The following is a 57,671-nucleotide window of genomic DNA, read 5'->3' on the forward strand; positions in this document are numbered from 1 at the left end:
ACTGCGGCGGGCGAGGGGCGTTTGGTTTGATGGTTCCCCCTCGCCTCGCGGGCGGGAGCGGGGGCTAGGGGGTGAGGGCATGCTAATCGGGCAGTAAATCCCTCCCGAATCATGGTTAACTCCCTACCCTTGAAGGGCTAGGGAGTGAGGGTATGAAAATCGACAGCGAATTCAATCCAATCATGGTTGACGACCTACCCTTATAATCAGGGAGCGGGTTGAGGGCATATAATCAATCAACGCCGATTAATCACAATCGATTAATCGGCGTTTTGACATGCCAAAAATCGCTTGCTTATGGCTCTATAATTTAAGTATTCAGCCAAACCAATTTGACGATTAGCCTGCTTGTCTCTACAATCGCCAAACTAATCCAGCTCGTGAGGGATTTTATGCTCAACCAACGTGTTATGCGCCATTGGCAATTGCCAACATCGGCCTCGCCCAGCCAACTTCGCAGCCTCGGCGAGTATCATCCATTGCTGGCAGCTATTTTATGGAATCGCGGTTGGCGCGATGCGGCAGCGGTTGAGCAATTTCTCAATATCGATTGGAAACAACGCCACGATCCTTTTTTGTTGCACGATATGGATCGCGCAGTCGAACGGATTAAGCAGGCAGTTGCCCAACAACAACGGGTCGTGGTCTACGGCGATTTCGACACCGACGGCGTGACCGGAGTTACCTTGTTGATGCAATTGTTCAAAGCCTTTGGTCTGCCAGTGCGCCCCTACATTCCCAAGCGTGAGGGCGAGGGCTACGGCCTGAATCTGGCGGCAATCGAAAAATTGCATCAGGAAGGGCTTGATTTGCTCGTGACGGTCGATTGTGGCATTAGCAATGTTGCCGAAATTAGCCGCGCCAACGAGTTGGGCTTCGATACGATTGTGCTTGATCACCACCAGCCGCCCGCCAATTTACCACCTGCCTATGCCGTGGTTGACCCCAAACGCAGCGATTGTGCCTATCCCTTCAAGGGATTGTGTGGGGTTGGCGTGGCCTTTAAATTGTATGAAGCGTTGTGGCGGGCAGGCATTCAGCCTAACAACTTGCGAGCACGCGACATTCTCGATGTGGTGGCACTAGGCACAATCGCTGACATGATGCCCTTGACTGGCGAAAATCGGGTGTTGGTGCATTTTGGTTTGCAGGCCATGAACGAAAGCCAACGCCCAGGCTTAAAGGCGTTGTTGCGAGTAGCGGGAGTTGAACAAGGCAAAATTGATGCAAGTAGCGTTGGATTTCGGCTTTCGCCACGAATTAATGCCGCTGGCCGTTTGGTCGATGCGCGAATTGCCTATAGTTTGTTGCTGGCTCCCGATCAAGCCCAAGCTGATGGCTTTGCCGACCAATTAAATAGCACCAACATTGAGCGTCAAGCCCTAACCCGCGATGTTCAGCAGGCCGCCCGCGAATTAGCCCAAAATAGCGGCCAGCTTGATCAACGTATTTTGGTGATTGTGGGCGAGGATTTTCATCATGGGGTGGTGGGCTTGGCAGCAGGCAAATTGGCCGAAGAATTTGCGCGGCCTGTGCTGGTAATGGGCAAAGAAGAAGATCGTAGTCGGGGTAGCGCTCGTTCGATTCCAGGCTTTAATATTGTCAATGCCTTGGCTGAATGTGCCGATTTGTTTGAAAAATATGGTGGCCATGCCGCCGCAGCTGGCTTTACGATCGCCAATGAGCATATTCCAGAGCTAGAACAACGCTTGCAAGCAATCGCCAATCAACAGATTACTGATGCGATGATGGTGCCGCAGTTACCAATTGATGCTGAGGCGACGTTTGATCAACTGAATCTTGACACGCTGGCGGTGCTCGAAAAAATGGCTCCGTTTGGGCTAGAAAATCCCCAACCACGCTTTTGCAGTCGGCGCGTAACGGTGATCGAGGCGCGTGGGGTTGGTGCTGAAAATCAACATTTGCGCTTGCGTTTGCAACAAGGTCGCCATTATCAAACCGCAATTGGCTTTAACCTTGGCGATTGGTTGGCAGAATTACCCAATGGTTCGCAGATCGATATCGTTTATACTGTGGGCATCAACGAATGGAATGGGCGCAGTTCGGTGCAACTTACGCTGGTCGATTTGCGCTTGAGTGAAGGGCAACGATGAGCTTAGTTTTAGCCTCAGCTTGGCAGCCACGCGGCGAATTAGCCCGTTTTGAGCGGCTTTTACCTCAATTAAGCCAATTGTATCGAGCAATTGTAATCACCACGCCGCCAACAATTGATGCTCAATTGCTGCAAAGCCTCAACGAACTGCCAAATGTTAAGGCCGTGCCAACCACTGAATGGTTTCAAGGCCGCCACTTGGCCTTGGCCGAAGCACTCAAAACTCAACCAAACTATATTCATGCAATTGATTTTGATCGGGCATTGCGCTGGATCGAAACACGCCCCAGTGAATTGACCAGCATTGCCCAACGTTCACAAACCCATTGTTTAATTATTGGCCGCACTTGGCAAGCCTACGCCACCCACGCCCGCGCCTTGATCGAAACTGAGCGAACCAGCAATACAATGGCCTCATTTTTCCTTGGCATGCCGATGGATATTAGTGCTGGCGCACGCGGCTTTACGCCAGTTGCGGCGCATTTTATTTTGGCCAATAGCCCGCCGCTTGATGCGCTGGGCACTGATGCCGAATGGCCTGTTTTGTTGCATCGTGGCGGCTTCAAGCTGAATTATTGCGAAGTTGATGGCCTCGATTGGGAGATCCCCGACCAATTTCAGGCCCAAGCTGCTGATGCTGAAGCTCAGCAAAGCCAAGCCGCACACTACGATAGCCAGATCGAGCATTGGCGCTATCGGGTCGAAGTTGCTCAGCGCATTGTGCAAGCTGGAATTGCCGCCGCCCGCCGACCCTTGCAGTTTCTCTCTTAAAGCAAAACCGCGCTCCACCGAATGGAACGCGGCGCAGTAATCAGCACTAATTTAGCGGAAGCTCTCGGTAATATCGCGCACTTCCTCGTATTTGGCTTTGAGGTTTTGCAGCGCTTCCTCGGTGACAGTTTGCAAATTGCGATAAATTTGCTTATCAAGCATTTTGCTCTTATCGCCGTCGGGCCACAAACGCCATGAATCATTGTCGATCATATCGGCAACGATCAGGCTCCCATCGGCAGTGCGGCCAAATTCGATCTTGAGATCAACCAATTGTACACCGCGCTCAGCCCAAGTTTGTTCAAGCAACTCAAACACCCGCGTGCCTTCTTGCTCGATAAAACTGACTTCCTCGGCAGTCGCCAAGCCTTTTTCAACAATCCCTTCCAAGTAAATTTGAGGATCGTGGTTGGCATCGTCTTTATAAAAAAATTCAACCAATGGTGGGCTAAAACGGGTGCCTTCGGGCGTTTCAGGGTGGCGGCGGCAATATGAGCCAGTTGCCAAACGGCGCATGACTACTTCTAAGGGCAACATTTCACAACGTTCAACCAGCATCACCCCAGGTTCAGGGTCGGATTGATAGTGGGTGCGCACGCCACTGCGGTTGAGCAAGGCAAAGACATTAGCCGAGGTGCGACCGCTGATCGCGCCTTTTCCGTCGATTTCATTGCGTCGTGCCCCATCGCCAGCGCTAATCGAATCCTTTTGGACCATATAGGCCAAGCTTTGGTCTTCAGGGTGAGCATAGATAATCTTGGTTTTGCCTTCGGCTAATTTTGTGCCGTATTGCATTGAAAACGCTCCTTCATGCGTTGTTGAGCAAGCAAATTCAACGGCAAACTCAGCAAATGGAGTCTGCCCGCCCCATTATACATGCTTATGCGTTTTCACTTTTGATCCCCTGCAACACAATCAAGAGGTAGCGTTCGCGTTGCTCAGCTTGATCGTCGCCGATTGGCAGGCCCGCCAACAAGGCCGATAAATCGCCAGCGCGTAAATCTGGCCGCACCAAACCAGCCGCTTGCGCACGATCAATCAAGGCTTGAATCGCTGGATCAATGCCGCGTTTGGCTTGGCTGGTGGTTTCAATCAAATTGCTATGTTGGTGAATCATGGTTTTAAAGGCTCGATCTTTGATTTGGCGTTTAGCCATGCCCCGCACTACCTGCTCGACTGCCCACCAAGGATCAGCCGAATCTTGTAAGCTCGCCAGAAAATCAGTTACTACCTGAAAATGCTCCTGAATCACCAAATTCAAAAGGCCTTCTTTAGAGCCAAAATGATGATAGAGCGTACCAACCGCCACGCCTGCATCACGAGCGATCGCATCCATGGCGGCGCTTGGCCCATCGCTAGCAAACCGCGCTTTGGCCGCCGCCATAATCCGACCATGGTTTTGTTGCGCATCAGATCGTTGCGCCGAGGGTTTTTTGGGAGATTTTAAATCATCAGTCATCATTAATTACCTCTTGACAAATTGAACCATAGTTCAATATAATCAAGTTGAACGTCAATTCAACATATTCAACAAGTATAGCATAGACCCAAACGAAAGGATTAATAGATGACAACTGAGCTGCAACAGCGCACAATTCAACTTGGGCCTACCACAATCACGGCAATCGTCGATGTTACCACGCCATGGCCGATGCTGCCGGTCAGCGACGCAATTTGGAATAAAGTTCGTGCGGCCTATCCCAGCTCGTTTTATAACGCCGAAACCTTGCTAGGACGAGTGCATTGCTACCTGATTCAACAGGCTAGTCGCACGATTTTGGTTGACACAGGTTTGGGCAAAGCACCACCGCCAACGCCAGCGCTGAGCAGCCAACAGCTTGAGGCTCAATTAAGTTTGATGGGAATTGATGCTACAGCGATTGATACCGTGTTCTTAACCCATCTGCATGTTGATCATGTTGGCTTGAACACGCATTATGTTGATGACAAATTGCAAGCGCGTTTCCCCAATGCCCGCTATTTGGCCCATAAAGCTGAACAAGGCCTGATTGAATTTATGCAAACCCATACTCCCGAACGCGCTGGCTACTTGCAAGATCAGGTGTTGTGGCTGAACGAGCAGGGCTATTTAGATTTTTTCGAGGCCGATTTTGAATTGACTGAAGGCATCACGACTTGGTTTACTCCAGGCCATAGCCCAGGCCACACTGGGCTGTTGATCGATCATGGCACTGGCGAACGTGTGTTGATTGCTGGCGATATCTTTTTCAACCCAATTCAAATGTTCCATCCAAGTTTTGCAACCGGGTTGGATGTCGATAAAGAGCAAGCGCATGCCACGCGCCTAGCGGTGTTGCAGCAGGTCAGTGATGGCAAAACCTTAGTGGCAGCCTGCCATTTTCCAACGCCAAGTTTTGGCTATGTCGTGCCCGATGGTGATGCCTATCGCTGGCAACCGATTGCCGAGGATTAGTTTGTTTTTAACCACGAAGGACAAGGGGACAGGATTCAGGGGCTAGGGATCAGATTTGAATTACCTATCTCAATCATTAATCCTGGCCCCTGACCTCTATCACCCTCTGCGTGAAAGCCTCGTCGTTTACCTCGTTTGCCTTCTACCCTTTTTGATTTTCAACTTTTGCCTTTTGACTTTTGCGGTACTATAGCTAGCTAGTTGCTACCAATCGGCAGACACTGATTTGGCAACTGATGAGCTTGTTGGAATCTAGTATAAGGTGGTGAGTGATGGCAATCGTTAGTTTAATTTTGGTGGGCTTGGTGGCGGTCGAACATATTTATATTTTGTATCTTGAAATGTTTGCCTGGACGCAGCCGCGCACCATGAAATCGTTTGGTTTAACGCCGGAGTTTGCCCAACAATCCAAATCGTTAGCTGCCAACCAAGGCTTATACAATGGTTTTTTAGCGGCTGGCTTAATTTGGGGCTTGGTGCATCCCGATGCCGAGTTTGGCTTGCAGATTCAACTCTTTTTTGTGCTTTGTGTGGTTGTGGCGGCAATTTATGGTGGATTAACCGCCAAACGCTCAATTTTATTCATTCAAGGTGGTCCGGCAATTGTGGCTTTGGTGGCTTTGCTAATCCACATGTTTGTTTAATTGCTTAGAAAATCTTTAAGTTTTCTTCATTATTGTTTGGTATGCTGCTTGGGCGGTTTTATGCACAAGGAGGCATCTATGGATAATGACGATCAACCAGTTGGCCGGATTTTGAGTCGGCGCGAAGTGCTTAGGCTGTTTGGGTTGGCTGGTTCGGCGGCGGTAATCGCTGGTTGCAGTAGTGAGGTTGCGCCAACTGCGACGACTGTAGCTCAAGCAAGTGCCCCAACCGCCACAGCTACCAGCGCCGCAACCAATACCATTGCTGAGGCGGCAACGGCAACCGCTGCCGCCACTAGCACTGCCGAAGCAACGGCAACGAGCGAGGCGGTGGCGGCTTTGCCAAGTTGTATTGTGCGCCCTGAGTTAACCGAAGGCCCGTATTTTGTCGATGAAAAACTCGAACGCTCGGATATTCGTTCTGATCCAAGCAACAATGCGGTTAGTGCAGGCACCCAATTGGATATCAATGTTGTGGTGAGCCAAATTGGGGCAGGCACATGTACGGCATTAGCTGGGGTAATTGTCGATTTGTGGCATTGTGATGCTGATGGAGTCTATTCCGATGCAACTGACCGCAGTTTTAACACTGTTGGTCAGAAATTCTTGCGTGGTTTTCAGCGCACCGATGCTAGTGGCCTCGCCAAATTTACCACGATTTATCCAGGCTGGTATCAAGGGCGAGCGGTGCATATTCACTTTAAAATTCGTACCGACGAAGGCTATGAGTTTACATCTCAATTTTTCTTCGACGAAAGCTTGACCGACGTGGTACACGCCCAAGCACCGTATGTGGCCAAAGGCGTGCGTACCTTGCTCAACGATGGCGATGGCATCTATCAACAAAGCGGTGGCCAAACGATCTTGACAGTTACCCCAAGTGCTCAAGGCTATAGCGCTACCTTCGAGATTGGCCTACAGATTTAGTTTTTTAACCACGACGGATACTAGCTAAGGGTAGGTTTACGATCCCTCACCCCAACCTCGCTTCCACAGTGGCGGGCGAGGTGGTGAGGGATCTCAATCATTAACGCTATTGGTACAAAAGATTTTCATGCTTGCCTCTTACGAAAGCCCAAAGCCAAGAGCCATGTGATGAAATCGCCTGGCCTGCTTGACGTTGCCTAGACTCTACCGTACACTGCTCGCAGTATACTCAGGAGTTTTATCCTATGCCTCGCGTAATTGCCGTCACCAACTTCAAGGGCGGTATTGGCAAGACGACTACCACCGTGAATGTAGCCGCCGGCTTTGCCCTCAAAGGTGCTTCAGTGCTTGTGATCGATGTCGATCCACAGAGCAATGTGCGTATGTGTTTTGGGCATGCCGAACCCCGCCGCTCCCTGTACGATGTTTTGATCGATAACAAGAAAATTCCTGATTGTGTCGTGCAAGTACGCCCTAATATCGACCTACTTGCCTCAAGCGATGCATTATTGCAGGCACAATCGGATATTGGTAAACGCCCAGATTGGGGGCGCGTGCTCGAAATTGCCCTGCGTCCGGTCGTGCGCAACTATGATTTTGTCTTTATTGATTGTAGCGCTTCGTTGACTGTGCTTAACCTGAATGCCTTGATGGCAGCATCCGACATTATTGTGCCAACCGCCTTGGAGCACCTGGCTTTGCAAGGGTTGCGCCAGCTTGGCCGAAATATCACCCGCATCAAAGGCACCATGGGTGCATTACGCATGATTATTCCTACCATGTTCGATGCACGTAATCGCCAATCGCACCGTTTGCTGGCCTCGTTGCGCGAGGAGTATGGCACACTTGTAACCGACCCTGTTCGGGTCAATGTGCGGCTTTCCGAGGCGACGGTTGAGGGTAAAACGATCTACGAGTATGATCCACGCTCAAATGGGGCGATTGATTATGCAGCGTTGGTCGAAAAATTGGGCGATGTGTTTAATTTTCAAGCCAAACCTATGGCTGAGCCTGTGGCCAACCCAGTTCCAGCAGCACGTCCATTTACCGTCTTTGAAAACCCACCACCACCACCCGAACCATCGTTGGTTGGCAATTTACAAGCCGAAGAAAAGCCCATGTTTCGTGGCCCTGTGCGTGAGGAATGTCCGCATTGTGGGCGGTTATTAGAGCAAGTGATGTTGGCAGGCTATCGGGTTTATTTTTGCGATCATTGCAAATATAAACGCCAAGAATTAGCTTCGGGAGTTCGGCGCTAGGAATATTTGCGCACACGCTGCAACCCAAAAACGATTGCAACGAGCCAAATGCCTGCAAAACCAAGCCGCAAACGGGCTAGGTTGTTTGGGCTGACCGTCAACCACGAGCCAAGCAGTTGATCAAGCCCCCGCGCAATAAATTCAACCCCAGCCAAATTAAGCCCAAATAACCCGGCATAGAGCACAAACGTAATCATGCGCCGCCGCCGACCATTGCTGATCTGCCACGCTAAAATGCCACAACCAAGCAGCACCAAGCCACTAACCAGCCAGCTCCAAAATTCAATTGTCATAACGCTACCTTAAATGAACAACCTAATTTGAGGGGAAGTATAGCATGAGGAATTTAAGCGGGAAAATAATCACACCATTGTGCCGAACGCGTAGATTATGGCCTTATTGACCACAAAAGCTGCAAACAACTTGGGTTTGTGGCTCGAAGGCTGCCGATAATGGAGCTGGGTTGATCACGCTGGTGGCCAAAATCAACAAGGCCAAGGCGGCGATAATTGCCAAAGCCAATGAGCGATTGAATGGTTGGGTTTGGATGTTCAACATAGCTGCCTCCGAATTAACATTGCGTTAGAACTGAGGCTAGTATCGCATCCACTTGTGACAAACAGCGTCACATCGTTTTAGGCCTTTGCAAAGCCATAAAAAACACCTACTTACTGGGCTAGTAAGTAGGTGTGATTGGCGCGACCGGAGGGACTCGAACCCCCGACACTTGGTTCCGAAGACCAATGCTCTATCCACTGAGCTACGGTCGCAACGTCTATAGAATACTCGAAATTGGGCTTTGTTGCAAATCTTAAAACCAACAGCGGATGGGAATTCCATCCGCTGTTGGCTGTTCTCAGTGCTGTGTGGAGGAAACCGCTGGCGAACTGGCTTATTTGGTCAAGGCTTCGCGAGCGCGTTCGAGTTCGGTATTCAAGCGTTCTTCGCCCTTGGTGCGCAAGTTGGCGATAATATCATCAACGGTTTTGCCATTGGCTTGCGCAACTTGCTCTAAGGTTTTGCCTGCTTGCACTTCGGCTTGAACTTGCTCAACGGTTAGTCCGGTTACATCGGCGGTTGCTTGCACCAACAGGTGTTGGCCACGACCACCGCGACCTGGGCCTTTTTCACTAACAACACCTTTTTGGTTCATCAGGGTTGGGGCTTCAGTTTTGGCGGTTGCTAAACGTTCAGCCTTTTGGTCTTCGGTAATTTTGCCATTAGTGACGGCTTCGCTCAAGTTGGTTTCCATTTGAGCTACGGCTGCATCAATTACTGCTTGTTCGCTGCTGCCATTGGCAGTGGCAATTTCGGTCAATGAAGCGCCTTCAACCAATTTGCTGCGCACATCAGCCGTGGTCAGTTTGGTCAAGGCTGCGGTTTGCTCAACCAATTGATGATGAATGCCCATGCCGCCGCGTTGACCCATACCACCGCCACGCCCGCCACGCTTGCCAAACCCAAAGCCTTGGCCTGGATTGGCCGTGGTGCTGTCGGGCGTGGTTGGTTGCGTTTCGGTAGTATCGGGTGTAGTTGGTGTTTGGGCTTGAGTGCTGGTTAAGCGTCCACCCACAAACACCAAGGCAAAAGCGATTGCCACAATTGCCAGCCATTTTCCAATCGTTTTCATAACGCCTCCGTTTTGTACCATTGCATTCGTCGCTTGTTCGATATGGCTCTAGCATAAACCACTGCTGTGAAGAACATATGAAGTAAAGTCAGAAGTCAAAGGGCAAAAATCAAAAGTATGACATTGAACCACGAAGAACGCGAAGCGAAGAGGGATCAGGTAATAAACATAGGATGATAATCAAACAAATCTGTGCAATCTGTGGCTAAAAAAGCCTGCGCGTCCTTCTTGATCTTCGCGGTTGCCAATCCTTTATGTCCTTCGCGGATCGAATATTAACCTAGATGTTGGGCAGAATTTGGTTAGATCTGCTGTAACAAATATGTAATGAATATGCTAGCCAAAGCGCTCTGATTCACCAATACTTAACCCTGTAGTACGTTTTGTAATGATTTAGGAGGGTCCTTGTGCTGCGTATATGCCAACGCTTATTGGGCTTTATGCTCATAATTTTTTTGATCACTCAGCTTCCTGCAATGAGCTATGCCGAGCCACCCACTGACCAACCAAGCGATTGGTGGGGCATCGTCGTGCGCGACCCAGCCTACGAGTGGAATACCAATCCAGCTTATCCGAATGCTGCCAACCAAGCCTTTATCGATCGCATGTTCGATGAAATTGTGGCGATGGGCGGGCATTGGGTGCGCTTCGAGTTTCACGGCGCATGGGATGGCTCAAATTATGGCAGTTTTAATTTGGCTCAGGCTGATTATTTTATCAGTGCCGCGCATAGCCGTGGCTTGAAGGTGCTGGCCTTGCTGGGCACTGATATTTTGCGCGGCCCTCAAGCGGGAGTGCAACATTTTGATGGTGGCACGGTTTCAGGCAGTATTCCCACCAGCAATCCCGACCGTGAGTTATCACCCTGCCCACCAGCCCCGATTGGCTGCGGTGTGAATGCCTATCAAAAAGCTTGGCTCGAACGTGCGATCAGCATCGCCGATTATTATCGTGGTCGGATTGATGCCTATGAGATTTTCAACGAGCCAAATTTTTATTTTGCATTGATTGGCGATACTAATGGCCAGCAAGATGAGATGAATCCCTATTATCTGGCCCAAACAATCACCAAACTGTATCGAATTTTGCGCGATCCCAGCCGCAACGATCAAACGCCGTTGATCGTTGGCGGTTTGCACCCATTAACTTCCAACGAATCAGGCCGCACTGATCGCGGTTACTTGCAAGCGCTCTACCAAGCAGCGCCATTCAGTAATTGGGCCAATAGCCACAACGGCCAATATCCGATCGATGGCGTGGCTTACCATCCGTATCCCGCCGAGATGCGCCGCTTGATCAGCGATAACGACTTTTTGCCATTAGTCGCGCCGCGCTTGGATAGCCTAATTGCCACGATGCGTAGTTTCGACCAAACCAGCCAGCTTTGGCTGACCGAAATTGGCACGCGTGGCGACCCGAATAATCCTAGTGAGTTGCAACGCCAAGCCGATTTTATGCGTCAATTTGTGGCAACGATCTATGGCCGACCTGAAATTGCCAACTGGTTTTGGTTCAAGTACGAGGATTTTCCGCCTGCCAGTGAGGCTTGGGGCGTTGTGCATATCAATTACGATGGCAACGGAGCCTATGATCTCAACGGCACAGTCAGTTTGTATAAACCGAGTTTTTATGCCTATCGCGATTTAGTTGATCATTTTCGCCAGCGGGTTTGGATTCCACAGGTGCTAAATAACATTAATTAGCTGATTCTGACGGCCTAAAAAGCATTTGCAGGCCCGTAGTTACAGTCTGCCCAATTCGACCGTGTGTGCTATAATCGAAGCAATCAAACACCAACGAATTGAGTACATCACTTGGGGATAGAGTAGCAATGTCAACGCGAAAATCTGCGCCAAAGCGCCAAAGTGGCAAAAAGCCAACCGCTGCGACCGCCCGCAAACGGGGCGCAGCTAAACAAACAATCACCCCGCAAATCCAAATTCCTCAAAATCTTCAGCGTGAGATTTTTGCGGTTATTTTGGTATTTTTGGGCTTATTGACCTTGCTATTCAGTACATTTAGCGGCGATCAAGGGGTGATTGGCACGCAATGGAATACCGCTGTGGCGCGGGCTTTTGGCACTGGCAAGGTGCTAGTTCCGGTGGCGCTGGGCATTCTGGGCGGCCTGATGATCTTTCAGGAGCGATTTAGTGATAGCCGTTTGAGCGGCGCGAATATTCTTGGCACGCTGATGGTGCTGCTTTCGCTGTTGATGCTACTGGAATATCCAGGCTATGAAATTCATCGCGAACACCCTGAGTTTCACGTTGGCGCTGGCGGTGGGGTCGTTGGTCAAACCTTGCTGACCATTTTAATCAGCGGGATTGGCAAGGGTGGGGCATTGCTCTTTTCGGTCACGATTGGACTGATCGGGATTATGCTGACCTTTAATCTGACCTTACGCCAAATTATGGCAGCATTGTTCTACTACACGGGCGGTTTGCGTATTTTAGGTCGCCGCTTGTTGGGTTCGCCCGTTCGGCGTGAGCCAATGTTTGATGATTATCCTGAGGAGCATTTCAGACCGCTGGAATTGCCCGCGCCGCAAGCCATGCCCAAGGTCAGCAACAAACGTCGTCAAGCGATTCTTGAAGATACAACCAACCAAGAGGTGGTGCTTACGCCGATTGCTGAGCGCCCCGCCCAAGCCAGTTTGTTTAATCGCGACCTTCCTGAGCCAAATCGGCCAGCCCGCCGCAAGGAAGTTGCCCCGCCACCAGTTGCGCCAAATGCAGCTGGCAGTATGGCCCCAACCAAACGGCTCAAGCCTGCCGATGATCAAACCAAGTCTAATCAGCCAAACGCTAATGCTGAAGACCCCAACTTTATCGAGCCAGACGAAGCGCTGACCCATCGTGCTTGGCCGTTGCCAACCCTTAACGCACTCGATGAGTTTGTTGAAGGCCAAATTGGCGATGAAGAAAAGCGCGAAAAAGCGCGGATTATCGAGGAAACCTTGGCCTCGTTTCGGGTTGAGGCGCGGGTGGTCGAGGCCAACACTGGCCCCGCAGTCACTCAATTTGCGCTCCAACCAGCAATCGGGGTCAAAATTAACAAAATCACCAGCCTGCAAAACGATTTGGCTTTGGCGTTAGCAGCGCCATCGTTACGGATCGAAGCCCCTGTGCCAGGCCGCTCGGTGGTTGGCATCGAAATTCCCAATTCGGCGATTGCCACGGTGGCCATGCGCGATGTGATTGGCAGCGAAGAGTTTGATACCAAACGCGGCAAGCTCAAAATTCCGCTAGGCAAAGATGTTTCAGGCAATGTGGTGATTGCCGACCTGGCCAAAATGCCGCACTTGCTGGTAGCTGGCAGCACTGGCTCAGGTAAAAGTATTTGTATCAATTCGATTATTATTTCGTTGTTGATGAAGCACACGCCCAACGAGCTAAAATTCATCATGGTTGACCCCAAAATGGTCGAATTGATCGTTTACAACAATATTCCGCATTTGCTCACGCCGGTGGTAACCGAGCTTGAACGGGTGGTTAGCTCGCTCAAGTGGGCCGTGCGCGAGATGGAACGGCGCTACAAGGTTTTTGCCAAGGGTGGTTTTCGTAATCTCGAAAGCTATATGCAAGCTGCCCGCAAGCGCCCCGACCTTGAGCCAATGCCCTATATCGTGGTGATTATCGACGAGCTGGCCGATTTGATGATGCTGGCTCCCGATGAAGTTGAAACCTTGATTTGTCGTTTGGCTCAAATGGCTCGTGCCACCGGAATTCACCTGATTTTGGCAACCCAACGGCCCTCGGTCGATGTCGTAACAGGCTTGATCAAGGCCAACTTCCCTACGCGGATCGCCTTCGCCGTGACTTCGCAAATCGACTCACGGGTTATTTTGGATACGCCTGGAGCCGAGCAATTGCTTGGCCGTGGCGATATGCTCTATCTGGCGGTCGATGCTGCCAAATCGATTCGGGTGCAAGGCACCTTTGTTTCCGATGGCGAAGTTGAAAAAGTTGTGCAATTCTGGCGCATGCAAATTCCACCTGAATTGACCAAGCCCGATGCTGCCAACCCCCAAGCCAAGCCTGCGCCAAGCAGCCAAACCAGCATGGGCGATGTCTTTTTGCAAGCCGACGAGCAAGATGAACTGCTGCCCAAGGCGATTGAATTGGTGCGCCAACATCAACGCGCTTCGGCCTCAATGCTCCAACGACGCTTGCGGATTGGCTATAGCAAGGCCGCCCAATTGATCGAACTGCTGGAACAGCGCGGAATTGTTGGGCCAGCCGAGGGCAGTCGTTCGCGCGAGGTGCTCAATCCAGAACAGGGAGCGAAGGCTGGTGGCGACGAATAGCGGTGATATTTCTGCACCTGTGGCGTAGAGCCTGCTACCCAACAGATCGACGAAATCGTTTATTATGGGGAGCATAGGCTATGCGGTTCTTGGTTCGTAGCACTGATAGCGCCCAGATAGCCTATCGCCTATAGCCTTGTACAAGGAGATCGCTTGTGAACAAGCAGACCATTCGTGATGTAGCGTGGAGCGGAAAACGAGCTTTGGTTCGGGTGGATTTCAATGTGCCGCTTGATCAAGCCCGTAAAGTCACTGATGACACTCGGATTCGGGCAGCGTTGCCTACGATCAACTATTTGCTCGAACAAGGTGCAAGTGTGATTTTGATGTCGCACTTGGGCCGCCCGAAGAAAAAAGTGGCCGAAGAATTCCGGCTCAAGCCAGTTGCCGATCATCTCCAATCGCTGCTGGATGCCCCAGTGAACTATATTCAGACAACGACTGGCGCTGAGGCCGAAGCTGCTGCCCAAGCCTTACAAGCAGGCCAAGTGCTGTTGCTGGAAAATACCCGCTTCGACCCCCGCGAAGAATCCAACGACCCCGCCATGGCCGAAGAATTGGCCAAACTTGGCGATATTTATGTGAATGATGCTTTTGGGGCGGCCCACCGTGCTCATGCCTCAACCGAAGGCCTCGCCAAATTCCTGCCAGCCGTGGCTGGTTTCTTGATGGAAGCCGAATTGGCGGCGCTTGGCAAAGCCTTGGATGATCCTCAACGACCTTTCGTTACGATCATTGGTGGCGCAAAAATTAGCGACAAAATCGGCGTGATCGAAAACTTGCTGGGCAAAGTCGATTCATTGCTGATTGGCGGCGGTATGGCCAATACCTTCTTGTTGGCGCAAAACAAGGCGGTTGGCGCTTCATTGGTCGAAGCCGATAGCGTGGCCGAAGCAGGCCGTTTGATCGACGAAGCCCAAGGTCGTGGCGTGAAATTGTTGTTGCCCAGCGATGTAGTGGTGGCCGATGCCTTCAGTGCCGAAGCCAATACCCAAGTGCTGAGCATCGACGATGTGCCCGATGGCTGGCGAATTCTCGATATTGGGCCAGAAACCCGCCAAACCTACTCGCAAGTGGTTAGCGAAGCCAAAACCGTGATTTGGAACGGCCCAATGGGTGTGTTTGAGCTAGAGCCATTTGCTGCTGGCACTCGCGCCGTTGCTCAAGCCTTGGCTGATAGCAGCGCAATCACGATTATCGGTGGTGGCGATTCGGTTGCAGCGATTGAGCAAATGGGCTTAGCTGAAAAGATGAGCCACATCTCAACTGGCGGTGGCGCGAGCCTCGAATTGCTCGAAGGCAAAGTGCTGCCAGGCATCGCCGCGCTCAACGATAAATAACTCGCTCGCTTACTCAAGTACGCAGCCCTACAGAACGCTTGATTCTGTGGGGCTTTTTATTAGCAACCTTTGAAGAGCAAGCATTCTGTGAGTTGAGAGGAAATCTCCATGTATCGCGTTCCGCATAATCCACAGCCAAAATATCGCTGGCCAATGATTCTGATGTGTTGTTACTATGGGTTTGTGGGGTTTCTGGCAATTCTTGGCAGCTGTACATTTTTTAGCATTATGATCGACTCTAAGATGCTTGGCGGCAACTACATCCTAAGTTTATTGTGGAGCAGCGTACTATTACTGGCCAATGTCAGCCGTTTGGGCCTCTTGGTTGGTCTATTGAAATTCTATCGGTGGGCATATTATGGAGCGTTGATCATTGAGTTACTTACAATTATTAATCTGATATCACAATTTGTATTACATAGTGGCCTGATTACGTGGCCTGAACTCGCATCGGGCTTGATTGGAATGCTGATTCTTGGTTATCTACTTCAGCCCAAAATTAAACAACAATTCCTTAAGTCAACATAACGCATACGTGTAATGGTTTATCACGTTAACAACGACCAGCATGCCCTCACCCCCTAACCCCCTCTTCCGCCCGCGAGGCGAGGGGGAACCGATCCAGGCGTGCTCCCCTCGCCCGCCGCAGTGGGCGAGGGGCTGGGGTGAGGGAACGAGCACTGGTTCTCAATCCAATGCATTATTACACATAAACGTTACAAGCAATTAATCAACAAACATTCGCAGCACTGCTATGCTATGGGTGTTTTTTATGGTAATACCGCGGTAATCAAATACGTCTCCTTGCAAAAGGAGTAATTATGTATCAAATTCCTAAAACCCCTCAATTGATTCAACAAACCCCAATCTTGCTGATTTGTGGCTATTATGCGATTATTGGCTGCTTTTTTACGCTCGGCAGTTGTTCCTATATTGGAACCTTAATCATTGGTATTGCTGTTTCTCCGCCAGAAACGCTGATCAGTGGCATGAACGCTGAGATTTTTTGGACAACCCTATTGTTATTGCTGAATACCAGTCGTTTGGCCTTATTGATTGGTTTATTAAAAACCCGACGTTGGGCTTATTGCGGGATCATTGCACTAGAAATCAGTATGGGCATCAATTTATTATATGAAGTATGTTTGGGCCAATCACCAATGACCATTTGGCCGCTATTTACTTTTTTCAGCGGAGTCGTTGGGGTTGGCATTATGAGCTATCTCGCGCAAACTCACATTCGACAACAATTTAAGGTGTAGGATGAATTGTATGATAGCGTGAAGGCTCCAGCCGAAGTATCAAGTTTCGGCTGGAGCTGGAATTCCTAGTTAATCTTCTTGCACAAAGAATATTTGGGTTTAGCGTTGGGTTTGTTTCAACAACTCATCAACATAATTGAAGGCCGCCAACGATGAATCACCAAACACATCAACCGCAAATTTTGCGTCTTCGGTTTGCAGTGTGCCACACCAATTGGTTAGGGCATAATCGAGTTGCTGTGGATCGCCCGTTACCAGTACATCACGTGAAAAGTGATACGCAAAGCGATCAATGTCAAATTGAATTGCCTTAAACTGTTTAATTTGAGCAGCATTCAGTTTGCCTTGCTCAAGTAATGCAGTGCGAATCAACGCAAGATCATTCGACCAACCTACGGTGATATGCGGGGAAAGCAGGCGTGGCGCGTAAAGCCCACGTTGACTTTGAAGGTGACGATGACTAATTGCTTGGTTGTAGATGTCAACTAGGCTATCGATCATATGCAGCCTTGGAATAGTTTGGTTTAAATTGGTGATTGTTTGTTCAAGATCGCCTGCTTCAAAATCTTGCCAAGCATCACGAGCATAGAGATTGAGAGTATCAAACTCACGCCATAGATGATGCCCACTCAAGGCAATATTGGCATCACGCTTGGCTTCGAGGCGCAAAATCGCCTCTTGATGACGGTTAATCTGGGTAAAACTAACCAGCAAGGCCGCAATTAAGGCCATAATTAGCCACGATGATCGTTTGATTTGTTTGATTTGGCTCAGCATATACCTTATCCTTCGGCTATAACTCCACACCCCAATACGCATCAAAGAGTTAAGTTAGAGCTGCAAAAATCAGGTATTTGGCTAGCACTTTTAGGTTAACTATCGCTAGTACTTTGGCTTTTTAGCGATTTTTGAGGATACACCAATGAGGTTTGGTGGAGACGTTGGGACTTGCACCCAAAGGACATCATGGCACGTTGGCTTTAACTGATGGACTGCCTATGCCGCCCCCATTGCCCAAGCATTCTAGCAAATGTGCCGCGATTATGGCTCAGCCCTCAAGCGGTTTAGGCTTCCAACCAAGGGCTGAGTTGGGCCGCTGAAATAACCCCTTGACGCAAAATTGTCGGTTGCTCACCACTGAGATCGACAATCGTTGAGGGTTGTTCGCCCATTGCAAACCCACCATCAAGCACCAATGGCACACGCCCAGCCAATTGTTCAGCCACAGCCTGCGCGGTATTCGGCGTTGCTTTACCATGCAAATTAGCACTGGTTCCAGCGATTGGCGTGCCAAATTGGCGAATCAAGTTGCGCAATTGCCCATGGTTTGGCACTCGCACGGCAATCGTCGCTTTGCCAGCAGTTAATAATTGCGGTAGCTGCGCGACCGCTGGCAAGACTAAGGTCAAGCCACCTGGCCACCAAGCCTCAGCCAAACGCCACGCCAAATCGGGAATATCACGGGCAACCTTGGATAGATCATCCAAATCAGCCAGCAACATCGGTAGCGCAACCGTGGCTGGCCGTGCTTTGGCCTGAAAAACTTGGGCAATCGCTGCTTCATCCAAGGCTGAGCCACCAATACCATAGACGGTATCGGTGGGAAAACAGAGAATTTGGCCTTGCTGTAATTGCGCCAAGGCTAAGGCCAAACCGGCATCATCAAAATCGATAACATTGGTGTTCATAAGGTTGTTGCGGTCAAAATCACAAAGACGGCTGCGCCGACAATTCCCAATTCCCAGCCGATGCGCCGATCAAGTGTGCCAGCTTGGGCATGATGCAACAAGTTCATCATCACATAAAACAGCGCCGTCAGCAGTGTGCCAACAATCAAAAATGGCGCGGGCCAGAAGCTAAGCATTGCCGCAGCCTCAGCGATCACCACGCCAACCACGGTTAATGCCAACGATAATGGACGTTGGTGATCGTTGACATTGCGGGCTAAAAGGCGATAAGCCAAGGGTACGCTGGCACTAAACGCCAAAATGCCAGTGAAAATCATGCGATAGTGGGCGTTGGCAATTGCACTGAACATGCCAAAAGCCACCAAATAGGCTACTGCTTGTAGTCCAACCCGCGCCTTATCGCGTACTTCAGTATCGCGATCGAGCACATAATGCTGGGCAACCAAGGTTGCGGTTAGTAAGCTGCCGCAAACCACCAACACCAAAATAAAGGCCGTGCCTTGCAAGGTTTCTTGAAACAACCGAAAGAAGGCAAACGAGCCAACCACCACCGCTGAGGGCAAAACCCAAAACAAGGGCACAATTTCGATTTTGCTGAGTGGGCCAGGCAAACGCAACAGTTCACGATGCTCCAAAGCCGGGTGCGCTTTGGCCAATAAATCGGCCCCGGTGCTGATGATAATGACCAATAGGGCGATAATAAACCACGCCACCGAAATCACTGGCAGATCGTTGCTAATACGGGCCACTAAGGGATAATCGGGGTTGGATTCGAGCAGAAAGACCACCATCAAGCCTAAAACCACCAAACTGATGAGTGGCAAAATGCGGTCGAAACGCGGTGTTAGTTTCATATGCTATCAAGATAGCCTAGCTGGGCTAGCCTATCGCTAGGATTATGCTTGGCATAATCTACTTGAATAATTCGGCAATTCGCGATTGAATTGCTGGTAAATCTGGTTGAATGATGTAAGCACCATCACTGGTGCTGGTTTCATAACCATAGTTTAAATCAATCGATTCGCGCTGAATCCCAGCCGGCTCGAAATTCTGAATTGCCAGCACCAAACGCAAGGTCGTCGGCAAATCGATGCTGGTATATTCGAGGGTATTGTACAACGAGCTAACCAATTCGATGTTGTCAACGCTATTATTGGCTTGCATGAGATTTTGCAAACGGGCAAAAATTGCCAAAAGCACCTGCTGTTGACGCTTACCACGCTCAAAATCGTTGTCGGCATGGCGGGTGCGGCTATAAATCAGCGCCGTTGCTCCATCCATATGTTGCATGCCTGGCAAAAAATGCGCTTCCATATAGCCATAATCAAAGGTTGGGTAGCGCGAATCGTAAATTTCCTTGGGCACATCAACATCAATGCCCCCAATTAAATCGACCATGGTGATCATTTCTTCAAAGGTTGTAACCACCACCGCATCAATTGGCTGGCCGATGGTGGTGCTCAGGGTTTGGCGTGCCAATTCGGCTCCAGCTTCAGCATCGCCATTATCGCCCTCGCCATACATATAAGCAGCATTTAATTTGACCGAGAAGCCATATTCCGGCGGCAAAGCGACCCATAAATCGCGGGGCAAGGAAACCAAGGCCGCGCTTTGATTGCGTGGATTGAGATGCAAAACCAACAATGCATCAGCCCGCGCTGGCTCAGTCTCGCCAGGTCGTCGATCCAAGCCCAAAATTGCCACTGTCATGGCGGCTAATGGGCGCGGGGTTGCGCTCGGTCGCGGGGTGCTGGTTGGGCGCGGGGTTACGCTTGGCTCAGTTGTGGCAATAGCTTGGGCGGTAGCCGTTGGCTGAATCACTGGAATCACGCTTGGTTCAGCTATGCCGCCTGCAATAACTGGCGCTGGCGTGTTACTTGGCTCAATTTGCACCCCAACCACTTGCTCAGGCGTGCTCCACCACCACCAACTACCGCCAAGCACCAGCACAGCCAGCATAGCAAAAACGGCCAGCGGCCAGCGGCGGCGAGTTGGTTTGGTGAGTGCTGGCGTAGGCGTAGGCGCGGCAAGCACTGGCTCTTCAAGCAGGGTCGTTAATAATTGGCGCTGTTCTTCAACCTGCAATACTTCTAATAAGGCATAGCAATCGGCACAATTAGCAATGTGGAAACCCATTTGAGCACGTTCGGGCGGACGCACCGCCGGACGAATTCCTGCCGCAAGTTGGCGGCGCACGTCTTGACATTCCATGCAACGTCCTTGAGGATGGTAGTTTGTCGCTTGATTATAGGCGGCTCGTCGCGAAGATGCAAAAAACGTAGCCTACGTATCAGCTACGTTTTTATCGTGAATGCTTGCAAAACGTGTTAATCAGCAGCGACTGGCATAATAAACGTGAAGGTCGTGCCTTGGTTGACCGCACTTTCAAGCCAAATCCGGCCACCCATCAGTTGAATTAGCGGGCGAACTAGCGAAAGCCCCAAGCCCGTACCGCCAGCTTCAATTTTTAGCGGGTTTTCGGTACGATAAAAACGATCAAAGACTTTTTCATGTTCGCTGGGGTCGATGCCCACGCCGCTATCTTGCACCGCTAAGGCGATATAGCGCCGCCCGACTTGCAGCCCTTCGCGTTGCTTGTTTGGAATATCGTTGAAATTGATTTCGAAGGCTTTCACGCTGATTTTGCCGCCATTGGGCGTGTATTTGATCGCGTTGGATAGCACGTTCGAGGCCACTTGGCGAATACGCTCCATATCGCTCCAAATGGTTGGCAAATTGGGCGCGAGGCTTAGCGAGAACTCCTGTTGGCGCTGGGTAATTTCAGCCCGTGCATTACCAACCACGCTACTCATTACATCAGCGACCATCAGCCGGGCCATTTGTAATTCAACGCTGCCAGTTTCAATCTTGGTGATATCCAGCAAATCGTTGATAATCGCGATCATCCGCTCGGAGTTATGGGCAATCGTGTTAAGGAATTCCTTCTGAGTGGAATTTACTTCGCCCAACGAACCCATCGCCAGCAATTGAGTATAGCCTTTGATCGAGGTCATCGGCGTGCGCAACTCGTGCGAAACCGTACCAATAAACTCAGTTTTCAACCGATCCGATTCGACTTCGCGGGTAATATCGCGGCCAATCAAACACGCGCCCAGCAATTCGCCACGCTCAGTCATCACCGGAACCAAAGTCACACTGATCGATTGGGTGGCGCGTTTGATGATAATGCCTTGGGTTTGGGTGGCATCGGGGTTGTTCAACACTGCTCCCAGCGGATCGCCTGGTAATTTGATATTCAATGATTCAAGCAATTCATCGAAGCTTTGAGTTACCAACTCATCAAGTGGCCGATCCAGAATTGATTCGGCGGCAGCGTTGGCCAAAATAATATTGCGATCAAGATTGAACACAATCACTGCATCGTTCAGCGATTGCAAAATAGCGTTGTTTTGGCTCGAAACTTCTTCTTGATGGCGCAGCATGGTTGAAAGCTTGATGGTGCGTTCGGCCAAATATTCGTAAAGCTGGGCGTTATAAATGGCAATTGCGATTTCGCCAGCGATTGCTTTGAGCAAACGCATATGGCTTTGATTGAAAAAGTGCGATTTAGGATGTGAGAGCATCAACACGCCCACAATATCATCGCCTGCGATCAGCGGCATGCCGACCAACGAGCCAGTATTTTTGCCAACCTCCTGGCCAAAGGCATCAACTTGCACCCAACGATCATCGTTGGTCACATCGTTAACCAAGGCTGGCTGGCGATGTTGGGCGATCCAGCCGACCAAGCCTTCACCAATTTGGAAGCGCCGCGAACCAAGCGTATGCGAAATTCCGGCCAAGGTTGCCCGATCAACCAGCAAGCCTGTAGCAGCGTCGATCAGCATCACCGAGCCATGTTGCACGCCAGTCAGGTTGGCTAGTGCTTGCAAAATCCGGTTGAGCAGCACATCAATTTCGAGGGTCGAAATATCGCGAGCAATATCAGCAATTGCTTCGAGCCGATCACGTTCTTCGCTCAGTTCGGCGGTACGCTCGGCAACTTTGCGTTCGAGGTCGGCGTTTAATTGCTGCACCGTACTATACAAACGAATATTTTGCAGCGTGACCACAATTTGGTTGGCAACCGTGCGCCAGAGGTTCATCATCACATCGTCGATGCGCTCGATCAAAGTTGAGCCTTGGGCCACTAAACAGCCAAGCATATTATTTTCTTGGCGCAGCGGCACAAACAACGCCCCTTGGTTATCGACCATCCACGAGGTGCTATTTGGCTCGACCATTGGTTGGAGTTGGACCATGCCTTGAGCGGTAGCAACTTTGAGGGCTGCGGGCAAATTTTCAGGATCAAGCGGCTGGCCAGTTAACTTGGCCCAATCATCGCCCCAGGCATGTTCGATCATCCATGTGTCGTCGTCGATGCGCAACACAATTGCACAGCGCTCGACCGTAAAGGCTGAGAGAATTCGTGGGCCAATATCTTCAAGAATTTCGCGATCCAGCGAGGCGCTCATGGCTTGCGAAAGCTCATAGAGCGTAGACATCTGTAAAGCAAAATAATCGGATTCGGAAGCCATTTGAGCCTGATGATCAAGCAGATATTCGGCTTGGGCCACCTGTTCGCGCAATTCGGCTTGGACTGTGGTGTTGTGATGATTGGTGAGCAAAATCGTACAGCGCTCGACCAATTGATCAAGCTCGTTCGACGATTGCCAGCGCGTCAGCTTGTGTGTTTGCAATACATCAACGATTGCTGGGCGTAACTGAAAACTCAGCTGAATTAGGGTGGTTAATTCAAAGGCATGCCAATCGATGCCCAACTCAACCAAAGCTAGCTCAAGATCGGTTTGCTCGTCAGGTAACGTTAGCAGCAACTCATATAAACGCCGCACATGCACCGAGGGAAAATGCACCCCATTTTTGGGCACGGCAGTGCCGAGGCGATGCACCCAGCGGGCGATCACCTGCTCAGCATTATCAATCAGAAATTGACGCAATTGAGGCGTAGACGTTTTCTGCATAGCGCACCTTCTGGACAAAACGCAAGGCTGACCTACTGGGTTTGAGCAATCAGAATCGTGACATCATCGGTGGTTTTGCCATAGCGTTCCATCAAGCTGATCGCCAAGGCTTCGGGGTTTTCGATCGCATGATGCAAAGCCGAATCGGTAATCATGCGAGTTGAAATGCCGTCGCTATACAACACAAAAATATCACCGAGATTAAAGGTATAGGTCATTTCCAGCAGGCTTGGTAACTGATTATGCCCAAGAATGCCATTTTTGGAAATAGGCTTAATCACCCGATCGCTGATGACGTGAATACCTATATTACCTACGCCAATATAGCTTGCGCGAAGATGATCGAACTCCAAGCGCAATAAGCCAATCACTGCGCCGCGTGTGCCGTGAAGTGCCTTATGACAACGCTCGATCAATTCTTTGAGCGGTCGGGTCGCATGTTGGTGCAATTCTTCTAAGGCTAATTTGGTTGGCTTGGCTGCTTCTGCGCCCCCGCCAAGGCCATCGATCACAGCGATTAAGATACTATTTTGACTTTCGATCACAGCATAGCCATCGCCAGAGACCGATTGACCATATTTGCTGCGCGTTTGGGCGCTCCAATTTAATCTCATTATAGTCCTCCGCGTTCGCGCCGACGTGGGAGCCACCGCCGTGCTCGAACGACCGTGCCAACACCAACTTGGGATTCAATTTCGAATTCGTCCATCAACCGTTTAACCCCAGGCAAGCCCGTGCCAAGGGTCTGCTTGGTGCTATAGCCATCACGTAAGGCAAGGGTTGTATCTGCGATGCCTGGTCCATTGTCGCTTGCCTCGATTTCGATACCACGTTGCTCGTTGCGTTCAATTTCGCGCACGGTTATGCTACCGCGTTCGGCGTGAGCCAAAATATTGCGCGTCAATTCTAAAATCGCAATTTCAATCCGTGTACGATCAACATCATCAAAGCCTAGGCCACGCGATACTTCACGTCCATGGCTGACCGCGATGTAGACATCAACCTCACGAGCAATCGTTTGGGTCAGAGGTTCACGACTCATTATAACGTTTCCGTTTTGGTTGCGATAGTGATGAAGATGACAACTAGCTTTCGTTTGCCAACCTTAATTAATACCAAGGTTGGCAAACTATCGATGGCAGTATAGCACAGTTGCTAGTGATCTACTAGCACCACTCGCGGTTGATTAATTTGCTCGATCACCCGTCCGACCAGTTGGGCATCGCTGATGGTTGCGAGTGCTTGCTCAGCCTGTTCAGCCGCAATAAATAGAATCATGCCCAAGCCCATATTGAGCACATGATGGGCCTCGTGTTCATCCATCGCCGCTTGTTCCACAATTAATTTAAAAATTGCTGGAACTTGCCATGAACCACGAACTAATTCGACTGTCACGTTGGCTGGCAATACCCGCGGAATGTTATCCCAAATGCCGCCGCCAGTGATATGGGCCAAACCGTGAATCGCCACATCTGCTTGACGCAAGGCCTGAACTTCGTGCAAATAGGCCCGATGCGGAGCCAGCAAAGCCTCGCCAATGCTCAAACCAGCTAAAATTGTTGGTTGGCTGGCATAGCCTAAGGGTGCGCAAACTTTTCGCGCCAACGAATAGCCATTGGTGTGCAAGCCCGTCGAAGGCAAGGCAATTGCCACATCACCTGGCTTAATTGCGCTGCCATCAAGCATATGCGCCCGATCAACCACACCGACGATTGTTCCTGCTACATCAAAGGCTCCATCGTGGTAAACGCCTGGCATTTCGGCAGTTTCGCCGCCAAGCAAGGCAATTCCTGCATCACGACAGGCTGCTGCTAGCCCCTCAACTGCGGCCACAACCATGGCTGGCTCAAGCTTTGAGGCCGCAATATAATCGAGAAAAAAGAGTGGCGTTGCGCCTTGGCACAAAATATCATTAATACAATGGTTAACGAGATCTGCGCCAATCGTGCGTACATCGCCAACGGCTGCGGCCACCGCTGTTTTGGTGCCAACCCCATCGGTCGAGGCTACCAAAACTGGCTGCGCATGGCTTGCATTAACCTGAGCCAAATCAAAACAGCCGCCAAACGCGCCTAAACCTGCCAACACTGCTGGCGTATGGGTGGCCTTAACTGCGGCTCCCATCTGTTGGATCGCATCCATTTTGGTTGCAATATCAACGCCAGCATCCTTATAGGTGGTCATGGTTGTCTACTCCAGTTCCGAATTGATTGGTTGATGGCTCATTATAGAACAAAGAACATTGAGGATCGAAGATGGGCTATTGGTTAGCGGCATAATTGTTGGGATGCGTTCACCCCTTGCATCCCTCAAGGGCATTGTGTGGTATGCAATCATCCACTGATACACCACGGAATCTGTGGTTCGCGCCAGATCACGATTAAAACCTACCCTTGTAAGAGCATCCTCGTATGCGAGAGGGAACTGGTGAAAGGTGGAACGCCCCTCGCCCACCGCAGTGGGCGAGGGGTTGAGGTGGGGTCAGGCAGATTATTTAGCATTAACAAAACCTTATCGCCCAACCTTTAGCGAACGGGAATTGGCCGAAATTGATTTGGGCTTGGATTGCTTGGCATAACCCGTAGCGGCAAGCCTGTTTCGGTTGCTAATTGCTGGCGTAACCCAGTTGGTTGGCTGAAATGAGCGCTGGTGATAATTGACGTAATGTTGTTGTATTCAAAATTGAAGGCTTCATGCAACTCCAAAACTGCGCCATAGCTAGTTGCAGCATTGTAGGCATCAGCCTGAACATACAGCTTGGTTTGGGTGGCAATGCGGTTAGCCCACTCGCTACGCCGTGCTGAGTAATATTGATCATAGGGCCGAAGCGTGATCGATTGACCTGGCGCAAGTGCCTCGGTCACACCCCAAACAATGCCTTGACTGGCAACATCCCACCATTGTTGGTTGACATGGCTAGGCGCTGGATTGGGCGCGATATACAAATCGACCCAAAATGCTTCACTCGTCGCACAATTACCTTGATTGGTGACTGTCACAACTAATTTCTGGTCAACCGTGATACTGCTCACCTGTAAATCGGCATAGCAATAGCCTAACACCAGCGGCAAGAAGTTTTGGCTTGTGCCAATAAATGGCGTGCCAGTAGCAGTTGGTGTGTTGCTGACCGTTGGCGTTGCTGTATTAGTTGGTGTATTAGTGACCGTCGCTGTCGCGGTACTGGTTGGCGTATTACTTGGTGTTGGCGTATTGGTTGGCGTATTACTTGGTGTTGCTGTCGCCGTGTTCGTGGCAGTTGGCGTAGCGGTTGCCGTTGGCGTAGCGGTTGCCGTTGGCGTGTTCGTGGCGGCGCTTGGCACACAGCCAGCCACCACAATATCATCAACATTCCAGCCAAGAGCGCTAACCAAGCTGTCGCTGCCCATGCGGAAGCGCAACCAAATTGTTTGGCCTGCCAAGGCGGTTAAATCAGCAGTTTCTTCAATATAAAATGGATAATCGCCGCTCAAACCAACGAATGCCGATTGTCCCGCTAAGGGATTATCGCTCTCAAGTGTCAGTACGCCATCGTAGCCCGAGCTGGTAAAGAAACTTCCAAGATCGTTAAAGGTTGTGCCATCAGTGCTATATTCAACCACCCCACCATCAAAATAAATATCAAATGGTGTATTGTTGCGTTTGGCTGAGCGTTCGGGCATTGGGGTTGGTTCGCCGCCACCACCTTCGTTATCAAACTCAAAGCTATAGTTATGGTTGAAATACAACGTTACTTCACTCGCGCCCGCTGGAATTGTGATGCCGGCCATCGTCGTTAGCCGTTGATCGCTAATCGTCTCAGGATTATCGGCATGCCACGAGAGGCTGGGGCTATTAAAACTGCTATTATCCAAGACCCAGGTTGGGCCTGTGCCACTGACATTCCACAGTGGTTCGCTGCTCACGCTATCGCTGAACAACACTTGCAGATTGCTGCCTGGCACACATGCACTTGGCGGAATTGTTGGGGTAACTGGCAAAGCGGTATTGCTGGGCGTTGGCGTGTTACTTGGCGTATTCGTCGCCGTATTGGTTGGCGTGTTGCTTGGGGTTAACGTTGGCGTGTTCGTCGCCGTATTGGTTGGCGTGTTGCTTGGGGTATTTGTCGCCGTGTTGGTTGGTGTGTTCGTCGGCGTGTTCGTCGCCGTGTTGGTCGCTGTGTTGGTTGCGGTTGGGGTGGCTGTCGCTGGGGGCGCAACCCAACATTGCGAAAACTCCGAGGTTTCGTTGGTATTGACGTTCGTTGCTAAAATCGTGATATTTGGGGCTGGGCTGGGAAACAGCTTGGTAAATGCGCCATTTCCAGCGGCATCGGTCGTGAAAAAATCACTTTCTAAGAATTGTTGGCCCTCGCCATAGCCCGAAGTATCGCAGGTGGTATTGCTGTAAAAAGCCAAACGTAGCTCTTGGCTGGCAGTGCTGTTGAATGTCCCTTGGATTGTAACCGTTGTGCCATCATCAATAACACTGACGACTACTGGATAATTTTGGGTGCTATTCGGGCCTGCATCAAGATCATCAAGATCGTTGGCGGTGGGGCCATCATTGTTAATATCAATGCCTAGCTCAGCATTGAACGCAATGCTATTTTCGCTAAATAAGCCTTCGCCGCCGATTTTGATGTTGCTCGGAGCCAATTCGCTCAATTCGAGCAGCGCAATGCCATCGCCTTGGTTGCCAAGCGGGCTGTTATCGAGCGCTACGCCGATGCGATTGCCTTGCATGGTAACATTGGTAGGGTCGAAAACGAAGTTTACCCCATTGCCGTTATTGCCACTAATCAGGTTGCCCTCGGCATCGTCGGCAGTTTCGTCGCCATCAGTGCCCAGCACTAAGCCAGCAACTTCATTTTGAATTTGCACGCCACCTCTGTTTGGGCGAGCTACTAAACCAGTGCTGTCAGTACCAATGTAGTTGCCACTGATGATCGTATCGGTGATTGGCTGATCGCCACCACCAACGCCAATCCCAAGATCGCTGTTGCCGCTAATAATGTTGCGTTCTAAAGCATCGCTCATGCCATCGCCATTGGTGCCGATGCGCGTGCCACTTGGCCCAAAACGCAGCACGACCCCACGCTGATTGCCAATGGCGGTCGAGCCAGTTGGATCAAGCCCGATAATATTGCCTGCAATGACGTTATCGGTTGGGAAACCGCTGGAGCCACCGCTAAATTCGGCAATTTGCACGCCCTCGGCGCTATTGCCACTGATCACGTTACCTTCGACTGCATCGCGCACGCCATCACCATTGGTTCCAATGATCGTCTCAATCGTATTGCCACTAATCTGAATACCTGTATCGTTGGCTGCTGCGGCAGTTCCAGCTGCATTTAATCCAATATAGTTGCCACGAATGTGATTATTTGATGAGCCATAAATATAGATGCCTAAGATGTTACCGCTGATAATATTGCGTTCGGCGGCATCGCCAATGCCATCGCTGTTGGTGCCAATTGTGACATTGCCAATGGTCGGCCCAAAAAATTCGATGCCAGCGCGATTACTGCGGGCAGTATTGCCGTCGCTGGCCACCCCAATATAGTTACCAGCGATGCGGCTATTCGCGCCACCTGAGAATGAAATACCATTGAAGGTTTGGCCAGCAATAATATTACCTTCGAGCGCATCATTACTGCCATCGCCATTGGTGCCAATCATCGCTTGATTACTGTCTGGATAGAGCAAAATGCCCATATTATTGCCGTTGGCGGTTTGGCCGTCGGGTTCGAGGCCGATAATATTTTGGGTTAGCCAAACGTTGTCACCTTTGACGTTAATTCCAATCCAAGTATAAAAGCTTGGGCTACGAGCAGCGTTCAAAACCAAGCCACGAATTACCGAGCCATCAGCTTCGGCCAGCAAAATTTCAGTATCAGTAAATCCGCTAGGGTCGCTCAAACCTGAACCATCAAGCTCGACCACCAAGCTCATTGGCCATGTGCTGCAATCGCTGCCTGCTTGGCTACAGCCGTCGATTTGAATTTGCGTTTGCAAGGCTGGCAATTCGCTGGTGAGAACGATGGTTTTGACCCCAGCCCCTGGAATCGCAAAATTAATCGTGTCGGCATCAACATTGGCATTCGCCGCGTTAATCGCTTCGCGCAAGCTACAATCTTGGTTGCCAGTGCCCGTGCCAAGAGCATCGCACGCGCCATCGTCGGTATCAGCAACCGTATTGACCACAAAAATCCCTGTCGGAACAAATGGCCTTGGCTGAGCTACCGGTTTTGGCGCGGCTGGCGGTGAATTCAAGGCTTGCAAGCGTTGAATGGTAAGCGGCACTTCGCGCTGAGCAGCAGCTTGATTCAAAGCCTCAGCCTGTTGGATGACCGATTGATCGAGCTGCTTGGAAGTTGGTGGGACTACCCGTTGGGCAGCGACTGGGCGATTGAGCAGCGCCCCCGTCACGATCAACAAACCGACCATTCCTAATGAAAGCAAACGAGTAAAACGCAGTGAAAATGCATGCTTCATAGACCTACCTCAAACATCAGCATCGACGACCTCACACAAAACACACCTTTGGAATTAGCCTTGAGTAAACATTACCAAAGATGCAACAACGAACACCAAATGCTGATGCTTGGTGTTCGTTGTGGTGCTGCGCTCAAACTTATGGCAAGTAATGGCGATTAATCATCAATCGGGTTTATGTTAGGCAGGGTTGTGATGATTAATCAACTTAAACTATTGCCATAAATCAGCTTGTTTGGCCATGATAATGCTCATAACCTTGTAGGTGAGCTTGGCACTAACAAAATTTGGCGAATGTAAATTTTCAATTGGTGCTAATTCCATTATATCAAAGGCCACGACCTTGGCCGATTCTTGCACTAGAATACGGGTAATTTCGAGTACTTCGCGCCATGTCAGGCCATCGGGTTCAGGCGTGCCAGTCGCAGGTACTAAACCAACATCTAAGCCATCAATATCGATTGTAAAATAGACTTGTTTGCCCCGTACAAAATCGCGCAAGGCTGGCAAATGTAGCCCATCATGCACATGTTCACTATAAAAAGTCGTAATCCGTGGGTCAGTTTTGATCATATGGGCTTCGCTGATATCCAATGATCGAATGCCCAATTGCAACAAATCGCCAGCGCCAACATCGAGAATTCGGTGCATGGCACAAGCGTGGGAGTGTTTGCTGCCCTCATATTGATCGCGCAAATCGGCGTGAGCATCAATTTGCACCGTCACAAAATCGCCATGTACTGCGTGGAGACCTTGCGCGACCGCGCCTGAAACTGAATGCTCGCCGCCCAGTACACACACCAATTTGCCCAACCGTGCGGTTGCTTCAACTGCTTGGGCGATGCTTTGCATAGCGCTATCAGGGTCTTGATCGTTGACCTCGACGCTGGGCAAGGTGTGCACGCCCCAATTTTTGGCTGGCTCAGTATCGAATTCACGATCATAAAATTCGACCTGTTGCGAAGCCTCGATAATCGCGCTTGGCCCATTGACCGTGCCACCGCCATAACTCACAGTAGCCTCAAAGGGGATGGGCAAAACTACCACTTTGCTGGTCTCCAGCGTGCTATACTGCTGATCTAAGCCCAAAAAATTATCGGGAGTAGTATGGGTCATCGTGTTCCTCATTCCACAAAAGTACTATTAAGAACTATAAAGAGAACCATAGAAGCCAACCGCAGAAACGGGTATAATCACCATTGTACGAGACAAACGGGCGCTGACGATCAGCAATTTAGTCAATAACGAGGATACCAATGAGCGTCGAACATGCATTAGCCGACTTTCTAGAAGCCAATCTTGGGCGCTTCGCCAAACATACTGGTGAGTTGCTGCGCCAAATTCCCAATTCGCCCTATCCTAAGCTCTCGGACGCAGAGTTGATTCCCCGCATGCAAAAACCGTTTGTGGCGACAATTTCGGCTTTGCGCGGCGATTTACAAGCGTTAATCGATTTTTCACGTCAATCGATCAAGCCTGTCGTCGATAATCCCAACGCTAGCAGCGACATTGTGGCCCAAATTGGCGAGGCGATTTATAGCACGCTCAAAGTTGCTGCCCGCGAATGTTTCGCCGATGATGAATTGAATTATGCCTTGGCGTTGGCCGCCGCCGCTGAAGTGACCTTTATCTCAAATAAAAATAGCTATCAAGCCTTTGTCGATATCCGCGAAGCCCGCATTCGCGAGCGCGAAGAAACCTTGCAGCAAATGACCAGTGAGCTGGATCAAGCCAATGCGGCCTTGCGCGAACTGGCAGCACCAATTGCGCCAATTCACGATAATATTTTGGTCTTGCCCTTGGTTGGCTCGATCGATACTAACCGCGCTCAAATGCTGACCGAAGATCTGCTTGAGCAAATTGTCGCACGCCAATCGGATATTGTGATTATGGATATCACAGGCGTGCCGATTGTTGATACCAATATCGCTAATTATTTGGTGCAAACCACCAAGGCCGTAAGTTTGTTGGGGGCACAAGTAATTCTGGTCGGCATTAGCGCCGAAGTTGCCCAAACAATTGTTGGCCTCGAAATCGATTTGCGCCAATTGTCGGTTCGTGCCAACTTACAAGATGGCATCGAATATGCGCTCGAACAAGTTGGACTTGGCATTCGCCCATTACAAGAGCAACGGCGTGGCTAAACTCAATTGGCACGATCAACGTCCGTTAATTTTGCTCGATATTGATGGTGTCATCAATATGTTTGGCCGTTTGGGGCGCGAACAACAGCAAATCCCGCCGGGGATTCCAGTGCAATACCCGCCCCAAATTCATGCTTCGATCGCCCGGCTGGCCAAAATCGGCCAATTAATCTGGTGTTCGACCTGGCTGCAACTAGCCAATACTGGCTTACATAGCGATCTTGGCTTACCAGAATTACCATTAATCGAACCATTGCCCGAAAATCCGACGGCGATTTTGTGGAAGCTCAACAGCGTTGCCAAGCACCTTGCCGATTGGCAAACCCCGATCTTTTGGATCGAAGATGGTTTTCGGCCTCAAGTGCATACCTGGGCGCAACAACGCAGCAAGCAAGGCCGTTTTACTCAATTAATCGATGTGCGCGAAACTGGCTTAGTGCCCCAAGTTGTTGATCAACTCGAACGGACGCTGGCTCATTTCGCGGTTTGAGGAAACCAAACGATTCATGTTGACCCATCTTGATGATCAAGGGCGAGCGCATATGGTTGATGTTGGTGACAAGGCAGTTACCCAACGCCAAGCCCAAGCCCAAGCCGATGTGCGCATGCAACCAGCAACCTTAGATCTTTTGGTGGCCGGAGAATTGCCCAAAGGCGATGTTTTGGCAACCGCCCGCATCGCTGGAATTATGGCAGCCAAACGTACTGCCGACTTAATTCCCTTGTGTCATCCACTCCCGCTAAGTTCCGTAGCGATTGAAATCGAGGCGCATCCTGCGCAATCGCTGCTTCGTATCATCAGCACGGTGCGTTGCACAGGCCGCACTGGCGTAGAAATGGAGGCGCTGATGGCAGCATCAGTCGCAGCCTTGACCATTTACGATATGGCCAAAGCTGTTGATCGTGCTATGGTGATCGAGCAGGTTTTTGTTCGGAATAAAACGGGCGGCGCACGGGGCGATTTCCAGCATCCCCTAACTCCGCTTGATACCTCAGAGTAAGCTTTGATTATCGAGCGTGTAGAGCCTCGCCTGAGACCTACGTTTGTCCCAACGATGTGGCAGAATGGTCATGAAAGGTTGTCTCTATGCGTGCAATTGTCTTTAGTGGTGGAGCCAATCGTGGCTCACTCCAAGCCGGAGCGGCCCTTGCGCTGCTCGAAGCCGGCATTATCCCCGATTTGGTTGTTGGTTCCTCGGTTGGTTCAATCAATGGCGCAGTTTTAGCTTGTCATCCTAATTTGGCAGGCATTCAGCGAATCGCTCAGCGCTGGAAAAGCGTCAAGCGCGAGGATATTTTTCCTGGTGGTTCGTTACGCTCGGCCTGGCGCGTGGTGCGTGGGCGTGGTTCGCTGCACCATAATCATGGCTTGCGGCGTTTTATTCTCTCGCTACTACCGCCCAATATTCGCCGCTTCAGCGATTTAGCAATTCCCTTTTTCGTCACGGCTACCAACTATCGCACTGGTGATATGCATTTGTTTGGCGATGATCCCCGTGAGCGCTTGGTTGATGCTTTGATGGCCAGCGCTGCCGTACCACCTTATTTGCCAGCCTATCATTATCGCGGCGAAACTTACCTTGATGGTGGGTTTGTCTCGAATTTGCCAATTGGCGTGGCCTTACAGCAAGGCGCTAGCGAAATTTGGGCTTTGGAAATTGGGCTTGATGCAGCCGCCACCGTGCCGCCGTTTGGGGTGCGTGGCTCATTGACCCGCACATTCGATGCCTTGATGCGTCGTCAAATGGCTCATGAACGCGAATTAGTGCGCTTGGCAGCTAAGGCTGGGGTCAAAGTACATCATATTCAAATGTTGCATTACAGTGGGCTTGATGTGCGTGATTTTCGCTATAGCAGCCAGTTGATGGATTTGGGCTACCAGAGTGCCAAAACCTACCTGAGTGAACAAAACCAACTAGCACCAGTCGCAGCGCCAATTGAACCCGCTCGGCGTAGCAAAGTTGAGGCGGCTTTACGCACCAGCATTGCGGCTCAAGCTCAATTAGCCCGTTTACGCTTCGGCATTTTGCGCGGTATGTTACGCCGCCAAGGCTTACCCCAGGATTCAGTTATTCCACCAAGTTAAATTATTGTTGAACTTTTTGCTGATTGGGCGTAGTTGGTTGCTACGCCCAATTGTCGTTAAGCGGCACTGCGCGAACCACGCCCGCGAATTGCCCAAACAATGTTGGCAATCATTCCATAGGAGATATAGCTGAGGGGTAAGACATACAAAAATTGGCTTGGTCGAGCGAGTGCCAACACAAAGATCACGATAAAGGCGATCCGAATTGGCAAGAAGGTTTCAAAGGCAATTTGCTCGACGCTAGGGAAACGCAAGGTGCTAATCATCAAAAAGCCGGTAAAGCCAATTAATGCTGTTGCCACATACGGGTTGAGTGCACCAGTGTAGAGTGCCAACGAAGCAGCGGTCATACCCGCCATTGGAATCGGCATACCCACAAAAAAGCGTTTATCCGAGCTGGTAATCAAATTGTAGCGAGCTAAACGGCCAGCGCCACAGCACACAAAAATGCCCGCAGCGATTGTGCCAATCCAGCCGACTTCGCGCAACGATATTTGGTAGATCAGCAAGGCTGGAGCAGTGCCAAACGAAACGACATCGGCTAGTGAATCTAATTCCTTGCCAAACTCGCCACTTACGCCCAACATGCGAGCGGCGCGACCATCGAGGGTATCAAAACTTGCAGCCAAACAAATCAGCACAGCGGCTTTGAAGGCCTGACCATCAACAGCAGCAATAACTGCTAAAAAGCCGCAAAACAGGTTGCCCGACGTAACAAGATTGGGAACCCATGAACGGCGAAATTTCACAGCCATGCTCCAATCTGGGTCAACCCACCTTTGATGGCCTGCCCCTTCTTGACAAAGACGTTGATCGAGCCGCTTGGCACCAAAATATCGGTACGTGAGCCAAATTTAATTAAGCCAAAGCGTTCGCCTGCGCCTAATTCTTCGCCAACCACTGGCCATGTGATAATTCGACGAGCTACCAATCCAGCAATTTGGCTAATCAAAACTGGGCCATGCTCAGTTTCCAGCCCAAGATAGGCTCGTTCATTGACGATATCGGCTTCGCCATCCCAGGCAGCGCGAAATTCGCCTTGCACATAATCGCGATATTGGACTGTGCCAGCGCAAGGGGTGCGATTGATATGCACATCGAATACCGATAAGAAGGTGACGATTCGCGTGGCTTTGCCGCCAATAAAGCGAGGTTCATCAACTTCATCGATCATCGTAATGTGGCCATCAGCGGCGGCGTATAAAATTGAACTATCGGCGGGGCATTCGCGGTCGGGGTCGCGGAAGAAATAGCTGGTAAAGGCTGTGAGCGCGAGAGGTAAGATCGCTGCCTTGCGACTAAATAACGCTGTCAGGGCGGTCAAACCCAAGCCGGCTCCGATGAAAGGCATGCCTTCGATGGCAATACCCGGCAGTGAACGGCGAACACGAGCGCGGTTAGAAGGCATGAAGCGACTCCTTAAAAAAACTATTAGACAGGCCGTAAGTGGCGCTGCAACACGCATGCTTGGATTGAGGCGTAATTATACCATCGTGCTTTGTTAATTTCGCATTGCGTCAAAAATTCGACAGAGTGGGCTTGATTGCATACAATGCCAACCGCTTGCAAGCCCACACCCAAGGCTTGAACTTAGCACATACGAACCCTGCAAAAAAAGGTTTCAGCGTTTAGCCTGTTGGTGCGATGATTGCTTGCAACAATTGCACCACAAAGCGCGTCATATCGATAGCAAAACTACACAAGGTTCGGAGGCAAACAATGCAACCACGGTTATTGCGCTCCTACTACGACCGCAAACTTGCTGGCGTATGTGGAGGCTTAGGTGCTTATTTTGAAATTGATTCAACGCTGGTGCGTTTAGTCATGATTTTACTGGTCTTTACGGGCTTAACGTTTTTGATTTATCCTGTATTGTGGTTGATTATGCCGAGCGAAAAACCTGGGGCGATGCCACCGCCCTTTATGCCGCAGCAACAAGCGGGGGTTGTGCCACCACCACAGCAACCATTCAACAATGTTAGCTCGCCCTATCGCTATGATCCATTTACCGGCCAGCCAATCGCTGAGCAACCAGAAGCCTATACTGGCACAACCGTTCAAGTAAGGCCTGATCAATATATTCCGCCCTATTCGCAGGCTCAGCAACCAGCCCATGCGCCACGCTCAACCCGCAACAACAAGAAAGTGCTAGGGTTGTTGCTGCTGGCATTTGGCTTGATCACCTTTATCGATAAATTTGGTGGGGCAGCAGAATTTATTACGCCATTGTTGTTGATTGGCTTAGGGATCATGTTGTTTCGGCGGCGTGGCTAGCAGCGGGAGAAGTTGATTATGACAGTTATGACAGAACAGGTGCAGCGACGCTCATTATTCTGGCCCTGTTTGCTGATAGGCCTTGGGGTGCTCGGGGCACTATCGGCAATCAATCTCTTTGATGCCAGTTTGTTTGATCTACTGGATGAGTTCTGGCCAGTCTTGTTGATCGGGGCTGGCCTCGATCTTTTGGTGGCGCGGAATCGGCCACGCTTCGGGCTGGGTTTAGCATTGGTAGTTTTGAGCGTGTTGGGTTTGTATGGCCTTACCTATACTGAACCCAACTATGAAATCTATAGTGAGGCCTTAGCAGCGCCCCAAATGGCCCGCGTTGTTGTCAATGAACGTGGCAGCACGCTTGAAATCAAGCCTGAAATCCTCGATGGTCAAACCTCGATTGCTGGGGTTGTGCAAGCAACCAATATTGGCTTGCGTGAACTGAATCCAGATAGCGAACATATCAGCATTGTTTTGGGCCAAGATGAGCCATTTGGTGGCAATAAAGGCCCGCAAACAATTTTGGTTTCCATGAATCATCCAGTTGATTTCGATTGGGATTTGCGTGATGTAACGTTAAATGCTGATTTATCAACATTGCAAATTGGCAGAGTTGATGCTGAATTAGATGCAGGCTCGGCGGTTATTAACTTGGCTGAGCGTGGCGAATATCATTTCAATATCGATGCCACGACCTTGGAATTAAATCTACCAATTAATATTCCAGTGCGAATTCAGCGCGATGATAATGCAACAGCCTTCAATCTCAATCGCGATTTGAATATTCAGCAAGTTGATGATGATCTCTATCGAAGCCCTGATTGGGAAGCTACGCCAGAGGAGTATCGCTTAGATATTTATCTCTCAGGATCAGCCTCGAGCATCACGATCAAGTAATCATTGCCTTGCCAACCGAACCAATCCCGCAGCCATGAACTCCATGGCTGCGGGATTTTGAGTTTAAGCTTGGGCTAGTTCAACGTATTCTTGCTTGATAATGTGGTCGGGCTTGACTCCGGCCATCTGCAACAATTCGCTGATAATTTGGGTTTTGCCTTCAGCATCACGGGCCGACCAAGTACGGCTCTTGATTTCTAAATAGGTGCCTTTGGCGGGGCCACTGGTGATCATGTCGATATTGATCGCAAAATCAACCTCGCCATACATAATCCGCCAGCGGCGGCGATATTTCTCAACTTCGATCACATGATCGGGCGAGAAATATTCACGATAGAAGCGTAACGAACGATCGGCTGGGGCGGTGTAGCGTGCCCGTGAAAGCAAGACTGCCGAGGGCAAATCTTCACGCTCATTGGGCATGGTCAAAGTCAAATTGTATTTTGGCTCAAGCCGCGAGCCATCAACCCGATGATCTTCACGGTAACGAATCCGCCCACGACTAGGATCATCGAAGCTGAAGTAGGTGTCGTATTGCTTGCGTTCGCTCGCCTTGGTAATTTCGACCGCCTCTGATTCGAGGAAAGCTTCAACGCTGCTAGCATCTTCCAAACGCGCCTTGACTTGAACTTCGAAGATTTCGGCTTGTTTAACTCCACCGATCGCCAGAATTTTATCCAACAAATTGACTTCACGTTGGCTGAGGAATTGATTGATCGTTTCGGCGATCCGCAGGGCATTGCTCCGAACTTCGGTTTCATCAAGCGTCAACAATTGGCGATCTTGCAGTACCCAAGCACCATCGATCAACACATGGCGTACATCGCCCGAACGGGCTGAGTAGACCAAGTGATTGTAGATTGAATCGTTGCTGTAGTTATAGGCTGGAGCTGGCACGACGTGCAATCCACCCAAATCAACAATTGTGATATCGGCGCGTTTGCCCGCTTCGACGCTGCCAACCAAATGATCAAGGTGCACAGCTTTAGCACCCATGCTCGTAGCCATAGCAAAAGCCTGCTTGGCGTTGACTACGGTGGGATCGCCCGTGACACCCTTGGGCAAGATGGCTGCTAAGTGCACTTCCAACCACAAATCCTGGTCGTCGTTGGAGGCGGGGCCATCAGTGCCAAGCCCTACATTCACACCAGCTTGCAGCATTTCGCCATATTTGGCCACGCCGCTCGCCAGTTTGAGGTTGCTGGTTGGGCAGGGCACGGCTCCTGCGTTATGCTTTTTGAGTAATTGCATATCACGTTTGTCGATGTGTACACAGTGGGCCGCAATCCCTTTATCGGTGAAGGCATCCAAATCAGCGACATAGGCGATTGGCGATTTATCGACCAACTGGCGGGCTTCTTCGACTTCGCGGGCGGTTTCGCTGAGGTGAGTTACTAGCGGCACATCGAATTCGCGAGCCAATTCGGCGGCAGCGCGATAGATGGTGCTGTTACAGGTGTAGGGTGCGTGCGGCGCAATCGCCGGAATCACCCGACCATGATCTTTCCATTGCTCGAAAAAGCGGCGAGTGCGCTCTAGACCTTCGTCGTAAGAGGCAGCATCGGGGGTTGGCCATTTCATCACGGTTTGGCCACAGATCGCCCGCATCCCAGCTTGATCAGCGGCGCGGGCTACTTCTTCCTCGAAATAATACATATCGACGAAGCTGGTAATGCCGCCCTTGATCATTTCGGCACACGAGAGGCGCGTGCCATGGTAGACAAATTCGGGGTTAACAAAGCGACTCTCGACCGGAAACATATAGCCATAGAGCCACACATCCAGCTGCTGATCGGCGACGATGCCGCGCAACAAACTCATTGGAACGTGAGCATGGCCGTTGATTAAGCCAGGCACAATGGCATGATTGTTACAGTCGATCGTTTGGCTGGCGGTATAGCGTTCGCGCAACTGGCTGCTTGGCCCGACCTCGACGATTGCACCAGCCTGAATTGCCACCCCACCATCACGAATGATCGTGCCTGCTGCGTCCATTGTGACGACGATGCCATTAAGCAGCAGGGTATCAATTTGTTGTAAAGCCATTTGGCCTCCTTATGTTGCACAAAAGCACAAGCATCATCGCTTGTGCCTTAGATGGCATATTTGGGTCCCGTCTGGCGGGAGGTATTCAGGTGATTGTACCACGATTTCGGTTAAATGTGGATCAAGCGGCGGCTAAATGTTGGGCAAAGACATATTTAGTTGTGTTAACGAGGGTTTGTGCGCCCATTATGAATGCTTGGGTTTCGTGATAATCGAGCACACTATACAGCTGGGCAATTCGTTGGCGCAGGGCACTGCGGGCCGCATGCCAATAGCCCCAGCCCGTGGCATTCAGCCGCAAACCGCGATCATCACGGGTGATCCATTGTTGGGCTAATAACCCATCGATCGTGCTTTCGGCGCAAATACCCAAATAGGGATCAACTGCGATTAATAAATCTGGGCGCGAGATCGGATTATGATGTTTAACAATTGAACGCAAAATCATGCCCTGGGCTGGGCTGATGCCACAGGCTTGCCATGCCAAGGCCTTCGCATCGGCGCGATAGTTGCTCAACGCGGTGCAAACCATCAGGGCACGTTCTTCAAAAGTTATGGCTTTATGGGCGCTAGGCCTTGGTCCATAGGCATATAGCAAATGATCAAGGCAGGCTTGAGTTGGAATTGCCTCGCATAAGCGCTCGCCATATTCGGCCACCGCATGGGCCGCAGCTTCCGGCCAAACATCAAATAATTCTTGAATCAAATCGGCTCGTTCAATCAGATACGCCAAGTAATGTGGCCCAGGCTCGTATTTGCCACGTTCAAGCACTAACCAGCCTTTGCGTAAAGCCTTCTCTAACACACTCGCTACAATCAATGGGGTGTAGTAATGGAGATAATTGACATAACCATGAAGGGTTTGACGTGGATAACGGACAACGGCTTCGATCAGCAATAGATCGCGCCAAGAGCCAAAGGTGCGTTTGCCAAAGTTGTGCCAACGGGGGTGGTCGATCAAGCTGTGGTAGACAGCATGAATGGCGGTGGGCAAAGAGTGTACTGTCATCATCGTGTGGCCTCCTCTGAAAGCACATACGCTGACTTTGACGCACGGATGCTCAGTTTATGGTATCCCAAAAGTCATGATCTTATTGATCTAAGAGTACATAGGCGAGGTAGGCCAAGGCTTCGCGACTGGTAGCTTTGATACTAGCCCAATTCGTAGTTGGGCTATTGGCTTTGACGGGCGCTCCAAAGCTCGTAATGCCATAGTCGTGGGCCATTTTGAGTGCTCGTAGTAGGTGCGGCGGGTCGGTCACGATCAATAAACTATCGATCTGCTGGCGCTGCATTTCATCGTGGACTGCCAACAAGGTGCTACGGGTATCGCTGCCTTGGGCCACGCTGATGATCAAGGTTGGATCAATTGAGTGTTCGATCAAATAATCGTAGGCAACTGAGGCTTCTGAGCGCGTATCGTTGAGGCCAGTGCCACCCGAAACAATGATTCGGCGGGCATAACCCAAGCGATACAGACGAATTGCTTCGGTCAGCCGCGCTTCCAAAACTGGCGATGGCTCGCCATCCCATTGGGCCGCGCCGAGCACCAACAAGGCATCAACGGGGCGTAATTCAGCTCGTTGGGCTTGGCGATAGACAATATAGCCCGTACTGATAAAAATTACCGCTGCCAAACACAAGCTGGCGAGTAGCCCGCGGATGCTGCGACGAAGCCATTGTTTTGCTGGTGATTGCATTGCGATCCTTTGCCTTAGTTTGCTGCTTTACGCGCTATCCTACCACGCTCAAGCCAGTTGCGGCGCAATCTCTGCTACAATTTTAGCATCATAACATAGATGAGGTTGCTGATGACTGGACGTTTACCTTTGCTGACCCGCCGTGGCGATACTTTGCGCTACGACCGCGAAAAAGGCATTGTTGCTATATTAAATCGCCGTTTGTATCCGGCCCAAACTGTGTGGGTCGATTGTACTGATCTCGAAGTCGTGGCTCAAGCCATCGAGACGATGGTAATTCAGGGTGGCCCGCCCTTGGCCTATGCTGCTGGCTATGGGTTGGCCTTAGCCCTCGATCAAGCTACCGACTATTCGTTGGCCCAACAGCAAGTGGTTTTAGCCCTGGCCTTGGAGCGCTTGCGCCGCACTCGCCCAACCGCCGACGATTTGCACACAATTTTGGCCGAGGCCGAACGCTTAGCCTTGCAGGCGCTTGAGCAAAATCAAGCTCCCAATGATGTGGTTTATGGCTATGTTGCGGGCGAAATTCAGCGTGGCGACCGTTCAGCCGAACGTTGTGGCGTGCGAGCAGCCGAGTTGTTGACTGATGGCGATACGGTTTTGACGGTTTGCTATCCTGGCGCGGCCTTTAATTGGATGCTCTATACGGCGGTGGTTAAACAAGGCAAACAAGTGGCAGTTATGCCCACTGAAACCCGACCCTATGGACAAGGCATTCGGCTAACCGCCTCGCAAGCCTTGGAAATTGGCTCACAGGTGACGGTGATTAATGATAATATGTCGGGCTTTTGTTTTAGCCGCGATATGATCACGGTTTATATAACGGCGGCTGATCGTATTGCCCTCGATGGCTCAATTGCCAATAAAGTTGGCACCTATACCAATGCCGTGTTAGCAAAACGCCATGGTGTGCCGTTTTATGTGCTTGGCTACGATGGCCCTGATCTCAACACCGCAACTGGTGCTGAGATTCCGATTGAAGAACGCAATGGTGATGAAGTGCTGATGATGAATGGTCAGCGTATTGCTCCAGAAGGCGTGCGCGGCTATTATCCAGCCTTTGATGTAACCCCGCCAGAGCTGATCAGTAGCATCGTGACTGATCGCGGAATTTATCGACCAGCTATGATTCAGCGCTATTTGGACGATAGCAGCGACGCACCGCTTGAGGTTATTCCGTTGTTGGGTTAAATTTCAAGCCCAGTGCCAAGGGTTGAGCTTAGCACTGGGTTTTTTCGTTAATTAAGCGCAATGCGAAAATGATAGGCGCTGATCGTTAAGCCTTCGCGAAAATAGAATTTATGGGCTTGTTCGCGATGCACGCCACTATCAAGATGCAGTTCGTTGCAGCCTTGCGCCTTGGCTTCGGCTTTGAGCCAATCCAACAGTGCCTTGCCATGGCCGCTAGAGCGTTGGCTAGCTGAAGTGATCAGATCATCAACATATAGCAACATTCCAGCATATAGCATTTCCATAAAACGATAGCCTGCCACTGCTTGAACTTGGCCATCAACCATGACGGCGGCCATCCGATAGCCATCGCGCTCGATCATCCTTTGAATTTGGGCAACATACTCTGCCTCAACGAGGGCTGGCCGCAGCTCATGCATCACGGCAAAAGTACTGGCAATTTCAGCGGCGCTTTCAATTTGCTTAATTTGCATTGGTTTGCTCCACAACAGCATAATCGGCGCTATTATCGCAGTTTTTTAGTAGTGTTTTCCAATTCAAATCCATTTACGCTGCACTTGAGTGCGCCGAATCTGGCACTTGGGTGCTAGCGCTGGCATCTACAATCCAAGCACCGAGGATAGCTTGATTGCGAGGAAATTGTATGACCCGCCAACAACAGCTTGCGCTGTATCTTTTGCCAGTGGCTTTTGGGCTGGCCCTGATTGCCGATTTACTAGGCTTGTTTCACCAATTATGGGGCATTAATTTTGTACTTTGGACGTTGCTCTCAAGCGGCGCAATCGTTGGCTTGGCGTTTAAGCAAGCCCAAGCCTTGCCCAAAGAAACCTGGCTCTGGCTCGTAGTTGCCAATATCGCAAGCTTGGGCTTTGTGCTGCGCGATAATGGCGCGATCTTGTTTTGGCTGGGCTTGTGTTGGGTCTTGGCTTGGATGCTCATTTTCAGCCAACCTTACCGCGCTCATTGGCAATTGGCCTCAATTCGCGGCTGGATTGTATCGGGCGTGGTGGCTGGATTTGGGGCTGCGTTCGGTAGCTTTGCCGCATCGATTCATCTGCCACTGCGGGTTGGTAATTTCACTAGCGCCAAATTACGGCCAATTTTGATTGGGCTAGGTTTAGCCTTGCCATTATTGTGTGTGTTTGGCGGCTTGTTTGCCTCAGCCGATGCAGTATTTGAAAATATTTTCGCCGATTTGTTTAACTGGAATTTGGATTGGCTGTTTGAGCATGCATTTGTGGTGTTGTTTAGCACTTGGGCGATTTTGGGTTGTGGCTGGATTTTATTTGCTGCACCAAAACCAGATATTGCGTTGAGCCAACGTCCAAGCTTATTCAACATTGGCAAGATCGAAGTTGGCATCATTTTGGGCTTGCTGAATGCGCTTTTTGGTTTGTTTGTATTGATTCAAATTCGCTATTTATTTGGTGGCGAACAGCAAATTGCCGAAGGTATTAGCTATGCCGATTATGCCCGCCGTGGCTTTTTCGAGTTGGTAACCGTGGCCTTATTGGTCTTGCCAACGTTGCTAGTTGGTAGCTGGCTGAGTGAACAACGAACTGAAGCCCAACCCTTGTTTCGGATTTTGGCCTTGGTATTATTGGTACAAGTTGGGGTGGTGTTGGCTTCGGCTGTTTCGCGTATGCTGCTCTACATCGATGCTTATGGTTTGACTGAATCGCGGATTCAAGCAACAGCCTTGATGATTTGGATTGTGCTGGTGGCCTTGTGGTTTGTGGCAACCGTGCTGCGCCAACGGGGTCAATATTTTGCCAATGGAGCCTTGGTTGCGGCCATGTTGGTGCTGATTGGCTTGGTTTTGTTGAATCCTAGCAATTTGATTGTGCGCTACAACGCCAGCCATCGCGGCGTGGCCAGCTTTGATGGCTACTACATTGGCAGTTTGGCCGATGATGCTGATGCCGTGCCAGCGATTATCGAGGTGCTGCCGAGCTTGCCTGCGGAACAAAATTGCCAAATTGCTACGCTCTTATTAGATAATTGGCAAGAAAATAACGACGATTGGCGCAGTGCCAACCTTAGTCGCAGCAATGCTCGTCAGGCTGTGCTGCAAAACGAACGAATGCTGACCGACATGAGTTGTCCAATTGATCGCTCAATGTGATCTTGGTTGCTGGTGGTAAGTGGTACAATTGACCTTCGCTACCGCCCAAGCGTGGAGCACCAATCAGATCAATCTGGCAATTGTTGCCAGCAGCACCAAATGGAGAACTAATTCGTATGCGAATGTCGAAACTTGCAACGAGTACCACCAAAGAAGCACCAAATGATGCCGAATTAATTAGTCACTCGCTGTTGGTGCGGGCTGGCTATGTCAAGCAACAATCAGCCGGAATCTACTCGTTGCTGCCGTTATGTGTACGTTCGACCCAGAAAATCTCGCAAATTATTCGCGAAGAGATGGATGCGATTGACGGCCAAGAGTTGTTGATGCCAGTGGTCACCAGCGCAGATCTTTGGCGCGAAACTGGTCGCTACGAAGGCGTGACCGAAGAATTGCTGCGCTTCAAAGATCGCAACAATAAAGATATGGTGTTGAACATGACCCATGAAGAAGTGGTCACCGACATCATGCGCCGCTACATCAAATCGTATCGCCAAATGCCCGTCATGGTCTATCAGATTCAGACCAAATATCGTGACGAGGCCCGACCCCGTGGCGGGATCATTCGTTTGCGCGAGTTTACGATGAAGGATGCCTATTCCTTCCATGCCACAATTGAAGATCTCGACCAATATTATGAGCAAGTGCTCAATGCCTACAAGCGGATTTACCAACGCTGTGGCTTGCCAGTCGAAGTTGTGCAATCTGACCCGGGCATGATGGGTGGCAAGATTGCCCACGAATTTATGGCGGTCACACCAGCTGGCGAAGATACCCTGATCTTGTGTCCAAGCTGTGGTTATTCGGCCAATCGCGAAGTTGCCGTTGGAGCCAACCCAGCCTCAACCGCTGCGCTCGAAGCCCTAAGCCAAGGTGAAGCCAACACCAAAGATTTGGCTGGGCATTTCGGGGTTGCACCAACTCGCGTTATCAATATTAAACTCTATAAAACTGCCGAAGGGGTGTTGGTGGTAACCTATGCCCCAGCAGGCCGCGAAATCAACCACATCAAATTGCAAAATGCCGTTGGCGCTGAATTGCAAAACGTCAGCGAAGCCGAATTGGCCAACTATGGCTTGAGCGGTTTTGCTAGTGTTGCTCCACGCAGCCTCAAGGCTAGCGAAAACGTGCGCATTTTGGTCGATAGCGCTTTGACGACCGAACGCAATTTGGTTGGCGCAGCTGGCAAAGCTGGCCACTACGATCTCAATTTAAATTGGGAGCGGGATTTCACAGGCGAAGTTGTCGATTTGACCGATGTGCTCGAAGGCCAACCTTGTAGCCGCTGTGGTGCGCCATTGACGATTGCTCGTGCGATCGAAGTTGGTAATATCTTCAAATTGGGCACCAAATATTCAGCCGCCATGAAATGTGTATTTGCCAACGAAAAGGGCGAAATGCAACCAGCAATCATGGGTTGCTATGGCATTGGGGTGCAACGGATTTTGGCATCGTTGATTGAAAAGTTCAACGATGCGCGTGGCATGATGCTGCCAATTACGGTTGCGCCATATCAAGTCCATGTGGTTGGCACCGATTATCAAAGCAATGCCGAAACTAAGAGCGTCGCTGATCAACTGTATAGCGATTTACAAGCCCAAGGCGTAACAGTATTATTGGATGATCGTGATGTTAATGCTGGCAATAAATTTGGCGATGCTGATTTGATTGGCAACCCAATTCAGGTGATTATCGGCTCGCGTGGCCTGAAAAATGGTCAAGCTGAGGTCAAAATTCGCAGCACAGGCGAAACCACCATGGTTGCTTTGGCCGATCTGCTGAGCCATGTTTTGGGCGTGCGCCAAGCAATGTTTGCGAGCTTGAGCTAATCTTTGAGGGGTCAGGGGCTAGAATGGCTAGTTTTGAGCTGGCTCTTGACCTCTGACCCTTGACCCCGACTTTTGGGCCACCGCTGAAGCAGGCCCATTACGCCCCACCACAGCCAAAGCGATTGACGTGCCAACGGATATTTAATGGAGGCGCTGTAACTGGCCTGAGCTGTGCGTCAACATAACGGGCATCCACCTCGCTCCAATCTGGCTGATACCCACCATGATGATGCGAAATTGTCAGCTCGACAATGCCCGTGATTGAGGCATGCCGAAAGCGCAAGCTGGCCGGTGGCTGATTGATCGTCGTTGGTTGCATATGCCAATCACGCTTGGCTAGCGCAGCGATGTAGAAATCTTCCAGTTCGTGTGGTTCTAGCTTGCGTAATACAACATAATGCATAGCCTGGCCATTATGCCGAACATTGGAACTATCCAAATAGATTGGAAAATCGTCGATTGGGCCAAGTGTTGCATACGCTTGAACTGGCTCAAACACCATGAGCAACACACAGATCAGAATACTACCTCCTACGATGGTGATGATACTTTTTCTCAACATGGCTCTCTCCAATTCAATCAAATTCGCTATTCCACTCAGTTCTGAGTATAGCCAACCATGGCCAGCATAAGTAGCAGATTCAGAGCAGAATCGTTGCAAGCATGCAGCTAAAAAGCCAAGAGCAGCGCCAATAGCACTGCTCAAACGATCACAACCACTTGTAGCTTAAGTTTTAGTTTGAATGGTTGATAAGGCTGCGAGTTATGACACGCCATTGTGTCGTTGTTTCGCAGATTTGCCTTGGGCTAAAGCCTCTCACCGCATTCGCCTTGGGCATGGTAGCGCCTCTCACCGCACTACCGTTCAATTCCTTATCAGTAACTCAGACCTCCTTGATGCTGGCTAGTTTTTGTGTCAAAGTTCTTCGCTCACAATGAGTATAGCAGTGAGCTTGGCTAAAAAAGTCGCAAAAAAGTCGCAGCTTTGGTTGCGATTCTGCGACTTTTGCTTCACGCGGGTGCAAGGCTTGGGCCGAGGGTATCGCGAGCGATGCAACGTTTTGCTGCATACCAACGTCTATACACTAGATCTTTTGGCCTAGAACTTGCTCGCCAAAGCGGTTAAACCCTACTCAAAATAAACCCTTTGGTGTATTCCCAAAATCGAGGCCATATGCTATGCTGCCACTAGCAGCGCAGCATAACGATTTGAATAATCTGCGGCTGTGTGTAGACGAAGCAAAGGAGCCTGTATGTCGCGTCGCAAGGTGCGATTATTTTTTTGCCTGCTTTTAGTAGCAGTTTTGGGAGTTCATGGCTTACAGCGAAGGCAAGTGATTGTAGCGGCAGCACCCATGGTGTTCGACCAATATGCGCCACCGCAAACTCATAGCTTCTATGTACCCAATGCACCCGCGATTATCGGTTGGCCTAGTGCTACGGCGCTGTTTTACGCCGCTGGTCGGCCTTACCCAACCGATGTGCCCGAGGCCTATTTCGACCCAAGCTTTAATTTGACCATGCTGCGCTTGCGCTCAAGCATTATTGCCAGCGCCAAACGCCATAATCGCCAAGCCATTACCAAACTTACAGATGATCAATTTGCCGTATTGATTGCGGCTCAACTCTATTTTGAATACAACAGTGCTTTGGCGACGCGGGGTAGTTTTGGGCGAGCAGTAACTCCGGTCTATCAAGAGGCCCAAGGAGTTGCCAACTCGCTAGGTTTGGGCAATTTTAGCGTGTGGCCCGCCAATTTGCGGCCTTCGGTTGGATTGAGTTTATTGAATGGCGAAATGCCGTATGTCAATTCACTCAACGAGCCAACCAACCGCCCAATTCCAATTGTCATTTTTGGTAGCAGTTTGCAAGAACGTATGCAGCGCTACAGCGATTGGCAACCAAGCGAAACCGAAGTTGCTGCCGAAATTAGCGATCCATTCTTAGCAGTCGAATATTTAGCCGCCAATTTTGAGGTTGCCAGCTATCGTGCCGAACACGATTGGGTCACAGTTAATTGGATGACCTTTGTAGCCTGGCATAATCAAGGGCTGGTCAGCCCTGGCCATATCAGCAACAATGGTCAATTGGCAAATGTTCTGCCAACCTTTGAGCGCTATATCCCTGGCGCGATGGCCTTGATTTACACGCCACCCGATTTTGTCCCAGGCATTGTGCGCCAGCCAATTGCCAAATAAACCGAGGATTCAATGGCGAATGATGTTGAATGTTTAACCGATTTGCCCTATGGCAAGGCCGACGACTATTGGCTATTTCTCGATTTGTATCGACCCGAGCCATTGCCAAGCCAACCCTTGCCAGTGGTGCTTTATATCCATGGCGGGATGTGGCGGCGCGGCGATAAAGCTCTGAGTAGTGATCCATTTTTGGTGCAAACAGGTCGCTACATCGTTGCCAGCATCAATTATCGCCGCAGCGATCAGGCGATTTTTCCGGCGCAACTGCACGATGCCAAGGCCGCTGTGCGTTGGCTTCGCGCGAATGCTCAACGCTTGGGCATCGATCCACAGCGCATCGGAGTTTGGGGCCACGATGCGGGCGGTCATTTGGCAAGTTTATTGGGTGTTACAGGAACTGAATCGAGCTTAGCGGGCAACAACGGCAGCCCTGAACAACCAAGCCATGTGCAAGCAGTGGTCGCCGTGGCCGCGCCCAGCGATTTGAGCCAGCTTGGCGATTGGCACGACGAGCCAGATTCGCCTGAATCGTTATTGGTTGGCGGCGCTTTGCCCACACGCCCTGAGTTGGTACAACAGGCAAACCCATTGAACTATCTTGATCAGCCAGCCCCGCCGTTCTTGCTGATTCACGGCGAGCAAGACCAAACCGTGCCTGTCGGCCAAAGCCTAATGTTGCAACAAGCTTTGCAAGCGGCCAATGCCGAGGTAGAATTGCTGCTTTTGCCTGAGGCTGAGCACAATTTTGGCGCTAATAGCCCCTATCTTCAACAGATTAACCAAACGATTTTGGCGTTTTTTGATCGGGTATTGCAGGCCTAAAAAACAGCGCAGTCATCACGACTGCGCTGAATTATTTTAGCTACGGCTGGTTTCTGGCTCGGCCCGAGGAATCGTAAAGGCAAACACATTGCCCTTGGCCAACCGCTCGATCGCCACCTTGCCGCCATACAGCTCAACCAACGATTTGACGACTGGCAAATCTAAGCCCAAGCCATGTTGCTCGCGGGAGAGTGGCAAATTTTGCGGCACGAAGAAGCGATCGAAAATTCGTGGTAAATCCTCGTCGGTCAGGGGCACACCTTCGACCGTAAAGACCACCGCCACGCTATCGGGCATGGTACGGGTTTGCACCACAACTGCATCGCCTGAATTGCGCACAAACCGCAACGCTACGCTCAACAAACGCTCGATAATCAGGCGTAAATGGTCGGGGTTGGCCAATACCAAAGGCATCGTTTCGGGCAGATCGCTAACAATCTCGACCCCACGATCATTACTTTCGGCGCGAACCTCAAGCAAGGCTAAATTGAGTGGGGGCAAAACTGAGGTTGGTTGAGCGACTTTCTCTTCGCTCAAAACCCCATACTCACCCTTGGCCAACAAAATATAATCCCGCACAAGCCGATCAATCCGAGTGCCACCACGCCGGATAATTTGTAAAAAATTGCGTAAATCGGCCTGCCCAATTTGGTCGGCATGCATCAACAAATCGGTACAGGTTTGGATCAAGGTCAGCGAGGTGCGAAGCTCGTGGTAAAACGGGTCGAGTGTGGCTCGTTCAAAGCTGCTGGCGCGGCTCATCGGTAACTCCTTGGGTGCGCCGTGTTTCCCATCTAACACGTCAAAATAATGCTAAGCGTAGCTGGGCATCATAGCAAAAATAACTTACACAGTGAGGGCTGAGTAAGCGACTGAATCAAGAGGCCATGCTACAAATAACCAACAATTAAATACGATTTTACGAGGCGGTATCAATCTCTGTCAAGTTGATACTGTCTCACCTGCGCGGTACAATGAGCCACAATGCAAATAGGGGGTTTTATGCCCAGTAGTGGGATACCATCAGCACGCTATAGTCGTCAAACGCGGTTTGCTGGGCTAGGCCAAGCCGGGCAGCAGCGCTTAGCCCAAGCACGAGTGGCGATTGTTGGCTTGGGTGCAACCGGTAGCACCATCGCCCATGCCTTGCTACGAGCGGGCGTAGGCTATTTGCGGCTAATCGACCGCGATTGGGTTGAGGAGCATAATTTGCCGCGCCAAAGTTTGTATACCGAGGCTGATGCTGCTCAGTTAGTGCCCAAAGTTGTGGCTGCCAAAGCCCATGCCCAGCGCATCAACAGTGCTTGCGACATTGAGGCGTTGGTGCTCGATTTACATGCTGGCACGATTGATCAAGCACTAGCTGGGGTCGATTTAATTATGGATGGCAGCGATAGCCTCGAAACCCGCTTGCTGATCAATCAATGGTGTGTGCGTGAAGGCAAGCCATGGATTTATAGTGGCGTGTTGGGTGGCCATGGCATGACCGCAAATTTTCGGCCCAAGCAAGCCTGTTGGCGCTGTGTTTTTACGACTTCGCCGGAGCCAGGCAGCATGCCAACGTGTGAAACCGCTGGCGTGATTGGGCCAGTCGTGGGTGTTATTGGCAATTTGGCGGCAACTGAAGCACTTAAATTGCTCAGTGGGCAAGGCCAAGCCAACCCCGATTTATATATGCTCGATCTGTGGGCTTGGCAATTTGAGCAGCTGCCGCTGCCAACGCCGCGCCCCGATTGCCCAGTTTGTGGCTTGCGCCAATTCGATTTGCTGGAGCAAGATAGTGCGCCAACCCTGAGTTTATGTGGCCGCAACGCCATCCAAATTCGGCCACAACAGCCAATCACCATGGCCTTAGCCCAATTGGCAGCCCATTTGCAGCAAGCCGATCTGCGAGTGATTCAAACCGACTATCTGCTACGCTTTGCGGCTGAAACCTTGCAGGCCACCGTGTTTCCTGATGGCCGCGTGATTATCAGCGGCACCGATGATCCAGCGCTGGCACGCGGATTTTACAATCGCTGGATTAACCATTAATCGATAATTTCATGTTCAAGGTTGAACGTCTATGCTGGAGCAGTTATGATTCTGCGATTTGCGCTGGTTTTAGCCATTGGCACCAGCATCACTTTTATTTTGACTCCCTTAATTCGGGCTTGGTGTATTCGCAAGGGTTGGTATGATCTGCCTGAGGCGCGGCGTGTGCATCAGATTCCGACTCCACGACTGGGCGGGGCGGCCATATTTGCCGGCTTTATGGCGGCGTTGGCGGCGGCAGTCGTCGTGCCTTGGGGTGTGCCGCAAATGCAGCGCTTCCCGATTGAAAGCTTTCGCTTGGGCTTGCTGGCTGCGGGTGCAACCCTGATGTGGGTCGTGATGACCATCGACGATCTCAAAAAACTTTCGGCTCGTTTCCGCTTGATCATTCAAATCCTAGCGGCATTGATTGCGGTTGGTCCCTATTTATGGGAATGGACACTGCATCCAGCGGTTAATGGGATTGATGTGGGGGCGCGAGGGATTATTGCAACGGCCTTTAACACGCCGTTTATGCAAGTGAATTTTCATGAAATATGGCCGCCCTTGGCAATCGGCTTCACAATTTTTTGGATTGTAGGTATGACCAATGCGCTCAACTGGATCGATGGCTTAGATGGTTTGGCGGCGGGCGTGACGTTTATTGCGGCGATTGTGCTCGCGATTCATACCTACTCGCTGGGCCAATATTCCTTGGTACTTGTGCCCTTGGCTTTGGCTGGAGCCTGCTTGGGCTTCTTACCGCATAATTTCCACCCGGCCAAAATTTTTATGGGCGATGGTGGCGCGATGGTAATTGGCTATACTTTGGCGATTTGCTCGATCATCGGTGGAGCCAAGCTTGCCACAGCCTTGTTGGTGTTGGGCGTACCCTTGCTCGATGGCGTGTGGATGATCATCTGGCGGCGAGTGCGCGGAGCAGGGGCTAGCGTCTCAGATCGCGGCCATTTGCACCATCGTTTGCTTGATTTAGGCCTCTCGCAGCGCCAAGTTGTGGCGTTTTACTACACAGTCAGCAGCTTATTTGGTAGCTTGGGCTTGTTATTACCCGATAGCTGGTGGAAATTGGGAGCTTTGGCGATTTTGACAGGCTTGATGATTGGGCTGCTTTTCTATTTGGCCCGCAAACAACCCCAAACCCAAAATTCACATTAACCAAAAGGCCGTAGCGTTTGGCTACGGCCTTTGATTTTGTAGGAATGAGGGTTAATTTTTGAAAGCAACTGGAATGTAGAGCGAACGCAGGCCGGTGGTGTACCAAATCCGAGCACCACAAAACTCAACCGTATTGCTCGGGCTAAGGATCGAGAAATTCAGTGAATGGGCCACACTGCCATTGGAAAGATCGTAGTGCGAACCAGTATAGCTTACCAACTGCGAAGCATAGTTCGTTGAGGTTGGAATCGCATAGGTGAAAATTGGATTATACCAGCCACGTCCATCGAAGGCCCAATAACGCGCATTGCCCAAATTGCCAGCAATATTACGATAGTAGAAGCGAATTCCTCGTAGCCCACTGTTTGGTGGCAATTGGAAGGTATAGTCTACCTCAGCATCAGAGCCAAACGAAATACACCCAGCTGGGGCGCTGTTCACAAGATAGACATTATCGCGTGGCATAAATGAACGAGCTGTGACAAATTGGTATTCATTGGTAATCAGCGGGCTTGCTAGTTCTTCAACCGTCCCTAGATCTAGGCTCTGGATCGGGGCTGATTCAGGCTGCTGTTCGGTTAATAGCACGCCACTGGCATCGTGATCTGCAATGACTGAGCTAACCGGGTTGATATAAACTGGCAATTGCTTGGCTTGGACCGGAGTCGTATAGAATGTACGAATACCACACATTCTGGTCGTCGTTGACGTTCCAGGCCGAATATACATCAGATAGCCTTTACTGAACTCATCAATAATCTGGGCCGAAGGTGGCACAAAATACTCATTCGCAAAACCGCTACTAGCTGTGGTAGATGCAATTAGAACGGTATTTGTTGATGAGCCATCGATCCATACCAGATTTGCATTCATCGCTGCGCCGCTGGCAGTATTGTAATAATATGCCCGATAGCCAGCCAATTGCGTGCCATCAGCCAAATCAACCTCAGCTGCAAGGTTGGCTCCACCAGTATGAATCATACAACCGGCACTAGAATAACTATAGGCAGCAGACTCTTCAAAGGCTACAAAATCGCTAGCGGCAGTAAAACTATAGCCGCTGCTACCACCTTGTAAGGCATCTGGTTGGTTGGCAGGAGGCATCGTGAATGGTCGGGCAACCGGCGGATTATAAGCATATTTTACCCGTGCACCACAAAGTGCATGGTTGATGCCAACGCTGCCGCTGTACCAAACCAACGAGTAGGAATAGCTAAAGGCATCGTAGAGGGTATTGAGATTGGTTGCAGTATAGCTTGAGCCATAGCCACCATTACCACTACTATTTAATAATGCGACTGTAGCAACGCCACCAGCACCATCAAAACGATAGAGATATAAGCGTGAATTATTAACTGCGTCGGTATCGCGATATTGAAATTCAACCCCTAGAATGACCGCACCGTCGGGAATGTCGAGGCGGGTGCTAAGGGCGTTGTTATCCTCGTTCCCACTGCTCAGCGCCGTAAGATAGGTACAACCACCGCCGTAGTAGGCGTAGCCTACCGTTGAATTACGTCGGTGAAAACTTACCCCAGGATATGATGCCGTTTGATAGAGCACAGCACCATTTGCGGTATTGAGGCCAGCCTCGAAATCTTGTTGAGTGCCCTCGCTCACTGGGTTCAACAAGGGGGCTGTTTGATCCCCTGTCAATGGGGCTTGGGCAGCAATTGGTGCCGGCTTAAGCCACGCACTGGCAACCAGACCTAAAAAGACCAACACGAAACACACTCTTCGGATAAACCACATACACTACCTCCAAGAGTACGACGAAAAGTCCGGTAGGTTAACGATACGTCATGAAGACGACCTTGATATGACAAATCTTGCCAATTTACATGCGTTTGAGTTATTGTGCCTTGTAGCAGGCATCGTAGCGTTGGAGTAGGGTTTGGCTTTGCGCAGGCCAATTAAAGAGTTTTTCGATGCGAGCCTGAGCAACTCGCCCTAAACTTTGGCGTTGTTGTGGCTGCTGCAAGAGCTGAATCACGGCCTGTGCCAAAGCTCCACTATTGCTTGGTTCAACCAACACAGCGCTGGTTTGGTCGAGATATTCGGCTACCTGGCCAACCGCTGCGGCCACAATCGGTAGGCCAGCTTGCATTTGTTCGGTTAGTTTGGCCGAACACTTGGCGCGATTTAGCAGGGTATCGTCCATTGGATAGAGCGCTATATCGGCAGCAGCTAGCGCCGCATCGATCGTACTTTGCTCGCTCCAACCACGGTTATCCAGCGCCTGGTTGATGCCTGCCCGCTGAGCCAACAGTGTTAATTGCTGCTCCTCGCCATGCTCGCCAGCCCCAATCACCAAGAGCTTCGCCGTAGGAATCTGGGCCAACACGCCAACCATCATCGCCACAACATCGCTCACCGGAAATTCCCAAAAACGACTGTAGAGCAAAATAATTGGGTCTTGGGTGAGGCCAAGTTGGGCACGGGCGAGGCTGCGCTCAGGCAATTGGCGACGCGGCAAATCAACTCCATTCGGTAGATAAAGCAGCTTGTTGGTCGGCAAGCCAAACAAAATCACTTGGTTGGCCAAGGTTTGCGAGGCCACCGTGACGCAATCGGCCAATTTAGGTAGATTACGTTCTTGCCAATCGATCATCATTTTGATATGGCGCGGATAATCGAGCCGATCATTCCAGCCGCCAGTGCCTTCCCAATCATCGGTATCCACAAAAATGGGTAATTTAGGGCGTAAGCGACGAATCAAGGGCAAGGCCATGCCACCATAGCCTTTGGGTTTAAACAGGTGAACCAGATCGGGCTGAAGCGCCAAACAGCGCTTGAGCATCCAACTCACCGAGCGCAGCATCGCCGCACTGCCTTGACCAAAAGCTGGGCCATGCTCAACCGTAATCTGCTTGATCACGCTGGTTGAGCCAGCATCAGCGGGGTACAGATCGCTTGGAGCCAGCACATGCACATCATCACCACGCGTGGCGGCAGCTTGGAGCATCGGCAAGGCCCGACGGCTTAATGTGGCTTTGGGGCGCAAGCCAAACGGTGCCAGCGCAACAATCCGCATGATCAAAGCTCCTCGCGCAGCATGGCCCGTTCATGGGGTTTGAGTACACCCAAAGTTCCTAGTTCGTCGATCAGCGCTGTGGTGGTGGTGAAATGCACGGTCGGTAGTCCGAAAGCCCGCGCTGCTAGCACGTTACGCAATTTATCATCAATAAAAATAATGTCGCGAATTTGCACGCCCAAGGCGGCAACCGCCAATTCAAAGGCATGGGGATTGGGCTTGGCCACGCCAACGCGGGCCGAATTGATCACCACATCGAATAAATTGGCAACCTGCCAGCGCTCCAAAATCGTCTCCAGATCATCGAGGGCATTCGAGAGCAAACCTGTGCGATAGCGTCGATGCAACACCTGAGCAATCCGTATCATCTGTTGATTGAGTTGTTCGCCAGCGAAAAGCTCGCCCATAAAGTTGGCTAGCTCGCCAGTAACGCCCAATTTTTGCTGCATACTCGACCAATAGGCTTGGCTGGTTAGTTCGCCGATGCGAGCTTGTCGCCACTCATCGCCGTTATACAACAAGGCATACAACGATTCTGCCGAATGTCCATAGCGCTGAGCAATACTACGATAGCCGTCAAGTGACTCATGTTGCGGGTTGAAAACGCCGCCCCAATCGAATAGGATGGCTTGGGTCATGGTTCTACCTCAGATCTAGACATTAGGCGACTAGTTAAATAGGCCAAAACTAAATCAAGCTTTGTGCGTCTAAGTTACAGGCTCAACAACGTGGGATAATTGTAGCAGATACCAAGCCGATCTATCGGGGCAATCTAGATGAGAGTTGAAAATCGATGACAAGCCGTTTGATTCCGCCAATTCGCAGCCAACAATTACTTGATAAAAGCCATTGTGCCTTGTGTGGGCAACGCTTGTTGGGCGCATATTATTTTTTACCCGACCGCCCAGAGCGCTATTGCGAAACCTGTATCGAGCAACGCCCACGCTGTTCTAGCTGTGCCGCGCCAGTTGGCGACGATGGCTGGACGCTGCACGATGGGCGGGTGCAATGTGGCGGTTGCCATCGCAGCGCAATTTATGATCCCCAGGAAGCCCAAGCCTTATATGCATCGACCGTCGCTTCGCTTGCCCAACACCCTGGCTTGCAAGTCCAAGTTGGGGCCAGCTTTCGGCTCGTCGATCAGCCTACGATTCAAGATTTAGCTCGCCAAGGCGCGATTGCCACCGAAGGCCAACAGATGCTTGGACTCTATTTGCGCCAAGGCCGAATGCGGGTAGTTTATGCGTTGTATGGCTTGCCACGTTGGCGTTTTCGCTTGGTAGTGGCCCACGAATTTGCCCATGTTTGGCAGGGCGAACATTGTCCATTATTAACTGATTACGATTGGGTCGAGGGCTTTGCCGAGTGGGTTGCCTACCAACATTTGCTATTTTTGGGCGCAACCAAGGCCGCTGAAAGATTACGCAACGCTGAACACCCTTATCGCAAAGGTTTGGAGCAATGCCTCAAGCTTGAAGAACAAATTGGCATTCGCGGTGTTTTGGCAGCAATGCGCACCTTAGAATAGTTGGGGGAACGATGCGCTTACTGGTTGCAGCTTTTTTGGCCTTTATGCTTTCAACAACGGGCTTTTTTACCTTTTTGCCAAGCGCCGCCAAATTAACCACTCCCTTGGTTTGCAACGGCGGTACAATCATTCCACCAGCATCGATCACGCGTAAAAGCAAATTTTATTGTGAGAAAAATGGAACGCAAAGCCTGATTAACCCATTTTTGCTGCTAGCAAGTGGGGCTTTGGTCTATACCCCGTTGTTTTATCTAGCGTTATTGTTGGTTAAGCCGAAACAAACTACGCTCGGTGGGCAACAACCAAAGCAACCAAAACCATCGAAGGCTGTCGTTGATATTCAAAATCAGGCCCAATTTGCTCGCTCGCTCGCTGGCACGGCGCAAGTTCTTGATACTGAAAAGGGTCGGCATATTTCAAGTAATGGTTTTCGCCGCGATGTTGAAGTAATTTTGACCCTCGATGTGCAACGACCCGATGGCTCAAGTTATCAAGCGCAAAGCGCGTGGATGGTTGAAGAGTTGCAGTTTGCGCGAATTGCGATTGGCAATACGATTCCAGTGCAGATCGATGCTGATGACCCAATGGTGATTTATCCCAGCCGTGAGTTTCGCCATATCAAGTATTCACTGTGGTATACCAGTAATTATTTTTAATTGGCTAAAACCGCAATTAATAATGCAACCAAGGCTCCCGCTCCAGTGCTAATCAAATTAACCCAATCGTTGTTGAGCCAAGCTAGGCCGCGATAATGGCGGGTTTGGTTGCCACATTTATGGATT

General features: G+C 50.5%; 53 protein-coding genes and 1 tRNA gene (1 of these 54 running past the window's edge). 26 read left to right on the plus strand and 28 right to left on the minus strand.

The window, feature by feature from the left end:
- Positions 1–392 precede the first annotated feature (392 nt).
- Together recJ and DEF47_RS04590 are read left to right on the plus strand one after the other, a co-directional pair.
- Positions 393–2,114, plus strand: a complete 1,722-nt coding sequence (gene recJ / locus DEF47_RS04585) for a single-stranded-DNA-specific exonuclease RecJ (RefSeq protein WP_012192352.1) — start codon at positions 393–395, stop codon at positions 2,112–2,114.
- A complete protein-coding gene (locus DEF47_RS04590; RefSeq protein ID WP_012192353.1) occupies positions 2,111–2,884 on the plus strand; it encodes a hypothetical protein in 774 nt (257 codons plus the stop codon). The genes recJ and DEF47_RS04590 overlap by 4 nt, the downstream gene beginning before the upstream one ends.
- A 51-nt stretch (positions 2,885–2,935) precedes the next feature.
- Here DEF47_RS04590 and DEF47_RS04595 read toward each other — a convergent pair whose 3' ends face one another.
- Both DEF47_RS04595 and DEF47_RS04600 read right to left on the minus strand, forming a co-directional pair.
- Positions 2,936–3,679, minus strand: a complete 744-nt coding sequence (locus tag DEF47_RS04595) for a phosphoribosylaminoimidazolesuccinocarboxamide synthase (protein ID WP_012192354.1) — start codon at positions 3,677–3,679, stop codon at positions 2,936–2,938.
- 85 nt (positions 3,680–3,764) lie between these two features.
- Positions 3,765–4,343 (minus strand): TetR/AcrR family transcriptional regulator, encoded by a 579-nt coding sequence (locus DEF47_RS04600; protein ID WP_041304973.1) that lies wholly within the window; start codon positions 4,341–4,343, stop codon positions 3,765–3,767.
- Between the two features lie 108 nt (positions 4,344–4,451).
- On the opposite strand from DEF47_RS04600, the gene DEF47_RS04605 reads away from it, so the two are divergent.
- The 4 genes from DEF47_RS04605 to DEF47_RS04620 all read left to right on the plus strand — a co-directional run bounded on the left by DEF47_RS04605 (position 4,452) and on the right by DEF47_RS04620 (position 8,148).
- Entirely contained in the window at positions 4,452–5,318 is an 867-nt protein-coding gene (locus DEF47_RS04605) for an MBL fold metallo-hydrolase (RefSeq protein WP_012192356.1), read from the plus strand.
- 272 nt (positions 5,319–5,590) lie between these two features.
- The gene (locus DEF47_RS04610; protein ID WP_012192357.1) at positions 5,591–5,962 is read left to right on the plus strand and encodes a DUF1304 domain-containing protein; all 372 of its coding nucleotides are present in this window, start codon (positions 5,591–5,593) and stop codon (positions 5,960–5,962) included.
- A 78-nt stretch (positions 5,963–6,040) separates the two neighbouring features.
- Entirely contained in the window at positions 6,041–6,889 is an 849-nt protein-coding gene (locus DEF47_RS04615) for a dioxygenase family protein (protein WP_012192358.1), read from the plus strand.
- Positions 6,890–7,134: 245 nt separating this feature from the next.
- A complete protein-coding gene (locus DEF47_RS04620) occupies positions 7,135–8,148 on the plus strand; it encodes a ParA family protein (RefSeq protein ID WP_012192359.1) in 1,014 nt (337 codons plus the stop codon).
- Here DEF47_RS04620 and DEF47_RS04625 read toward each other — a convergent pair.
- The 4 genes from DEF47_RS04625 to DEF47_RS04640 form a co-directional block, all read right to left on the minus strand.
- Positions 8,145–8,441, minus strand: coding sequence for a hypothetical protein (locus tag DEF47_RS04625; protein ID WP_012192360.1), 297 nt, complete (start codon positions 8,439–8,441; stop codon positions 8,145–8,147). The genes DEF47_RS04620 and DEF47_RS04625 overlap by 4 nt on opposite strands.
- A 103-nt stretch (positions 8,442–8,544) precedes the next feature.
- Entirely contained in the window at positions 8,545–8,706 is a 162-nt protein-coding gene (locus DEF47_RS04630; protein WP_287044996.1) for a hypothetical protein, read from the minus strand.
- Between the two features lie 136 nt (positions 8,707–8,842).
- Positions 8,843–8,918 (minus strand) — tRNA-Arg (locus tag DEF47_RS04635).
- Positions 8,919–9,040: 122 nt separating this feature from the next.
- Positions 9,041–9,778 carry a hypothetical protein gene (locus tag DEF47_RS04640; protein WP_012192361.1) on the minus strand — a complete coding sequence of 246 codons (738 nt, stop codon included), beginning with the start codon at positions 9,776–9,778 and terminating at the stop codon, positions 9,041–9,043.
- 407 nt (positions 9,779–10,185) lie between these two features.
- On the opposite strand from DEF47_RS04640, the gene DEF47_RS04645 reads away from it, so the two are divergent.
- The 5 genes from DEF47_RS04645 (at position 10,186) to DEF47_RS04665 (ending at position 16,686) form a co-directional block, all read left to right on the plus strand.
- The gene (locus DEF47_RS04645) at positions 10,186–11,481 is read left to right on the plus strand and encodes a glycosyl hydrolase (protein ID WP_012192362.1); all 1,296 of its coding nucleotides are present in this window, start codon (positions 10,186–10,188) and stop codon (positions 11,479–11,481) included.
- Between the two features lie 128 nt (positions 11,482–11,609).
- Positions 11,610–14,084: a DNA translocase FtsK gene (locus DEF47_RS04650; RefSeq protein ID WP_012192363.1), complete on the plus strand. Its 2,475-nt coding sequence runs from the start codon at positions 11,610–11,612 to the stop codon at positions 14,082–14,084.
- 155 nt (positions 14,085–14,239) lie between these two features.
- Entirely contained in the window at positions 14,240–15,424 is a 1,185-nt protein-coding gene (locus tag DEF47_RS04655; protein WP_012192364.1) for a phosphoglycerate kinase, read from the plus strand.
- Between the two features lie 108 nt (positions 15,425–15,532).
- Positions 15,533–15,952, plus strand: coding sequence for a hypothetical protein (locus DEF47_RS04660; RefSeq protein WP_012192365.1), 420 nt, complete (start codon positions 15,533–15,535; stop codon positions 15,950–15,952).
- A gap of 293 nt (positions 15,953–16,245) precedes the next feature.
- The gene (locus tag DEF47_RS04665; protein WP_012192366.1) at positions 16,246–16,686 is read left to right on the plus strand and encodes a hypothetical protein; all 441 of its coding nucleotides are present in this window, start codon (positions 16,246–16,248) and stop codon (positions 16,684–16,686) included.
- A gap of 99 nt (positions 16,687–16,785) precedes the next feature.
- Here the strand turns inward: DEF47_RS04665 and DEF47_RS04670 are convergent, their stop codons facing one another.
- From DEF47_RS04670 to speB, 10 genes are all read right to left on the minus strand, one after another.
- Entirely contained in the window at positions 16,786–17,463 is a 678-nt protein-coding gene (locus tag DEF47_RS04670) for a hypothetical protein (protein WP_012192367.1), read from the minus strand.
- 287 nt (positions 17,464–17,750) lie between these two features.
- Positions 17,751–18,374, minus strand: coding sequence for an L-threonylcarbamoyladenylate synthase (locus DEF47_RS04675; protein WP_012192368.1), 624 nt, complete (start codon positions 18,372–18,374; stop codon positions 17,751–17,753).
- Entirely contained in the window at positions 18,371–19,228 is an 858-nt protein-coding gene (locus DEF47_RS04680; RefSeq protein WP_012192369.1) for a DUF5656 family protein, read from the minus strand. Before DEF47_RS04680 ends, DEF47_RS04675 begins: the two co-directional genes overlap by 4 nt.
- 58 nt (positions 19,229–19,286) lie before the next feature.
- Complete coding sequence (locus tag DEF47_RS04685) at positions 19,287–20,585, minus strand: LCP family glycopolymer transferase (protein ID WP_012192370.1); 1,299 nt, start codon at positions 20,583–20,585, stop codon at positions 19,287–19,289.
- A 116-nt stretch (positions 20,586–20,701) separates the two neighbouring features.
- Positions 20,702–23,356: a GAF domain-containing protein gene (locus DEF47_RS04690; protein WP_012192371.1), complete on the minus strand. Its 2,655-nt coding sequence runs from the start codon at positions 23,354–23,356 to the stop codon at positions 20,702–20,704.
- Positions 23,357–23,388: 32 nt separating this feature from the next.
- Positions 23,389–23,970: a SpoIIE family protein phosphatase gene (locus tag DEF47_RS04695; RefSeq protein ID WP_012192372.1), complete on the minus strand. Its 582-nt coding sequence runs from the start codon at positions 23,968–23,970 to the stop codon at positions 23,389–23,391.
- Positions 23,970–24,398 (minus strand): anti-sigma regulatory factor, encoded by a 429-nt coding sequence (locus DEF47_RS04700; protein WP_012192373.1) that lies wholly within the window; start codon positions 24,396–24,398, stop codon positions 23,970–23,972. The genes DEF47_RS04695 and DEF47_RS04700 overlap by 1 nt, the downstream gene beginning before the upstream one ends.
- Before the next feature lie 113 nt (positions 24,399–24,511).
- The gene (purM, locus tag DEF47_RS04705) at positions 24,512–25,540 is read right to left on the minus strand and encodes a phosphoribosylformylglycinamidine cyclo-ligase (protein WP_012192374.1); all 1,029 of its coding nucleotides are present in this window, start codon (positions 25,538–25,540) and stop codon (positions 24,512–24,514) included.
- A 341-nt stretch (positions 25,541–25,881) separates the two neighbouring features.
- Entirely contained in the window at positions 25,882–29,829 is a 3,948-nt protein-coding gene (locus DEF47_RS04710; protein WP_012192375.1) for a CSLREA domain-containing protein, read from the minus strand.
- 213 nt (positions 29,830–30,042) lie between these two features.
- Complete coding sequence (gene speB / locus DEF47_RS04715; RefSeq protein ID WP_012192376.1) at positions 30,043–30,945, minus strand: agmatinase; 903 nt, start codon at positions 30,943–30,945, stop codon at positions 30,043–30,045.
- 140 nt (positions 30,946–31,085) lie between these two features.
- Between speB and DEF47_RS04720 the strand changes: the two genes are divergently transcribed.
- The 4 genes from DEF47_RS04720 (at position 31,086) to DEF47_RS04735 (ending at position 34,059) form a co-directional block, all read left to right on the plus strand.
- Complete coding sequence (locus DEF47_RS04720; RefSeq protein ID WP_012192377.1) at positions 31,086–31,973, plus strand: STAS domain-containing protein; 888 nt, start codon at positions 31,086–31,088, stop codon at positions 31,971–31,973.
- Positions 31,966–32,463, plus strand: a complete 498-nt coding sequence (locus DEF47_RS04725; RefSeq protein WP_012192378.1) for a hypothetical protein — start codon at positions 31,966–31,968, stop codon at positions 32,461–32,463. The genes DEF47_RS04720 and DEF47_RS04725 overlap by 8 nt, the downstream gene beginning before the upstream one ends.
- Before the next feature lie 16 nt (positions 32,464–32,479).
- Entirely contained in the window at positions 32,480–32,974 is a 495-nt protein-coding gene (gene moaC, locus DEF47_RS04730) for a cyclic pyranopterin monophosphate synthase MoaC (RefSeq protein WP_012192379.1), read from the plus strand.
- 86 nt (positions 32,975–33,060) lie between these two features.
- Entirely contained in the window at positions 33,061–34,059 is a 999-nt protein-coding gene (locus DEF47_RS04735) for a patatin-like phospholipase family protein (RefSeq protein WP_012192380.1), read from the plus strand.
- A 56-nt stretch (positions 34,060–34,115) separates the two neighbouring features.
- Here DEF47_RS04735 and pssA read toward each other — a convergent pair whose 3' ends face one another.
- Together pssA and DEF47_RS04745 are read right to left on the minus strand one after the other, a co-directional pair.
- On the minus strand, positions 34,116–34,808 hold the full coding sequence (gene pssA / locus DEF47_RS04740) for a CDP-diacylglycerol--serine O-phosphatidyltransferase (RefSeq protein ID WP_012192381.1): 693 nt from the start codon (positions 34,806–34,808) through the stop codon (positions 34,116–34,118).
- Entirely contained in the window at positions 34,805–35,467 is a 663-nt protein-coding gene (locus DEF47_RS04745; RefSeq protein WP_012192382.1) for a phosphatidylserine decarboxylase, read from the minus strand. Before DEF47_RS04745 ends, pssA begins: the two co-directional genes overlap by 4 nt.
- Positions 35,468–35,778: 311 nt before the next feature.
- On the opposite strand from DEF47_RS04745, the gene DEF47_RS04750 reads away from it, so the two are divergent.
- Together DEF47_RS04750 and DEF47_RS04755 are read left to right on the plus strand one after the other, a co-directional pair.
- Complete coding sequence (locus DEF47_RS04750) at positions 35,779–36,333, plus strand: PspC domain-containing protein (protein WP_012192383.1); 555 nt, start codon at positions 35,779–35,781, stop codon at positions 36,331–36,333.
- 18 nt (positions 36,334–36,351) lie between these two features.
- Positions 36,352–37,227 carry a LiaF transmembrane domain-containing protein gene (locus DEF47_RS04755; protein ID WP_012192384.1) on the plus strand — a complete coding sequence of 292 codons (876 nt, stop codon included), beginning with the start codon at positions 36,352–36,354 and terminating at the stop codon, positions 37,225–37,227.
- A 63-nt stretch (positions 37,228–37,290) separates the two neighbouring features.
- Here DEF47_RS04755 and DEF47_RS04760 read toward each other — a convergent pair whose 3' ends face one another.
- From DEF47_RS04760 to DEF47_RS04770, 3 genes are all read right to left on the minus strand, one after another.
- Positions 37,291–39,273: an amidohydrolase family protein gene (locus DEF47_RS04760; protein WP_012192385.1), complete on the minus strand. Its 1,983-nt coding sequence runs from the start codon at positions 39,271–39,273 to the stop codon at positions 37,291–37,293.
- A gap of 121 nt (positions 39,274–39,394) precedes the next feature.
- The gene (locus DEF47_RS04765; RefSeq protein WP_012192386.1) at positions 39,395–40,285 is read right to left on the minus strand and encodes a hypothetical protein; all 891 of its coding nucleotides are present in this window, start codon (positions 40,283–40,285) and stop codon (positions 39,395–39,397) included.
- Positions 40,286–40,364: 79 nt separating this feature from the next.
- Complete coding sequence (locus DEF47_RS04770) at positions 40,365–40,973, minus strand: YdcF family protein (protein ID WP_012192387.1); 609 nt, start codon at positions 40,971–40,973, stop codon at positions 40,365–40,367.
- Positions 40,974–41,084: 111 nt separating this feature from the next.
- Between DEF47_RS04770 and DEF47_RS04775 the strand changes: the two genes are divergently transcribed.
- A complete protein-coding gene (locus tag DEF47_RS04775) occupies positions 41,085–42,164 on the plus strand; it encodes a s-methyl-5-thioribose-1-phosphate isomerase (RefSeq protein WP_012192388.1) in 1,080 nt (359 codons plus the stop codon).
- 47 nt (positions 42,165–42,211) lie between these two features.
- Here the strand turns inward: DEF47_RS04775 and DEF47_RS04780 are convergent, their stop codons facing one another.
- A complete protein-coding gene (locus DEF47_RS04780) occupies positions 42,212–42,637 on the minus strand; it encodes a GNAT family N-acetyltransferase (RefSeq protein WP_012192389.1) in 426 nt (141 codons plus the stop codon).
- 170 nt (positions 42,638–42,807) lie between these two features.
- Here DEF47_RS04780 and DEF47_RS04785 point away from each other — a divergent pair, with 170 nt between their 5' ends.
- The gene (locus DEF47_RS04785; protein ID WP_012192390.1) at positions 42,808–44,289 is read left to right on the plus strand and encodes a DUF4153 domain-containing protein; all 1,482 of its coding nucleotides are present in this window, start codon (positions 42,808–42,810) and stop codon (positions 44,287–44,289) included.
- 116 nt (positions 44,290–44,405) lie between these two features.
- Positions 44,406–46,118 (plus strand): proline--tRNA ligase, encoded by a 1,713-nt coding sequence (locus tag DEF47_RS04790; protein ID WP_012192391.1) that lies wholly within the window; start codon positions 44,406–44,408, stop codon positions 46,116–46,118.
- Positions 46,119–46,215: 97 nt separating this feature from the next.
- Here the strand turns inward: DEF47_RS04790 and DEF47_RS04795 are convergent, their stop codons facing one another.
- Positions 46,216–46,680: a hypothetical protein gene (locus tag DEF47_RS04795; protein WP_012192392.1), complete on the minus strand. Its 465-nt coding sequence runs from the start codon at positions 46,678–46,680 to the stop codon at positions 46,216–46,218.
- Between the two features lie 691 nt (positions 46,681–47,371).
- Between DEF47_RS04795 and DEF47_RS04800 the strand changes: the two genes are divergently transcribed.
- Positions 47,372–48,316 carry a hypothetical protein gene (locus DEF47_RS04800; RefSeq protein ID WP_012192393.1) on the plus strand — a complete coding sequence of 315 codons (945 nt, stop codon included), beginning with the start codon at positions 47,372–47,374 and terminating at the stop codon, positions 48,314–48,316.
- A 12-nt stretch (positions 48,317–48,328) separates the two neighbouring features.
- Positions 48,329–49,138 carry an alpha/beta hydrolase gene (locus DEF47_RS04805; protein ID WP_012192394.1) on the plus strand — a complete coding sequence of 270 codons (810 nt, stop codon included), beginning with the start codon at positions 48,329–48,331 and terminating at the stop codon, positions 49,136–49,138.
- A gap of 36 nt (positions 49,139–49,174) precedes the next feature.
- On the opposite strand, the gene DEF47_RS04810 is transcribed toward DEF47_RS04805, so the two are convergent.
- Positions 49,175–49,900, minus strand: coding sequence for a sensor histidine kinase (locus DEF47_RS04810; protein ID WP_012192395.1), 726 nt, complete (start codon positions 49,898–49,900; stop codon positions 49,175–49,177).
- 240 nt (positions 49,901–50,140) lie between these two features.
- Between DEF47_RS04810 and DEF47_RS04815 the strand changes: the two genes are divergently transcribed.
- The gene (locus DEF47_RS04815; protein WP_012192396.1) at positions 50,141–51,172 is read left to right on the plus strand and encodes a ThiF family adenylyltransferase; all 1,032 of its coding nucleotides are present in this window, start codon (positions 50,141–50,143) and stop codon (positions 51,170–51,172) included.
- Between the two features lie 45 nt (positions 51,173–51,217).
- A complete protein-coding gene (locus tag DEF47_RS04820; RefSeq protein ID WP_012192397.1) occupies positions 51,218–52,327 on the plus strand; it encodes an MraY family glycosyltransferase in 1,110 nt (369 codons plus the stop codon).
- 51 nt (positions 52,328–52,378) lie between these two features.
- On the opposite strand, the gene DEF47_RS04825 is transcribed toward DEF47_RS04820, so the two are convergent.
- The 3 genes from DEF47_RS04825 to DEF47_RS04835 form a co-directional block, all read right to left on the minus strand.
- Positions 52,379–54,052 (minus strand): hypothetical protein, encoded by a 1,674-nt coding sequence (locus DEF47_RS04825; RefSeq protein WP_041304978.1) that lies wholly within the window; start codon positions 54,050–54,052, stop codon positions 52,379–52,381.
- Positions 54,053–54,179: 127 nt separating this feature from the next.
- The gene (locus DEF47_RS04830) at positions 54,180–55,361 is read right to left on the minus strand and encodes a glycosyltransferase (protein ID WP_012192399.1); all 1,182 of its coding nucleotides are present in this window, start codon (positions 55,359–55,361) and stop codon (positions 54,180–54,182) included.
- A gap of 2 nt (positions 55,362–55,363) precedes the next feature.
- On the minus strand, positions 55,364–55,999 hold the full coding sequence (locus DEF47_RS04835) for an HAD family hydrolase (RefSeq protein WP_012192400.1): 636 nt from the start codon (positions 55,997–55,999) through the stop codon (positions 55,364–55,366).
- 155 nt (positions 56,000–56,154) lie between these two features.
- Between DEF47_RS04835 and DEF47_RS04840 the strand changes: the two genes are divergently transcribed.
- Both DEF47_RS04840 and DEF47_RS04845 read left to right on the plus strand, forming a co-directional pair.
- Positions 56,155–56,889, plus strand: a complete 735-nt coding sequence (locus tag DEF47_RS04840) for an LIM, zinc-binding protein (protein WP_012192401.1) — start codon at positions 56,155–56,157, stop codon at positions 56,887–56,889.
- 11 nt (positions 56,890–56,900) lie between these two features.
- Entirely contained in the window at positions 56,901–57,545 is a 645-nt protein-coding gene (locus DEF47_RS04845) for a hypothetical protein (RefSeq protein WP_012192402.1), read from the plus strand.
- Here the strand turns inward: DEF47_RS04845 and DEF47_RS04850 are convergent.
- Positions 57,542–57,671: the final stretch of a DUF92 domain-containing protein gene (locus DEF47_RS04850; RefSeq protein WP_012192403.1), read on the minus strand. Its footprint extends 692 nt past the window's final position; 130 of the gene's 822 nt are visible here — the last part of the coding sequence; the start codon falls outside the window, past its right edge — the gene reads right to left on this strand; the stop codon is at positions 57,542–57,544. The genes DEF47_RS04845 and DEF47_RS04850 overlap by 4 nt on opposite strands.

This window comes from Herpetosiphon sp., from assembly GCF_003512625.1.
In the GTDB taxonomy this organism is placed as follows: domain Bacteria; phylum Chloroflexota; class Chloroflexia; order Chloroflexales; family Herpetosiphonaceae; genus Herpetosiphon; species Herpetosiphon aurantiacus.

Excerpts from the sequence above, each read along its gene's own strand:
- DEF47_RS04610 (WP_012192357.1), top strand. The coding sequence starts at position 5,591 with ATGGCAATCGTTAGTTTAATTTTGGTGGGCTTGGTGGCGGTCGAACAT.
- DEF47_RS04630 (WP_287044996.1), bottom strand. The coding sequence starts at position 8,706 with ATGTTGAACATCCAAACCCAACCATTCAATCGCTCATTGGCTTTGGCA.
- DEF47_RS04800 (WP_012192393.1), top strand. The coding sequence starts at position 47,372 with ATGTCGCGTCGCAAGGTGCGATTATTTTTTTGCCTGCTTTTAGTAGCA.
- DEF47_RS04600 (WP_041304973.1), bottom strand. The coding sequence starts at position 4,343 with ATGACTGATGATTTAAAATCTCCCAAAAAACCCTCGGCGCAACGATCT.
- DEF47_RS04700 (WP_012192373.1), bottom strand. The coding sequence starts at position 24,398 with ATGAGTCGTGAACCTCTGACCCAAACGATTGCTCGTGAGGTTGATGTC.
- purM (WP_012192374.1), bottom strand. The coding sequence starts at position 25,540 with ATGACCACCTATAAGGATGCTGGCGTTGATATTGCAACCAAAATGGAT.
- DEF47_RS04605 (WP_012192356.1), top strand. The coding sequence starts at position 4,452 with ATGACAACTGAGCTGCAACAGCGCACAATTCAACTTGGGCCTACCACA.
- DEF47_RS04830 (WP_012192399.1), bottom strand. The coding sequence starts at position 55,361 with ATGCGGATTGTTGCGCTGGCACCGTTTGGCTTGCGCCCCAAAGCCACA.
- DEF47_RS04640 (WP_012192361.1), bottom strand. The coding sequence starts at position 9,778 with ATGAAAACGATTGGAAAATGGCTGGCAATTGTGGCAATCGCTTTTGCC.
- DEF47_RS04805 (WP_012192394.1), top strand. The coding sequence starts at position 48,329 with ATGGCGAATGATGTTGAATGTTTAACCGATTTGCCCTATGGCAAGGCC.
- DEF47_RS04845 (WP_012192402.1), top strand. The coding sequence starts at position 56,901 with ATGCGCTTACTGGTTGCAGCTTTTTTGGCCTTTATGCTTTCAACAACG.
- DEF47_RS04690 (WP_012192371.1), bottom strand. The coding sequence starts at position 23,356 with ATGCAGAAAACGTCTACGCCTCAATTGCGTCAATTTCTGATTGATAAT.
- DEF47_RS04840 (WP_012192401.1), top strand. The coding sequence starts at position 56,155 with ATGACAAGCCGTTTGATTCCGCCAATTCGCAGCCAACAATTACTTGAT.
- DEF47_RS04710 (WP_012192375.1), bottom strand. The coding sequence starts at position 29,829 with ATGAAGCATGCATTTTCACTGCGTTTTACTCGTTTGCTTTCATTAGGA.
- DEF47_RS04755 (WP_012192384.1), top strand. The coding sequence starts at position 36,352 with ATGACAGTTATGACAGAACAGGTGCAGCGACGCTCATTATTCTGGCCC.
- speB (WP_012192376.1), bottom strand. The coding sequence starts at position 30,945 with ATGACCCATACTACTCCCGATAATTTTTTGGGCTTAGATCAGCAGTAT.
- DEF47_RS04595 (WP_012192354.1), bottom strand. The coding sequence starts at position 3,679 with ATGCAATACGGCACAAAATTAGCCGAAGGCAAAACCAAGATTATCTAT.
- DEF47_RS04775 (WP_012192388.1), top strand. The coding sequence starts at position 41,085 with ATGACTGGACGTTTACCTTTGCTGACCCGCCGTGGCGATACTTTGCGC.
- DEF47_RS04760 (WP_012192385.1), bottom strand. The coding sequence starts at position 39,273 with ATGGCTTTACAACAAATTGATACCCTGCTGCTTAATGGCATCGTCGTC.
- DEF47_RS04795 (WP_012192392.1), bottom strand. The coding sequence starts at position 46,680 with ATGTTGAGAAAAAGTATCATCACCATCGTAGGAGGTAGTATTCTGATC.
- DEF47_RS04620 (WP_012192359.1), top strand. The coding sequence starts at position 7,135 with ATGCCTCGCGTAATTGCCGTCACCAACTTCAAGGGCGGTATTGGCAAG.
- DEF47_RS04675 (WP_012192368.1), bottom strand. The coding sequence starts at position 18,374 with ATGAACACCAATGTTATCGATTTTGATGATGCCGGTTTGGCCTTAGCC.
- DEF47_RS04735 (WP_012192380.1), top strand. The coding sequence starts at position 33,061 with ATGCGTGCAATTGTCTTTAGTGGTGGAGCCAATCGTGGCTCACTCCAA.
- DEF47_RS04625 (WP_012192360.1), bottom strand. The coding sequence starts at position 8,441 with ATGACAATTGAATTTTGGAGCTGGCTGGTTAGTGGCTTGGTGCTGCTT.
- DEF47_RS04750 (WP_012192383.1), top strand. The coding sequence starts at position 35,779 with ATGCAACCACGGTTATTGCGCTCCTACTACGACCGCAAACTTGCTGGC.
- DEF47_RS04670 (WP_012192367.1), bottom strand. The coding sequence starts at position 17,463 with ATGCTGAGCCAAATCAAACAAATCAAACGATCATCGTGGCTAATTATG.
- DEF47_RS04685 (WP_012192370.1), bottom strand. The coding sequence starts at position 20,585 with ATGGAATGTCAAGACGTGCGCCGCCAACTTGCGGCAGGAATTCGTCCG.
- DEF47_RS04780 (WP_012192389.1), bottom strand. The coding sequence starts at position 42,637 with ATGCAAATTAAGCAAATTGAAAGCGCCGCTGAAATTGCCAGTACTTTT.
- DEF47_RS04790 (WP_012192391.1), top strand. The coding sequence starts at position 44,406 with ATGCGAATGTCGAAACTTGCAACGAGTACCACCAAAGAAGCACCAAAT.
- DEF47_RS04745 (WP_012192382.1), bottom strand. The coding sequence starts at position 35,467 with ATGCCTTCTAACCGCGCTCGTGTTCGCCGTTCACTGCCGGGTATTGCC.
- DEF47_RS04695 (WP_012192372.1), bottom strand. The coding sequence starts at position 23,970 with ATGAGATTAAATTGGAGCGCCCAAACGCGCAGCAAATATGGTCAATCG.
- recJ (WP_012192352.1), top strand. The coding sequence starts at position 393 with ATGCTCAACCAACGTGTTATGCGCCATTGGCAATTGCCAACATCGGCC.
- moaC (WP_012192379.1), top strand. The coding sequence starts at position 32,480 with ATGTTGACCCATCTTGATGATCAAGGGCGAGCGCATATGGTTGATGTT.
- DEF47_RS04660 (WP_012192365.1), top strand. The coding sequence starts at position 15,533 with ATGTATCGCGTTCCGCATAATCCACAGCCAAAATATCGCTGGCCAATG.
- DEF47_RS04615 (WP_012192358.1), top strand. The coding sequence starts at position 6,041 with ATGGATAATGACGATCAACCAGTTGGCCGGATTTTGAGTCGGCGCGAA.
- DEF47_RS04720 (WP_012192377.1), top strand. The coding sequence starts at position 31,086 with ATGAGCGTCGAACATGCATTAGCCGACTTTCTAGAAGCCAATCTTGGG.
- DEF47_RS04810 (WP_012192395.1), bottom strand. The coding sequence starts at position 49,900 with ATGAGCCGCGCCAGCAGCTTTGAACGAGCCACACTCGACCCGTTTTAC.
- DEF47_RS04650 (WP_012192363.1), top strand. The coding sequence starts at position 11,610 with ATGTCAACGCGAAAATCTGCGCCAAAGCGCCAAAGTGGCAAAAAGCCA.
- DEF47_RS04785 (WP_012192390.1), top strand. The coding sequence starts at position 42,808 with ATGACCCGCCAACAACAGCTTGCGCTGTATCTTTTGCCAGTGGCTTTT.
- DEF47_RS04665 (WP_012192366.1), top strand. The coding sequence starts at position 16,246 with ATGTATCAAATTCCTAAAACCCCTCAATTGATTCAACAAACCCCAATC.
- DEF47_RS04770 (WP_012192387.1), bottom strand. The coding sequence starts at position 40,973 with ATGCAATCACCAGCAAAACAATGGCTTCGTCGCAGCATCCGCGGGCTA.
- DEF47_RS04835 (WP_012192400.1), bottom strand. The coding sequence starts at position 55,999 with ATGACCCAAGCCATCCTATTCGATTGGGGCGGCGTTTTCAACCCGCAA.
- DEF47_RS04680 (WP_012192369.1), bottom strand. The coding sequence starts at position 19,228 with ATGAAACTAACACCGCGTTTCGACCGCATTTTGCCACTCATCAGTTTG.
- DEF47_RS04820 (WP_012192397.1), top strand. The coding sequence starts at position 51,218 with ATGATTCTGCGATTTGCGCTGGTTTTAGCCATTGGCACCAGCATCACT.
- DEF47_RS04590 (WP_012192353.1), top strand. The coding sequence starts at position 2,111 with ATGAGCTTAGTTTTAGCCTCAGCTTGGCAGCCACGCGGCGAATTAGCC.
- DEF47_RS04815 (WP_012192396.1), top strand. The coding sequence starts at position 50,141 with ATGCCCAGTAGTGGGATACCATCAGCACGCTATAGTCGTCAAACGCGG.
- DEF47_RS04765 (WP_012192386.1), bottom strand. The coding sequence starts at position 40,285 with ATGATGACAGTACACTCTTTGCCCACCGCCATTCATGCTGTCTACCAC.